General features: G+C 69.5%; 55 protein-coding genes and 2 tRNA genes (1 of these 57 only partly in view). 20 read left to right on the top strand and 37 right to left on the bottom strand.

The genetic code is table 11. The features are described 5' to 3' along the window. Positions 1 to 179: 179 nt before the first annotated feature. Complete coding sequence (locus AB0N66_RS29720; RefSeq protein ID WP_365440734.1) at positions 180 to 1,226, top strand: M23 family metallopeptidase; 1,047 nt, start codon at positions 180 to 182, stop codon at positions 1,224 to 1,226. 201 nt (positions 1,227 to 1,427) lie between these two features. Here the strand turns inward: AB0N66_RS29720 and AB0N66_RS29715 are convergent, their stop codons facing one another. The 8 genes from AB0N66_RS29715 to AB0N66_RS29680 all read right to left on the bottom strand — a co-directional run bounded on the left by AB0N66_RS29715 (position 1,428) and on the right by AB0N66_RS29680 (position 9,149). Then, the gene (locus tag AB0N66_RS29715) at positions 1,428 to 2,318 is read right to left on the bottom strand and encodes a Cof-type HAD-IIB family hydrolase (protein ID WP_365440732.1); all 891 of its coding nucleotides are present in this window, start codon (positions 2,316 to 2,318) and stop codon (positions 1,428 to 1,430) included. Positions 2,319 to 2,407: 89 nt separating this feature from the next. Further along, positions 2,408 to 3,310, bottom strand: coding sequence for an LLM class flavin-dependent oxidoreductase (locus tag AB0N66_RS29710; protein WP_365440730.1), 903 nt, complete (start codon positions 3,308 to 3,310; stop codon positions 2,408 to 2,410). A 77-nt stretch (positions 3,311 to 3,387) separates the two neighbouring features. Then, positions 3,388 to 3,846, bottom strand: a complete 459-nt coding sequence (locus AB0N66_RS29705) for a hypothetical protein (RefSeq protein ID WP_365440728.1) — start codon at positions 3,844 to 3,846, stop codon at positions 3,388 to 3,390. Positions 3,847 to 3,858: 12 nt separating this feature from the next. Beyond that, positions 3,859 to 4,407: an RNA 2'-phosphotransferase gene (locus AB0N66_RS29700; protein WP_365440726.1), complete on the bottom strand. Its 549-nt coding sequence runs from the start codon at positions 4,405 to 4,407 to the stop codon at positions 3,859 to 3,861. A gap of 122 nt (positions 4,408 to 4,529) precedes the next feature. Continuing rightward, positions 4,530 to 5,531 carry a MerR family transcriptional regulator gene (locus AB0N66_RS29695; protein WP_365440852.1) on the bottom strand — a complete coding sequence of 334 codons (1,002 nt, stop codon included), beginning with the start codon at positions 5,529 to 5,531 and terminating at the stop codon, positions 4,530 to 4,532. 80 nt (positions 5,532 to 5,611) lie between these two features. After that, the gene (locus tag AB0N66_RS29690; RefSeq protein ID WP_365440850.1) at positions 5,612 to 6,541 is read right to left on the bottom strand and encodes a metal-dependent hydrolase; all 930 of its coding nucleotides are present in this window, start codon (positions 6,539 to 6,541) and stop codon (positions 5,612 to 5,614) included. A gap of 8 nt (positions 6,542 to 6,549) precedes the next feature. After that, positions 6,550 to 8,310 (bottom strand): SDR family oxidoreductase, encoded by a 1,761-nt coding sequence (locus AB0N66_RS29685; RefSeq protein ID WP_365440723.1) that lies wholly within the window; start codon positions 8,308 to 8,310, stop codon positions 6,550 to 6,552. Next, positions 8,307 to 9,149 carry a M24 family metallopeptidase gene (locus AB0N66_RS29680; RefSeq protein WP_365440721.1) on the bottom strand — a complete coding sequence of 281 codons (843 nt, stop codon included), beginning with the start codon at positions 9,147 to 9,149 and terminating at the stop codon, positions 8,307 to 8,309. The genes AB0N66_RS29685 and AB0N66_RS29680 overlap by 4 nt, the downstream gene beginning before the upstream one ends. Before the next feature lie 253 nt (positions 9,150 to 9,402). On the opposite strand from AB0N66_RS29680, the gene AB0N66_RS29675 reads away from it, so the two are divergent. The 6 genes from AB0N66_RS29675 to AB0N66_RS29650 all read left to right on the top strand — a co-directional run bounded on the left by AB0N66_RS29675 (position 9,403) and on the right by AB0N66_RS29650 (position 13,700). Next, positions 9,403 to 10,392 carry an ABC transporter ATP-binding protein gene (locus tag AB0N66_RS29675; RefSeq protein WP_365440848.1) on the top strand — a complete coding sequence of 330 codons (990 nt, stop codon included), beginning with the start codon at positions 9,403 to 9,405 and terminating at the stop codon, positions 10,390 to 10,392. Then, the gene (locus AB0N66_RS29670; protein ID WP_365440719.1) at positions 10,382 to 11,302 is read left to right on the top strand and encodes an ABC transporter permease; all 921 of its coding nucleotides are present in this window, start codon (positions 10,382 to 10,384) and stop codon (positions 11,300 to 11,302) included. The genes AB0N66_RS29675 and AB0N66_RS29670 overlap by 11 nt, the downstream gene beginning before the upstream one ends. Continuing rightward, complete coding sequence (locus tag AB0N66_RS29665; protein ID WP_365440717.1) at positions 11,299 to 12,210, top strand: ABC transporter ATP-binding protein; 912 nt, start codon at positions 11,299 to 11,301, stop codon at positions 12,208 to 12,210. The genes AB0N66_RS29670 and AB0N66_RS29665 overlap by 4 nt, the downstream gene beginning before the upstream one ends. A 10-nt stretch (positions 12,211 to 12,220) precedes the next feature. Next, on the top strand, positions 12,221 to 12,940 hold the full coding sequence (locus AB0N66_RS29660) for an ABC transporter permease subunit (protein WP_365440715.1): 720 nt from the start codon (positions 12,221 to 12,223) through the stop codon (positions 12,938 to 12,940). A 131-nt stretch (positions 12,941 to 13,071) separates the two neighbouring features. After that, positions 13,072 to 13,335: a hypothetical protein gene (locus AB0N66_RS29655; protein WP_365440713.1), complete on the top strand. Its 264-nt coding sequence runs from the start codon at positions 13,072 to 13,074 to the stop codon at positions 13,333 to 13,335. 278 nt (positions 13,336 to 13,613) lie between these two features. Further along, positions 13,614 to 13,700 (top strand) — tRNA-Ser (locus tag AB0N66_RS29650). A gap of 51 nt (positions 13,701 to 13,751) precedes the next feature. Here the strand turns inward: AB0N66_RS29650 and AB0N66_RS29645 are convergent. From AB0N66_RS29645 to AB0N66_RS29605, 9 genes are all read right to left on the bottom strand, one after another. Beyond that, positions 13,752 to 14,603 (bottom strand): HAD family hydrolase, encoded by an 852-nt coding sequence (locus AB0N66_RS29645; protein WP_365440711.1) that lies wholly within the window; start codon positions 14,601 to 14,603, stop codon positions 13,752 to 13,754. Further along, entirely contained in the window at positions 14,600 to 15,877 is a 1,278-nt protein-coding gene (serS, locus tag AB0N66_RS29640; protein ID WP_365440709.1) for a serine--tRNA ligase, read from the bottom strand. Before serS ends, AB0N66_RS29645 begins: the two co-directional genes overlap by 4 nt. Positions 15,878 to 16,441: 564 nt before the next feature. Further along, a complete protein-coding gene (pheA, locus tag AB0N66_RS29635) occupies positions 16,442 to 17,374 on the bottom strand; it encodes a prephenate dehydratase (protein ID WP_365440707.1) in 933 nt (310 codons plus the stop codon). Positions 17,375 to 17,525: 151 nt separating this feature from the next. After that, positions 17,526 to 18,878 carry an iron uptake transporter deferrochelatase/peroxidase subunit gene (gene efeB / locus AB0N66_RS29630; RefSeq protein ID WP_365440705.1) on the bottom strand — a complete coding sequence of 451 codons (1,353 nt, stop codon included), beginning with the start codon at positions 18,876 to 18,878 and terminating at the stop codon, positions 17,526 to 17,528. A 6-nt stretch (positions 18,879 to 18,884) separates the two neighbouring features. After that, positions 18,885 to 20,873: a copper resistance protein CopC gene (locus tag AB0N66_RS29625; protein ID WP_365440703.1), complete on the bottom strand. Its 1,989-nt coding sequence runs from the start codon at positions 20,871 to 20,873 to the stop codon at positions 18,885 to 18,887. Positions 20,874 to 20,887: 14 nt separating this feature from the next. After that, positions 20,888 to 21,352 (bottom strand): copper chaperone PCu(A)C, encoded by a 465-nt coding sequence (locus tag AB0N66_RS29620; protein ID WP_365440701.1) that lies wholly within the window; start codon positions 21,350 to 21,352, stop codon positions 20,888 to 20,890. Continuing rightward, the gene (locus AB0N66_RS29615; protein WP_365440699.1) at positions 21,349 to 22,002 is read right to left on the bottom strand and encodes an SCO family protein; all 654 of its coding nucleotides are present in this window, start codon (positions 22,000 to 22,002) and stop codon (positions 21,349 to 21,351) included. The genes AB0N66_RS29620 and AB0N66_RS29615 overlap by 4 nt, the downstream gene beginning before the upstream one ends. Before the next feature lie 106 nt (positions 22,003 to 22,108). Next, a complete protein-coding gene (locus AB0N66_RS29610) occupies positions 22,109 to 22,861 on the bottom strand; it encodes a YcnI family protein (RefSeq protein WP_365440697.1) in 753 nt (250 codons plus the stop codon). Positions 22,862 to 23,039: 178 nt separating this feature from the next. Then, a complete protein-coding gene (locus AB0N66_RS29605; RefSeq protein WP_365440695.1) occupies positions 23,040 to 23,921 on the bottom strand; it encodes a hypothetical protein in 882 nt (293 codons plus the stop codon). Positions 23,922 to 24,228: 307 nt separating this feature from the next. Between AB0N66_RS29605 and AB0N66_RS29600 the strand changes: the two genes are divergently transcribed. The 3 genes from AB0N66_RS29600 to AB0N66_RS29590 all read left to right on the top strand — a co-directional run bounded on the left by AB0N66_RS29600 (position 24,229) and on the right by AB0N66_RS29590 (position 26,598). Next, on the top strand, positions 24,229 to 24,693 hold the full coding sequence (locus AB0N66_RS29600; protein WP_365440693.1) for an ATP-binding protein: 465 nt from the start codon (positions 24,229 to 24,231) through the stop codon (positions 24,691 to 24,693). A 93-nt stretch (positions 24,694 to 24,786) separates the two neighbouring features. Further along, a complete protein-coding gene (locus AB0N66_RS29595; protein ID WP_365440691.1) occupies positions 24,787 to 25,749 on the top strand; it encodes an intradiol ring-cleavage dioxygenase in 963 nt (320 codons plus the stop codon). A 9-nt stretch (positions 25,750 to 25,758) separates the two neighbouring features. Beyond that, positions 25,759 to 26,598 carry a triphosphoribosyl-dephospho-CoA synthase gene (locus AB0N66_RS29590; protein ID WP_365440689.1) on the top strand — a complete coding sequence of 280 codons (840 nt, stop codon included), beginning with the start codon at positions 25,759 to 25,761 and terminating at the stop codon, positions 26,596 to 26,598. On the opposite strand, the gene AB0N66_RS29585 is transcribed toward AB0N66_RS29590, so the two are convergent. The 4 genes from AB0N66_RS29585 to AB0N66_RS29570 all read right to left on the bottom strand — a co-directional run bounded on the left by AB0N66_RS29585 (position 26,573) and on the right by AB0N66_RS29570 (position 32,525). Then, positions 26,573 to 27,820, bottom strand: coding sequence for an MFS transporter (locus AB0N66_RS29585; protein ID WP_365440687.1), 1,248 nt, complete (start codon positions 27,818 to 27,820; stop codon positions 26,573 to 26,575). The genes AB0N66_RS29590 and AB0N66_RS29585 overlap by 26 nt on opposite strands. A gap of 114 nt (positions 27,821 to 27,934) precedes the next feature. Beyond that, the gene (locus tag AB0N66_RS29580) at positions 27,935 to 29,305 is read right to left on the bottom strand and encodes a PLP-dependent aminotransferase family protein (RefSeq protein ID WP_365440685.1); all 1,371 of its coding nucleotides are present in this window, start codon (positions 29,303 to 29,305) and stop codon (positions 27,935 to 27,937) included. Between the two features lie 124 nt (positions 29,306 to 29,429). After that, positions 29,430 to 30,890, bottom strand: a complete 1,461-nt coding sequence (locus AB0N66_RS29575; RefSeq protein ID WP_365440683.1) for an aminopeptidase P family protein — start codon at positions 30,888 to 30,890, stop codon at positions 29,430 to 29,432. Positions 30,891 to 31,004: 114 nt separating this feature from the next. Next, positions 31,005 to 32,525 carry a PP2C family protein-serine/threonine phosphatase gene (locus AB0N66_RS29570; protein WP_365440681.1) on the bottom strand — a complete coding sequence of 507 codons (1,521 nt, stop codon included), beginning with the start codon at positions 32,523 to 32,525 and terminating at the stop codon, positions 31,005 to 31,007. Between the two features lie 481 nt (positions 32,526 to 33,006). Here AB0N66_RS29570 and AB0N66_RS29565 point away from each other — a divergent pair, with 481 nt between their 5' ends. Then, complete coding sequence (locus AB0N66_RS29565; RefSeq protein WP_365440679.1) at positions 33,007 to 33,672, top strand: bifunctional DNA primase/polymerase; 666 nt, start codon at positions 33,007 to 33,009, stop codon at positions 33,670 to 33,672. A 56-nt stretch (positions 33,673 to 33,728) separates the two neighbouring features. Further along, on the top strand, positions 33,729 to 34,325 hold the full coding sequence (locus AB0N66_RS29560) for a hypothetical protein (protein WP_365440677.1): 597 nt from the start codon (positions 33,729 to 33,731) through the stop codon (positions 34,323 to 34,325). Between the two features lie 258 nt (positions 34,326 to 34,583). Here AB0N66_RS29560 and AB0N66_RS29555 read toward each other — a convergent pair whose 3' ends face one another. The 3 genes from AB0N66_RS29555 to AB0N66_RS29545 form a co-directional block, all read right to left on the bottom strand. Further along, positions 34,584 to 35,573: a DUF5926 family protein gene (locus AB0N66_RS29555; protein WP_365440675.1), complete on the bottom strand. Its 990-nt coding sequence runs from the start codon at positions 35,571 to 35,573 to the stop codon at positions 34,584 to 34,586. Between the two features lie 155 nt (positions 35,574 to 35,728). Next, the gene (locus AB0N66_RS29550; RefSeq protein ID WP_365440673.1) at positions 35,729 to 36,400 is read right to left on the bottom strand and encodes an ATP-binding protein; all 672 of its coding nucleotides are present in this window, start codon (positions 36,398 to 36,400) and stop codon (positions 35,729 to 35,731) included. 117 nt (positions 36,401 to 36,517) lie between these two features. Then, positions 36,518 to 37,327 carry a glycerophosphodiester phosphodiesterase gene (locus AB0N66_RS29545; protein ID WP_365440670.1) on the bottom strand — a complete coding sequence of 270 codons (810 nt, stop codon included), beginning with the start codon at positions 37,325 to 37,327 and terminating at the stop codon, positions 36,518 to 36,520. A 257-nt stretch (positions 37,328 to 37,584) separates the two neighbouring features. Between AB0N66_RS29545 and AB0N66_RS29540 the strand changes: the two genes are divergently transcribed. The 4 genes from AB0N66_RS29540 (at position 37,585) to AB0N66_RS29525 (ending at position 40,533) form a co-directional block, all read left to right on the top strand. Further along, entirely contained in the window at positions 37,585 to 39,183 is a 1,599-nt protein-coding gene (locus AB0N66_RS29540; RefSeq protein WP_365440668.1) for a trypsin-like peptidase domain-containing protein, read from the top strand. Between the two features lie 177 nt (positions 39,184 to 39,360). Then, positions 39,361 to 40,200 (top strand): hyaluronoglucosaminidase, encoded by an 840-nt coding sequence (locus tag AB0N66_RS29535; RefSeq protein ID WP_365440666.1) that lies wholly within the window; start codon positions 39,361 to 39,363, stop codon positions 40,198 to 40,200. 22 nt (positions 40,201 to 40,222) lie between these two features. Then, entirely contained in the window at positions 40,223 to 40,417 is a 195-nt protein-coding gene (locus AB0N66_RS29530; RefSeq protein ID WP_365440664.1) for a hypothetical protein, read from the top strand. A 29-nt stretch (positions 40,418 to 40,446) separates the two neighbouring features. After that, positions 40,447 to 40,533: transfer RNA gene (locus AB0N66_RS29525), tRNA-Ser, on the top strand. Between the two features lie 135 nt (positions 40,534 to 40,668). Here AB0N66_RS29525 and AB0N66_RS29520 read toward each other — a convergent pair. From AB0N66_RS29520 to AB0N66_RS29460, 13 genes are all read right to left on the bottom strand, one after another. Further along, positions 40,669 to 42,084 carry a tyrosine-type recombinase/integrase gene (locus AB0N66_RS29520; RefSeq protein ID WP_365440662.1) on the bottom strand — a complete coding sequence of 472 codons (1,416 nt, stop codon included), beginning with the start codon at positions 42,082 to 42,084 and terminating at the stop codon, positions 40,669 to 40,671. A 60-nt stretch (positions 42,085 to 42,144) separates the two neighbouring features. Continuing rightward, positions 42,145 to 42,333: a helix-turn-helix domain-containing protein gene (locus AB0N66_RS29515; RefSeq protein WP_365440660.1), complete on the bottom strand. Its 189-nt coding sequence runs from the start codon at positions 42,331 to 42,333 to the stop codon at positions 42,145 to 42,147. A 156-nt stretch (positions 42,334 to 42,489) separates the two neighbouring features. Beyond that, a complete protein-coding gene (locus tag AB0N66_RS29510; protein ID WP_365440658.1) occupies positions 42,490 to 43,755 on the bottom strand; it encodes a DUF3631 domain-containing protein in 1,266 nt (421 codons plus the stop codon). Further along, the gene (locus tag AB0N66_RS29505) at positions 43,752 to 44,105 is read right to left on the bottom strand and encodes a hypothetical protein (RefSeq protein ID WP_365440656.1); all 354 of its coding nucleotides are present in this window, start codon (positions 44,103 to 44,105) and stop codon (positions 43,752 to 43,754) included. The genes AB0N66_RS29510 and AB0N66_RS29505 overlap by 4 nt, the downstream gene beginning before the upstream one ends. Beyond that, a complete protein-coding gene (locus tag AB0N66_RS29500) occupies positions 44,102 to 45,037 on the bottom strand; it encodes a bifunctional DNA primase/polymerase (RefSeq protein WP_365440654.1) in 936 nt (311 codons plus the stop codon). The genes AB0N66_RS29505 and AB0N66_RS29500 overlap by 4 nt, the downstream gene beginning before the upstream one ends. 89 nt (positions 45,038 to 45,126) lie before the next feature. Then, positions 45,127 to 45,435, bottom strand: coding sequence for a hypothetical protein (locus AB0N66_RS29495; RefSeq protein WP_365440652.1), 309 nt, complete (start codon positions 45,433 to 45,435; stop codon positions 45,127 to 45,129). Between the two features lie 233 nt (positions 45,436 to 45,668). Continuing rightward, complete coding sequence (locus tag AB0N66_RS29490) at positions 45,669 to 47,771, bottom strand: hypothetical protein (RefSeq protein WP_365440650.1); 2,103 nt, start codon at positions 47,769 to 47,771, stop codon at positions 45,669 to 45,671. Position 47,772: 1 nt separating this feature from the next. Beyond that, positions 47,773 to 49,353: a hypothetical protein gene (locus AB0N66_RS29485; RefSeq protein ID WP_365440648.1), complete on the bottom strand. Its 1,581-nt coding sequence runs from the start codon at positions 49,351 to 49,353 to the stop codon at positions 47,773 to 47,775. 91 nt (positions 49,354 to 49,444) lie between these two features. Then, complete coding sequence (locus AB0N66_RS29480; protein WP_365440646.1) at positions 49,445 to 49,750, bottom strand: hypothetical protein; 306 nt, start codon at positions 49,748 to 49,750, stop codon at positions 49,445 to 49,447. A 27-nt stretch (positions 49,751 to 49,777) separates the two neighbouring features. Further along, positions 49,778 to 50,158: an RRQRL motif-containing zinc-binding protein gene (locus tag AB0N66_RS29475; RefSeq protein WP_365440644.1), complete on the bottom strand. Its 381-nt coding sequence runs from the start codon at positions 50,156 to 50,158 to the stop codon at positions 49,778 to 49,780. 16 nt (positions 50,159 to 50,174) lie between these two features. Next, complete coding sequence (locus AB0N66_RS29470; protein WP_365440642.1) at positions 50,175 to 51,065, bottom strand: DUF2637 domain-containing protein; 891 nt, start codon at positions 51,063 to 51,065, stop codon at positions 50,175 to 50,177. After that, positions 51,062 to 51,394 carry a hypothetical protein gene (locus AB0N66_RS29465; RefSeq protein WP_365440640.1) on the bottom strand — a complete coding sequence of 111 codons (333 nt, stop codon included), beginning with the start codon at positions 51,392 to 51,394 and terminating at the stop codon, positions 51,062 to 51,064. Before AB0N66_RS29465 ends, AB0N66_RS29470 begins: the two co-directional genes overlap by 4 nt. Then, on the bottom strand, positions 51,391 to 51,702 hold the full coding sequence (locus AB0N66_RS29460) for a hypothetical protein (protein ID WP_365440638.1): 312 nt from the start codon (positions 51,700 to 51,702) through the stop codon (positions 51,391 to 51,393). The genes AB0N66_RS29465 and AB0N66_RS29460 overlap by 4 nt, the downstream gene beginning before the upstream one ends. A gap of 671 nt (positions 51,703 to 52,373) precedes the next feature. Here AB0N66_RS29460 and AB0N66_RS29455 point away from each other — a divergent pair. The 4 genes from AB0N66_RS29455 to AB0N66_RS29440 all read left to right on the top strand — a co-directional run. Then, on the top strand, positions 52,374 to 52,757 hold the full coding sequence (locus AB0N66_RS29455) for a winged helix-turn-helix domain-containing protein (RefSeq protein WP_365440636.1): 384 nt from the start codon (positions 52,374 to 52,376) through the stop codon (positions 52,755 to 52,757). A 153-nt stretch (positions 52,758 to 52,910) separates the two neighbouring features. After that, positions 52,911 to 53,696, top strand: a complete 786-nt coding sequence (locus AB0N66_RS29450) for an aminotransferase class IV family protein (protein ID WP_365440634.1) — start codon at positions 52,911 to 52,913, stop codon at positions 53,694 to 53,696. A gap of 50 nt (positions 53,697 to 53,746) precedes the next feature. After that, a complete protein-coding gene (locus AB0N66_RS29445; protein WP_365440632.1) occupies positions 53,747 to 54,685 on the top strand; it encodes an SUMF1/EgtB/PvdO family nonheme iron enzyme in 939 nt (312 codons plus the stop codon). A 379-nt stretch (positions 54,686 to 55,064) separates the two neighbouring features. Beyond that, positions 55,065 to 55,580, top strand: partial view of a hypothetical protein gene (locus AB0N66_RS29440; RefSeq protein ID WP_365440630.1) — the 5' portion only. Its footprint extends 468 nt past the window's final position; only the first 516 of its 984 coding nucleotides appear in the window; it begins with the start codon at positions 55,065 to 55,067; its stop codon lies beyond the right edge, outside the window.

The raw sequence follows: 55,580 nt of genomic DNA, 5'->3' as shown, positions 1-55,580 counted from the left end.
ACGGCGCAACCGAGCGCACCGCGACGTTCCCCCAAGCACACTCCACCGCCCCGTCGGGGCAACACGCCCAAGCCAGACGCCTGTTCGGCCCAGCCGACGGAGCCATCCGTGAAGCCCGTTCCCCCAGGCGTACCCCTTGAACAGGACCGCGAGTGCGGGTACGGGACACGATCGCTGTCATGCACTCACCTCGCCGCCATCCCTTGCTCGTGCCGGCCCTGCTGTGCGCGGTCGCGGTTCTCGCGGCCCGGCCCACCTCCGCCGAGGGCGAGTCCGGGGCCGAGCCCGGCATCAGCGCTCAGGTGGCGCGGCTGTACGAGGACGCCTCCGTGGCGGCGCGGCAGTACGAGGCGGGACAGCAGGAAGCCGAGGCTCAGCGGGGCAGGGCGCAGCGGGCCGAGGAACTCCTCGCGCGGGAACGGCAGGACATCGCGGTGCTGCACGAAGACCTCGGCCGGATCGCGCGCACCCAGTACCGCCAGGGCGGCAGTCTGCCGTACACCGTGCAGTTGCTGCTCGCCGACAGCCCCGAGGAGCTGATGCGCGGTCAGCGTGCCGTGTGGCAGGCGGATCTCGCCGTCAACAACGCGGTCAGCAAGAGCCGTCGGGCCGAGGAAAGACTCGCCGCCGACGAGGCGAAGGCCCAGGCGGAGTGGCAGGTGCTGGAGAAGCGCAACGGTGAACTCGCCGAGATGAAGCGAACCATCCAGGCGAAGCTGGACGAGGCCCGGTCGGTGCTCCAGGGCCAGGCGGACGCCGCGGTGGTGGCCGGCTCCTGTCGTGGTGCCGTCCAGCTCGACCAGCCGGACAGGGACCTCACGCGCGCGTGGGTCGCGCCGGTGGAGACGTACGAACTCTCCGCGAGCTTCGGCAGCGGCGGCGAGCGCTGGGCGAGCCGGCACACCGGGCAGGACTTCGCGGTGCCGATCGGCACGCCGGTGCGGGCGGTCGGAGCGGGCCGGGTGGTGAAGGTGTCGTGCGGTGGGGCCTTCGGCATCGAGATCGTGGTCCAGCACCCCGGCGGCTACTACACGCAGTACGCGCACCTCGCCGCCGTCACCGTCGACCAGGGGGACCAGGTCGCGGCCGGGCAGTGGATCGGGCAGTCGGGCACCACCGGCAACTCGACCGGCCCGCATCTGCACTTCGAGGTGCGGGTCACGCCGGAGCTGGGGTCGGGGATCGATCCGGTGCCATGGCTGGCCGAGCACGGGGTCCAGCTGTAGCTCCACGGAACAGCTGCAGCCGACGTCGGCGAAGGCCCATTGCTGGGGCCGGCGGGAACGGCTGCAGCCGACGTCGGTAAAGGCCATCGCTGGAGCCGGCCGGAACGGCTGCAGCCCGCCTCGGCAAAAGGCCACCGCCGAAGCGGGCCGAACGGCTACAACCGACCTCGGCAACAGGCCACCGCTGGGTCGGTCGAACGGCTACACCTGCCGCTCGGCGATGATCCGCTCGATCACCACCGCCACCCCGTCCTCGTTGTTGGCGACCGTGCGCCCGGAGGCCGCGGCGATCACGGCGGGGTGGGCGTTGCCCATGGCGTACGAGCGGCCCGCCCAGGTGAGCATCTCGACGTCGTTCGGCATGTCACCGAAGGCGACGACCTCCTCGTGGGAGATGCCGCGCTCGGCGCAGCACAGCGCGAGCGTGCTCGCCTTGGAGACACCGGGGCCGCTGATCTCCAGGAGGGCGCTGGGGCTGGAGCGGGTGACACCGGCCCGGTCGCCGATGGCCAGGCGGGCGACGGTGAGGAAGTCGTCCGGGTCCATCTCCGGGTGGTACGCGAGCACCTTGAGGACCGGCTGATCGGCGTCTAGCGCGTCCTCGGCGAGGAGCTTCTCGGCGGGCGCCATGATCTCCGGGGGCTCCATGTGCAGCGACGGGTAAGCCGGTTCGAGGTGGAGCCCGTACGTGCGCTCGACGGCGACCGTGGTGCCGGGGGCGGCGGCGCGCAGCAACTGGATGACGTCGAGAGCGACGTCGGGCGCCAGCTCGCGGATCTTGACGAAGCGGTGGGCGCCGGGGCCGCCGTGCAGGTCGACCACGGCGGCGCCGTTGCCGCAGATCGCCAGGCCGTGTCCGTGGACGTGGTCGCTGACGACGTCCATCCAGCGGGCCGGGCGGCCGGTGACGAAGAACACCTCGATGCCCGCCCGCTCGGCGGCGGAGAGGGCGGCGACCGTGCGCTCGGACACCGACTTGTCGTCGCGCAGCAAAGTGCCGTCGAGGTCCGTGGCGATCAGCCGGGGCGGAACTATGGAGGCCGGGGTCTCGGGCCGTCGAGTCGCGGAGGTCACGGGGCCATTCTCCCGCATATGCGTGCACGTGCGGGCGGCGGTCCGCACAGGTGAGTGATTACCGTCCTCACCAGCACCGTTACAACCCGTCAAGCCCGGTCGACGGATCAGGCCAGCTGCGCGGCCGCCTCCATGGCGATCCGCTCGAAGATCTTCTCGTCCGCCGCGAAGTCGGAGTCGGGGATGGGCCAGTGGATCACCAGGTCGGTGAAGCCCAGCTCGGCGTGGCGGCCCGCGAAGTCGACGAACGCGTCCAGCGACTCCAGCGGACGGCTGCGGTCCGGAGTGAAGCCGGTGAGCAGGATCTTGTCCAGTTCGTCCACATCTCGGCCGGCCTCGGTGCAGGCGACGCCCAGCTTTTCGACCTGCCCACGAATGGCTTGAACCGACTGCTCAGGGGTCCCCGTCTCGTACAGCTTCGGGTCGCCCGTCGTCACCCACGCCTGCCCGTAACGCGCCGCGAGCCTCAGTCCGCGCGGCCCGGTCGCGGCCACCGCGAAGGGCAGCCGGGGGCGCTGGACGCAGCCCGGGATGTTGCGGGCCTCGTGCGCCGAGTAGAAGTCGCCCTCGTACGACACGGAGTCCTCCGTCAGGAGGCGGTCGAGCAGCGGAACGAACTCCGCGAGGCGGCTTGCGCGCTCACGCGGGGTCCAGGGCTCCTGACCGAGCGCCGTCGCGTCGAAGCCGGTGCCGCCCGCGCCGACACCCAGGGTGATCCGGCCGTCCGAGATGTCGTCGAGCGAGATCAGTTCCTTGGCCAGGGTCACCGGATGCCGGAAGTTCGGTGAGGTCACGAGCGTGCCGAGGCGGAGGCGGTCGGTGACGGCGGCCGCGGCGGTCAGCGTCGGCACAGCCCCGAACCACGGGCCGTCCCGGAAAGTCCGCCACGACAGATGGTCGTACGTGAACGCGGTGTGGAACCCGAGCTGCTCCGCCCGCTGCCACGCGGCACGACCGCCCTCGTGCCAGCGGAGGTACGGCAGGATCACGGTGCTCAGACGCAGACTCATGCCATCGAGCCTAAGCGCAGGAGCGAACGGTCAGCACACGCGCCCGCCCAGCGCACGCGGTCGGCGCGCACCCCTGTTCAGCACACGCGCCCGCTGAGCCACGGGCTGAGGTTGATCATCAGCAGGTGCTCCTTGTACGTACGGTCTCCGGGCAGCGGCACGATGAGCCGGTAGCCGGGCGGGAACCGGCGCGCACTCACGTACGCGAGGCCGCCGAAGACGGAGCGCAGGAAGGCGGGCACATCGTCGCGCGGGATGTCGGCGAACTCGACGCCCTCGACGGTGATCAGCGCGTCGTCCTCCGGATAGAGCCGCACGCTCAGCCTGGGCAGCCCGCCGAACTCCACGAAGGCCTCGTGCGGAAGCGAACCGTCGGGGTCGGCGGTCACACCCACGCCCGCGGCGCTGCGACGGGACGTCTGGTCGGCGCCGATGTCATGGCTGACCTCGATCTCACGCGCGTACTCGACCGCGATCGCGCGCAGCGCGGTGACGGCGGCTTCGGTGCTGGGCAGCTGTTCCATGTTCCCGATCATCCCTGAGTGGCGTCAGTGCGCGGCCGGGAACCGGATGTACCGCGGCGGTACGGCCTCGGTGAGCCACACCCCGTTCGCGCTGACGTGGAAGACATGGCCGTCGCGGTCCATGGCGGCGGCGTCCACGGAGAGCACGACAGGCCGGCCGCGGCGGGCGCCGACGCGGGTGGCGGTCTCGCGGTCGGGCGAGAGGTGCACGTCGTGCCGGTTCATGGGCCTGAGACCCTCGGCGCGGATCGCGTCCAGGCTGCGGGCCACCGTCCCGTGGTAGAGGTACGCGGGCGGAGTCGCCGTGGGCAGTCCGAGGTCGACTTCGACGGAGTGGCCCTGGCTGGCGCGGATCCGGGTCCCCTCGACCGCGAAGCGCCGCTTGTCGTTCGCGGCCACCACGTGGTCCAGCTCCTCGCGCGTGAACCCGAAACCGTGCGCCGACGCCGCGGCGATCAGCCTCTCGATCTCGACCCAGCCTCCCTCACCGAGCGTGAGCCCGATCCGCTCGGGCTGGTGCCGCAGGTGCTTGGAGAGGTACTTCGACACCTTCACGGTGCGTCTTTCGTCCATCCCGCAAGGGTGCCTGGCGGGACGGAGATCACGCATTTGATTTTGGTCCTGAGGTTTGATCCACAGCCAAGTCCAGTTATCCACAGGGGAATTGGCGATTCTGTGGACAACCCACAAGCCGTTTAGGGAAGTTCGTCAACTATAGGATTTTTGTAATGGTTTGACGTGAGCTGGTCCAAGGTGCGTGCCTGCACCTCCCGTTCGGCGGCCGCGGTGACGAAGGCGGCGACCTGCCCTGCGCCAACCAGCCTCTCCACCGCCCCTATTGTCCCGGCCGGGAGCGCCACGAAATGTGTCTCGTCCAGGGGTTGCGGCACCTTGTCCGCACCAAGGTGCTGACGCAGATGCCGGTTGGCGAACAACCGCATGGCACGGGCCAGTTCGGCGTCCACCGTCTGCTGAGCGAGCGGCCGCAGCCGTCGTACGAGCGAGGCCGCTTCAGCCGCATCCGCGTCCGTCGGCGGGTGCTCCCCCAAATAACGGGCGAACACATGCTCGGTCGTGAACTCCAGGAAACGGGAAGCGATGTGCTCGACCTGCCCCCTCAACTCCCGCAGGTGGACGGAGATCGCGGACAACGGAACCCCCGCCGCGTACAACTCGACGGCCACAGCGAGCTCTTGAGGGCTCGGAACCAGGAAAAGATCCTCGTCCCCCGGCACTGGCTCCAGTACACCGAGTTCGATCGCGTCGGCGACCGCCGCGTCGTCCGGGCTGCCGCCGAACCGCTCGTCCAAGTCGGCCCGGGAGATCCGTACGGCCTCCTCGTCGGTCCACGGCCCGTCGACCTCCGCGACCAGACCGAGGACCCCACCGAGACCCCGGCCCGCGTCCCAGGCCTCCAGGAGTTCCTTGATGGACGCGAGCGTGTACCCCCGGTCGAGAAGGTCGGCGATCTGGCGCAGCCGGGCCAGGTGCGCGTCCGCGTACACGTTGGAGCGGCCCCGCCGCTCGGGGCGGGGGAGCAGGCCGCGGTCCTGGTAGGCACGGATGGTGCGGACCGTGGCCCCGCTGAGATGCGCCAGATCCTCTATCCGGTACGCGACACCGGCCGCCGGACTGCCACTGACACCAGACGTTGGACTGACACCGGCCGCCGGGCTGATACCGGCCGTCGGACCCATACTGGGCACCCCGCCCGCCACGTCCACCGACTCCTCGTTCACGATCCTCGCCCTCCCCACCTCTCCACCTCCCCACCTCGCTACGCGATCGCCGTCCGCCCGATCGCTCCCGCCGCCGACCGGGCCGCCGAAGACTGCGCCAGATACTCCACCGCCCGGCGCAGCGAGCCCTCCTGCGACGGATGGTACGACCGGCGCAGATAGCGGGGTACGGCCGCGCCGAGCTCCCTCCAGGTGGGCAACAGCCCCTTGCGTACGGCCCTGTTGTGGGCGGCGAGCGAATAGCGCAGGCGTCCGGCGAGCTGAGGGTCGTGGCGTATGAGGTACGCGGCGCCCCATCCCCACAGGTAGAGCATCATCGGCGCGGTGACCGCCATGCCCGCGACCCGGCGCGCGTACCGGGGCAGGCCCTCGCCGCCGCAGTGCTGGAACATGTCGAAGGCGACCGCGCGGTGCTCGACCTCCTCGGCGCCGTGCCAGCGCAGCAGGTCGAGCATGACCTCGTCGGCGTCGGCGAGATCCAGGCCTTCCGTCGCCAGGACCCAGTCGCCCAGCACCGCCGTGAACTGCTCGATCGCCGCGATCACCGAAAGCCGGAAGCGCAGCCATCCCTCGGGCGGAACCGGCGCGCCCAGCGGTGGCTGCTCGCCGAGCAGCTTCTCGAAGAGGAAGTCGACGTACTTCGTGAAGTCCGCGGTGTCGAGCCGCTGCGCCGCCAGGTGCTCCAGGACGTACGCGTGCTGCACGCTGTGCGTCGCCTCCTGCCCCATGAACCCCTTGACGTCCTTGAGGAGTTCGGGGTCGTCGACGAGCGCGAGCGCCTCCTTGAAGACCTTCACGAACCACCGCTCCCCCGCCGGCAACAGGAGATGCAGGACGTTGATGACATGGGTGGCGGTGGGCTCGTCCGGAATCCAGTGGAGCGGGGTCTTCTCCCAGTCGAACGAGACCCGACGCGGGGTGATCGCGTAGCTGCCCTCGCGCAGGGAGTCATCCGTCGAGTCACCCATCGTGTCGCTCACAGCGGCGGCTCCAATCGTGCGATCGCGCGCAACGCCCTCGGCGTGAAGCGGGACATGAGGCGGGCGCCGCGCGCCTCCGGAGTGACGGGCACGACCGCCTGGTTGCGGACGACGGCGCGCAGGATCGCGTCGGCCACCTTCTCCGGCGGGTAGTTCCGCAGCCCGTACAGCCGCGCCGACTTCTTCTGGCGCCGCCGCTCCTCGCCCGCGTCGACGCCGGCGAAGCGCGCGGTCGAGGTGATGTTGGTGTTGACGAAGCCGGGGCAGATCGCCGAGACGCCGATGCCCTGGCCCGCCAGCTCCGCCCGCAGACACTCGCTGAGCATCAGCACGGCCGCCTTGGACGTGCTGTAGGCGGGCAGTGCCTTTGACGGCTGGTACGCCGCCGCCGACGCGGTGTTGACGATGTGGCCGCCCTGCCCGCGCTCGGCCATCTGCTTCCCGAAGAGCCGGCAGCCGTGGATCACGCCCCACAGGTTCACGTCGAGGACCTTCTTCCAGTCCTCCGGCGTCGTGTCGAAGAAGGACCCCGAGAGCCCGATCCCGGCGTTGTTCACCAGCACGTCCACCACGCCGTACTCGGTGGCGACCTTCTCGGCGAGCTTCTCCATGGCCTGCGCGTCGGAGACGTCGACGGTCTCGGCCCAGGCCTCGGGGGAGCCGATCAGCCGGGACATCTCCGCCGTGCGGGCCGCGCCCTCCGCGTCGCGGTCGACGGCCACCACGCGCGCGCCGGCCTCGGCGAACGCGAAGGCGGTGGCCCGCCCGATGCCGCTGCCCGCGCCGGTGACCAGCACGAGCTGCCCGCCGAACCGGTCCGCGTACTTGCTGGTGGCGAGGGTGTCCCCCACGGGTACCCCGGCCTCGTTGGCGTGCACGAACTCGGCGATCCAGGAAGCCAGTTGATCGGGCCGGGTCCGCGGAACCCAGTGCTTGGCCTGGAGCGTGCGGCGCACCAGCCCCGGTGCCCACTGCTCCAGCTCGTCGTACAGCCGCTCGGAGAGGAACGCGTCCCCCAAGGGCGTGATGAGCTGCACGGGCGCGTGTGCGTACGCGTCCGCGCGGGGCCTGCTCAGCCGCGCCCGTACGTTGTCCCGGTACAGCCATGCTCCGTGCGCCGCGTCCAGGGGCAGTGACGGTGTGGGATAGCCGTCCGAGGGGACCTTCTCGACGCGCCGCAGGATCTTCGGCCACTGCCTGCCCAGAGGGCCGCGCCAGGCCAGCTCGGGAAGCACGGGAGTGTGCAGCAGATACACGTACCAGGATTTGGCGCCCTGGCCGAGGAGCTGGCCGATCGCGCGCGGGGTGGGCCGCTTCGCGCGCTGCTTGATCCAGTGCCCGAAGTGGTCGAGGGAGGGCCCGGACATCGATGTGAAGGACGCGATCCGGCCCTCGGCGCGCGCGACCGTGACGAACTCCCACGACTGCACCGAACCCCAGTCGTGCCCCACCAGATGCACGGGTTTGTCAGGGCTGACCGCGTCCACGACGGCGAGGAAGTCGTCCGTCAGTTTCTCCAGCGTGAACCCGCCCCGCAGCGGCTGCGGGGCCGACGACCTGCCGTGCCCGCGGACGTCGTACAGCACGACGTGAAAGCGCTCGGAGAGCCGCCCGGCGACCTCGGACCACACCTCCTTGGAGTCCGGATAGCCGTGCACGAGCACCACCGTGGGCTGCTGCGGGTCGCCCAACTCGGCGACGCACAGCTCGACTCCGCCCGTCCGCACCCAGCGCTCGCGCGCTCCCGTGAGACTCACTTGTCCTCCGCCCAGCGCCGCACGTGCGGCAGATCGTCGTCCAGCCAGAACGCGCTCTGCTCGGGGTCCTTCGAGTCGGTGACGACCAGGATCTCCTCGAACTTCGCGCCCGTACCCCGGAATCCGAGATGCGGCTCGACCGCCCACAGCCCCGGCCGGGGCGGATGGTCGGAGAACCGGTACGGCGACCACAGCGGCGACCAGCCCTCACGGTGCCCGCGGAGCGCATCGCTCGCCAGCCCCTTCAGGGCCTGGGTGCCGAACCCGAACAGATGCGGTGACCAGGCGCGTTCCCTCACCCGGTCGACCTTGTGGGCGATCACGCCGAACGGATACGCGCGGTGCCGGTTCGCATAGCCCTGGCGGACCATGAGCCGGTCCACGTCCTCATAGATATCGCGCAACGGGCGGCGCTCGCGCACCTCGCGAAGGATCAGCTCGCGGTGCGCCTCCAGGTCGGCCATCAGCTTGTCCTGCACGGGATTCAGCCCCAGGGAGCCCGAATAGCCGATGTCCGCCGTAAAGCCCTTGTAGACCGGGGCCAGGTCGAGAATGAACGGCATCCCCGCCTTCAGACGGCGGTTGGTGGGGAAGAACTGCAGCGGGATGCGGAAGTCGACGAACGCCGTGCGGTCACCGAACCAGGCGAAAGGCAGATGGAACCAGTCCCGCACCCCGCGCTCGCGCAGCCACGCACGCTGCATCGCCGCCGCCTCACGCTCGGTCACCCCCGGCTTCAGCTGCGCCGCGACCGCCTCCGCGCACTCGTAGGCGAGACGCTGCACTTCCCTGAATCCCCGCAGCTCCGCGGAGAGTTCACTTGTCGCTGCACTGCTCATGCCACCGTCCGTCCACCACGATCGCCGTACGTGCCCGTAACTTGACACTGATGAATGTGACAATGGTTGGCGGCTGCGTCAATAGGCCTGCGCGAGCCCTGTGGACAGCCGGACTGATGTGGATAACCCTTCGCCGGTTGTTCGACCTCAGGGGGGACCCTTACGGAACCCCTACACCTGAAGAGGGACGCCGATACAGCTCCCTGGTCTGACGACCCGCTGTGGCGTGCGCCACTACCTTCGAACCGTGACTGTGATCGCGACCGAAAGCCTGAGCAAGCGGTTCCCCAGGGTGACCGCTCTTGACCGGCTCTCCGTGGACGTCGGGCCCGGTGTGACCGGACTCGTCGGAGCCAACGGAGCCGGCAAGTCCACATTGATCAAGATCCTGCTGGGTCTGTCCCCCGCCACCGAAGGCCGAGCACAAGTGCTCGGCCTGGACGTCGCCACCGAAGGCGGCGCCATCCGCGAGCGGGTCGGGTACATGCCTGAGCACGACTGCCTGCCGCCCGACGTCTCGGCCACCGAGTTCGTCGTCCATATGGCGCGCATGTCCGGACTCCCACCTGCCGCGGCCCGCGAGCGCACCGCGGACACTCTGCGCCACGTCGGCCTGTACGAGGAGCGGTACCGCCCCATCGGCGGCTACTCGACGGGCATGAAGCAGCGCGTCAAGCTCGCCCAGGCCCTTGTCCACGACCCGCAACTGGTCTTCCTCGACGAGCCGACCAACGGCCTCGACCCGGTCGGCCGCGACGAGATGCTCGGCCTGATCCGCCGGATCCACGCCGACTTCGGCATCTCGGTGCTCGTCACCTCGCACCTTCTGGGCGAGCTGGAGCGCACCTGCGACCACGTCGTCGTGGTGGACGGCGGCAAACTGCTGCGGTCCAGCTCCACCACGGACTTCACGCAGAAGACGACGACCCTCGCCATCGAGGTCACCGACACCGACGAGCACCCGGACGGCACCGGCGCGGTGCGCGACGTGCTCCACGCGCGCGGGGTGGAGACCCACGACGGCAGCGGCCTGCCGGGCGCCGGGCACATCCTGCTGCTCACCGCCGAGGGCGAGGAGACCTACGACCTCGTCCGCGACATCGTCGCCGACCTCGGCCTCGGCCTGGTCCGCATGGAACAGCGCAGGCACCACATCGCCGAGGTGTTCCACACCGAGAGCGACCAGAACGGCGAACGTGACGAGCGCGAGCAGCGGAAGGAGGCGGTCGGCCATGGCGGTTGAGCAGCCCCAGGTCAAGCCCACAGCCCACGCGGGCGAGCAGACCCGTATCCACAACATCGGCTACCGCAACTACGACGGGCCGCGCCTGGGCCGCGCGTACGCCCGCCGCTCGCTGTACTCGCAGTCGCTGCGCGGCTCCTACGGACTCGGCCGCTCGGTCAAGTCCAAGGTCCTGCCCATGCTGCTCTTCGTGGTGATCTGCGTACCCGCGCTGATCATGGTGGCGGTCGCGGTCGCCACCAAGGCGAAGGACCTGCCCGTCGACTACACGCGCTACGCGATCCTCATGCAGGCCGTCATCGGCCTCTACGTCGCCTCCCAGGGACCCCAGTCCGTCTCCCGGGACCTGCGCTTCAAGACCGTACCGCTGTACTTCTCGCGGCCCATCGAAACCGCCGACTACGTACGCGCCAAGTACGCGGCCCTCGCCTCCGCACTCTTCGCCCTCACCGCCGCGCCGCTGATCGTCCTCTACGTAGGGGCCCTTCTGGCCAAGCTCGACTTCGCCGACCAGACGAAGGGCTTCGCACAGGGACTGGTCTCAGTGGCACTGCTGTCGCTCCTCTTCGCCGGCATCGGTCTGGTCATCTCGGCGGTCACCCCGCGCCGCGGCTTCGGCATCGCGGCCGTCATCGCCGTGCTGACCATCTCCTACGGGGCCGTGTCCACCGTCCAGGCCATCGCCTTCAACCAGTCCAGCGACCTCACGGCCGTCTCGTGGCTCGGCCTCTTCTCGCCCATCACCCTCATCGACGGAGTACAGACGGCCTTCCTGGGAGCCACCTCCGCCTTCCCCGGAGGGGAAGGCCCCTCGTCCGCGCAGGGCGTCGTCTACCTCGTCGTCGTCCTGGGTCTCATCGCCGGCTGCTACGGCCTCCTGATGCGCCGCTACCGAAAGGTCGGGCTGTGACCACGCTCAACATCGACCACGTCTCCCGCTGGTTCGGCAACGTGGTGGCGGTCAACGACATCACGATGACGATCGGCCCCGGAGTCACCGGCCTCCTCGGACCGAACGGCGCCGGAAAATCCACCCTCATCCACATGATGGGCGGCTTCCTGGCCCCCTCCACGGGCACCGTCACCCTCGACGGCGAACCGACCTGGCGCAACGAACAGATCTACAAGAAGATCGGCATCGTCCCCGAGCGCGAAGGGATGTACGACTTCCTCACCGGCCTCGAATTCGTCGTCGCCAACGCCGAGTTGCACGGCCTGGGCAAGAAGGCCGCCCAGCGGGCGCTCGCCACGGTCGAGATGGAGTACGCGCAGGACCGCAAGATCTCGACGTACTCCAAGGGCATGCGACAGCGCGTGAAGATGGCGTCCGCGCTCGTCCACGAGCCGACCCTGCTGCTGCTCGACGAACCCTTCAACGGCATGGACCCGCGCCAGCGCATGCAGCTCATGAACCTGCTGCGCCGCATGGGCGACGAAGGCCGCACGGTGCTGTTCTCGTCCCACATCCTCGAAGAGGTCGAGCAACTCGCCGCCCACATCGAGGTGATCGTCGCCGGACGGCACGCGGCGAGCGGCGACTTCCGGCGCATCCGCCGTCTGATGACCGACCGCCCGCACCGCTACCTCATCCGCTCCAGCGACGACCGGGCACTGGCCGCCGCACTGATCGCCGACCCGTCCACGTCCGGCATCGAAGTGGACCTCGCCGAGGGCGCGTTGCGCATCCAGGCCGTCGACTTCGGCCGGTTCACCGCGCTGCTGCCCCGGGTCGCGCGCGACAGCGGCATCCGGCTGCTCACGGTCTCGCCGTCCGACGAGTCCCTCGAGTCCGTCTTCTCGTATCTCGTAGCGGCGTAGGAGGCCGAAGATGTACGACCCCACAGTCGCCCGGCTCACCTATCGAGCCCTGCTCGGCCGACGCCGAGCCCTCATTCTCTGCGCCCTTCCCGCACTGCTCATCGTGATCTCCGCAGCCGTACGCGGCTTCACCGGAGCCGACGACCAGACGGCCGCGGACGTCCTTGGCGGGTTCGCGCTCGCCACGATGGTCCCGATCATCGGCGTCATCGCCGGCACGGGCGCCATCGGGCCCGAGATCGACGACGGCTCGGTGGTGTACCTGCTCGCCAAGCCGCTGAAGCGGCCGACGATCATCTTCACCAAGCTGATCGTCGCCGTCGCCGTCACCATGGCGTTCTCGGCGGTGCCGACCTTCATCGCCGGCATGATCCTCAACGGCAACGGCCAGCAGATCGCCGTCGCCTACACCGTGGCCGCCCTGGTCGCCTCGATCGCGTACGCCGCCCTGTTCCTGCTCCTGGGGACGATCACCCGGCACGCGGTGGTCTTCGGGCTCGTCTACGCGCTCGTCTGGGAGGCACTCTTCGGGTCACTGGTGTCCGGCGCACGCACGCTCAGCGTCCAGCAGTGGGCGCTCGCGGTGGGCCACAAGGTCACCGGCGGTGACCTCGTCACCTCGGAAGTGGGACTCACGACGGCGACGGTGTTGCTGGTCCTGGTCACCGTCCTTGCCACCTGGTACGCCGGGCAGAAGCTGCGGACGCTGACACTGGCCGGCGAGGAGTGAGCGGGGGCTCCACGCGCGTGTGCCCGCATCTCACAGTGCACGCGCGCGTGGAGCCCTCTTTTCTTGACAGAGGCTTCACGTCTGTCTGTGCACACTGGTCGGACGGGGACGCACGGCCAGGAGGAACGGGGATGGCAGCCGAGGAACCACGGAGCGACGGTCGCGAACAGTCCGGGGACGGTGGCGGAGGCGCGGACGGGGAAGCCTGGGACGACCTCGTCCTGGACGAGGACTTCATACGATCCGCCGAGACGGCCGAGCCGTCCGCCCGCGCGCGGATGCTCGCCGCCCGCTGGCGCAACGGGGGACCCGATCCGCAGCCCTGGCGCTCCGACGAGCCGCCCGCGGGGTGGTTCTTCAGCAAGGGACGCCGGCGCAGGTGGCGCCGCGGCTAGGGCAGGCGGCAGGTCCTGGGCATGGCTTCCCGCCCGGGTTTATTCGGTGGCGCCCAACTCGGCGTACCGGCACAGTAGTTGTGTCAACGCCGCCGGTTCGAATCGGCGCCACGATCGGGGAGAGGAGCACGACGATGTTCATCAGGAGCAGTTCGTCGAGCTCCCGACAGGGCAGCCCGCGGCGGGTTCCGGAGTAGTCAACTCCGTCGAACCCGCGCCGCACGGGGGGCTGTCCGGGGCGGCCGCTTCGAGCGCGTTCTCGCGCGGGCCGCCCACCCGGAGGATTGGCCGAGAGGTAAGGCACCGGCTTGCTAAGCCGCAGTCGGGGGTCACACCCCGCGCGCGTTCGATCCGCGCATCCTCCGCAAGACACACGACCGAGTCGCCGCACCCAGGCACACAGCAGGCCTGAACAATCAGCCGAGCAACCGCTCCAGCACCACCGCGATGCCGTCCTCCTCGTTCGAGGCCGTCACCTCGTCCGCCACCGTCTTGAGTTCCTCGTGGGCGTTGGCCATCGCCACCCCGTGCGCCGCCCAGGCGAACATCGGGATGTCGTTGGGCATGTCGCCGAAGGCGATCGTGTCCGCGGCCTTCACACCGAGACGGCGGGCTGCCAGGGACAGTCCCGTGGCCTTGGAGAGGCCGAGGGGGAGGAGTTCGACTATCCCGGCGCCGGCCATGGTCACCCCGACCAGACCGCCCGCGACCTCCAGGGCCACCGCGGCGAGTTCGTCGTCGGAGAGCGTCGGGTGCTGCACGTACACCTTGTTCAGGGGCGCCGCCCAGAGGTCCGCGGCGTCCTTGATCGGCACGACCGGGAGCGGGCCTTCGTGCACCCGGTAACCAGGTGCGACCAGCACCTCGCCGTCGAGCCCGTCGCGGCTCGCGGCCAGCAGGAGCGGGCCGACCTCCGCCTCGATCTTGGCGAGCGCCAGAACGGCCAGCTGCCGGTCGAGGGTCACCGAGGTGAGCAGCCGGTGCTCACCCGCGTCGTACACCTGCGCGCCCTGGCCGCACACCGCGAGGCCCTGGTAGCCGAGGTCGTCGAGGATGTGCCGGGTCCAGGGCACCGCGCGTCCGGTGACGACGATGTGCGCGGCGCCCGCGGCGGTGACTGCCGCGAGCGCCTCACGCGTACGCGCCGAGACCGACTCGTCGGAACGCAGCAGCGTCCCGTCGAGATCGGTCGCGACGAGCTTGTAGGGGAACACCCCAGTCGATCCGGTCGATCCAGTGGTGTCGGTCTCCCCAGCGCTGCCGGTCACTTGGCGATCGGCTCCAGGACCTCGCGGCCGCCCAGGTACGGACGCAGCACTTCCGGCACCCGTACGGAGCCGTCGGCCAGCTGGTGGTTCTCCAGGATCGCCACGATCGTGCGCGGTACGGCGCACAGCGTGCCGTTCAGCGTCGAGAGCGGCTGCACCTTCTTGCCGTCGCGCATCCGCACCGACAGGCGGCGCGCCTGGAAGCCGTCGCAGTTCGAGGCCGAGGTCAGCTCGCGGTACTTGCCCTGGGTCGGGATCCACGCCTCGCAGTCGAACTTGCGGGTGGCGGAAGCGCCGAGGTCGCCCGAGGCCACGTCGATCACCTGGAAGGGCAGCTCGAGGCCGGTCAGCCACTGCTTCTCCCAGTCCAGGAGCCGCTGGTGCTCGTTCTCCGCGTCGTCGGGATGGACGTACGAGAACATCTCGACCTTGTCGAACTGGTGTACGCGGAAGATGCCGCGGGTGTCCTTGCCGTATGTGCCGGCCTCGCGGCGGAAGCACGGCGAGAAGCCGGCGTACCGCAGGGGCAGCTTGTCGGCGTCGAGGATCTCGTCCATGTGGTACGCGGCGAGGGGGACCTCGGAGGTGCCGACCAGGTAGTAGTCGTCCTTCTCCAGGTGGTACACGTTCTCCGCGGCCTGGCCGAGGAAGCCGGTGCCCTCCATGGCGCGCGGCCGGACCAGCGCCGGGGTCAGCATCGGGATGAAGCCGGCCTCGGTGGCCTGCGCGATCGCCGCGTTGACGAGGGCGAGCTCCAGGAGCGCGCCGACACCGGTGAGGTAGTAGAAGCGCGAGCCGGACACCTTGGCGCCGCGCTCGACGTCGATCGCGCCCAGGGCCTCGCCGAGCTCCAGGTGGTCCTTGGGCTCAAAGCCCTCGGCGCCGAAGTCACGGATGCTGCCGTGCGTCTCCAGGACGACGAAGTCCTCCTCGCCGCCGACCGGGACATCGGGGTGGACCAGGTTGCCGAGCTGGAGGAGGAGGCGCTTGGTCGCCTCGTCCGCCTCGTGCTGCTCGGCGTCCGCCGCCTTGACGTCGGCGGCCAGCTGGCCGGTCTTCTTCAGCAGCTCGGCCTTCTCGTCACCCGAGGCCTTGGGAATCAGCTTGCCGAGTGCCTTCTGCTCGGAGCGCAGCCCGTCGAAGCGGAGGCCGGACGACCTGCGACGCTCGTCGGCGGAGAGGAGGGCGTCGACGAGCGCGACGTCCTCTCCACGGGCGCGCTGGGAGGCGCGAACACGGTCGGGGTCCTCACGGAGCAGGCGAAGGTCAATCACCCCTCAAGGTTACCGGTGCGTGCTTCCGGCCAACGACTCGATATTCCGCCCCGTGACTTCTGTCACGTTATGGGCGAAATGCCGGACTGGATTTCTTGATCGGCAATACCCGTCAATAAAAGGGACGATGCTCCCTGAATCGGGGCACGTGGCAGTCAGGCTGTTGACTCGATCCCCTTATAAAGAAGGGGACTTGAGGAGAGGGTTGTCCACAGGGGCCCCCGCCTCCATGAAGTTATCCACAGGGTGTGTGGAAGATCTGTGGATTATGGAAGTGATCATTCCGAAAAGGGTGACGGGGGCGAGGGATTCTCGGGCCAAACCATCCCTACACCCACGTTCGAGTGGATTCGAGCAGAAATGCTTCGCTCCATAGGATTGACCAAGGGAAAAGAGTGGACGAGGGGTGACATGCCGCCCTGTGGACGAACCAGGGGCCCACAGGCCGATTTGTCGACGATGTAGCCCTTCGTTGTCGACTTGTCCCCAGGTCGAGAAGCGTGCCTGTGGATAACTCTTGTGGATGAGGAAAATCGGCAGGTACGACTGGCGGGGCCGACCTGCTCAGAACCGCCCGTCGTGGCATCGCGCCACCCAGTCGGCCGCCGCCACGAACTCCTCGTCCGATGTCCCCCGCAGCGGGGTTCGTACGTCCTCGACGCCCACGTCGGCGCGCGGGTAGGACCCGAGGAACCGCACCTGGAGGCAGATCCGCTTGAGTCCCATCAGGGCGTCGGCCACCCGGCGGTCGGAGATGTGGCCCTCGGCGTCGATGCAGAAGCAGTAGTTGCCGATGCCTTCGCCGGTGGGCCGGGACTGCAGCAGCATCAGGTTGATGCCCCGGGTGGCGAACTCGCCCAGCAGGTCGCGCAGCCCACCGGGGTGGTCGTCGCGCTGCCACAGGACCACGGACGTCTTGTCGGCGCCGGTCGGCGCGGCGGGCCTGGCGGGGCGTCCCACCAGCACGAACCGTGTCTGCGCGTTCTCGGCGTCGTGGATCCCGGTCTCCAGGGCCTCCAGACCGTAGGGGCCCGCCGCGAACTCGCCCGCGAAGGCGGCGTCGTACCGGCCCTCCTGTACGAGTCGCGCGCCGTCCGCGTTCGAGGCCGCGGACTCCCAGAGCACGTCCGGGAGGTTGGCCTTCATCCAGTTGCGTACCTGTGGCTGCGCGGCGGGGTGCGCGGTCACGGTCTTGATCTCCGACAGCTTCGTGCCGGGCCTGACCAGCAGCGCGAAGGTGATCGACAGCAGCACTTCGCGGTAGATCATCAGCGGCTTGCCGGCGACCAGCTCGTCGAGGGTCGTGGTGATGCCGCCCTCCACGGAGTTCTCGATCGGCACGAAGGCGGCTTCGGCCTCGCCGTTGCGGACGGCGTCGAGCGCGGCGGGAACCGACACCATCGGGACGAGCTCCCGGGTGGCAGCCTCCGGAAGCGTCCGCAGGGCAACTTCGGTGAAGGTGCCCTGCGGGCCGAGATACGCGTAGCTGGCTGGCATGACCTCACCCTAATGGGCCTTGCGCGACCCGGCTCACGCCTGTGGAAATGCCCGCCCGGGAGAGCGACGCCCACCGCTGTGGAAATGCCCGTCCCAGAGAGCGACGCCCACTTCTGCGGAAACGACCACCCCCGAGAGCCTGAAGTGGGTCTCACCCTTCCAGCAACCGTTGCCCCACGTACTCCCCCTCCGCCGCCCCGCCCGGCACCGCGAACAGCCCGCTCGCCTCGTGGCGGATGAACTCGGAGAGCGCGTCGCCGCGGTCGAGCTTGCGTTGGACGGGGACGAAGCCGCGTACCGGGTCGGCCTGCCAGCAGACGAAGAGCAGGCCCGCGTCGGGCACCCCGTCCGGGTCGAAGCCGTCGTGGAAGGAGAACGGCCGGCGCAGGATCGCGGCGCCGCCGTTCTGGTCGGGCCGGGTGATCCGGGCGTGTGCGTTGATGGGGACGACCAGGTTGCCGTCGGCGTCGGTCTTGTCGAGGTTCATGTCGGTCGTCTCGGTGCCGCCGCTCAGCGCCGCCCCGGTGGACTTCTTCCGCCCGATGACGTCCTCCTGGGCCTTCACCGAGAGCTGCTCCCAGCTGTCTAGGAGCATGCGGATACGGCGTACGACGGCGTACGAGCCGTTCGCCATCCACGCCGGGTCGCCGGAGGCGGGGACGAAGATGCGCTCGTCGAAGTCGGTTTCGGACGGCTTCGGGTTGCGGGTGCCGTCGAGCTGGCCCATCAGGTTGCGGGCTGTCATCGGCTGGGCGGTGGCTCCCGGTGAGCGGTTGAAGCCGTTCATCTGCCAGCGCACGCGGGCCGCGCTGCCCGCGTCCTTCTGGATCGCGCGCAGGGCGTGGAAGGCGACCAGGGCGTCGTTCGCGCCGATCTGCACCCACAGGTCGCCGTTGCTGCGTGCCTTGTCGAGGTGGTCGGAGGAGAAGTCGGGCAGCGGGTCGAGGGAGATCGGGCGCTGCTTCTCCAGGCCGGTACGCGCGAAGAAGCTGTGCCCGAAGCCGAAGGTGACCGTCAGGGACGACGGTCCGGCGTCCCGCGCGACGTCCGTGTCGTCCTGTGCGGCGGCCTCGCCCGCCATCAGCCGCTGGGCAGTCGTCGACCAGCGGCGCAGCAGTGCTGCCGCCTCTTTGCGGCCCGCGCCCGCCGCCAGGTCGAAGGCGATGAGGTGACCGCTGGCATGGAGGGCGGTGGTGATGCCGGCCTGATGTTTCCCGTGAAACATCGCCGTGTCCGCGCCAAGCGAGGTGAGCGGCAGTGCCTTGTCGGAGGGGGCGGCGGTGTACCCCGCGGCGCCGCCCGCCGCGCCGAGTGCGAGCCCGGTGGCCCCGGCGGTTCCCAGTAGCCGCCGTCGCGAAATGCCCTCCTTGGGGGAGGCGTTTTCGGAAACGGCCTCCCTGGGAGGGCCGACCTTGAGAGTGCCCTCTTCGGGGGAGGCATCAGGGGACGTCTCTTGGGCGGTGCCTCCCTCGGAGGGGGCCCCCGGTGTGGACTGGTCAGCCATGGTGGTTCAGCCGATCTTCGCGTTCTTGTCTACGGTCGCTTGGTCGATGTCGGAGGTCCGCACGGTCACGGCGATCTTCCAGTCGCCCGCCATGGGGATCTGTACCCCGCTTGCCGTCCAGTGGCCGGTGGCGACGCGGTCGGGGGTCACGGGGAGCGGTCCGATGTCCTTCGACTCGAGCGTGAAGGCGATTTTCACCTCGGGGACGTCGAAGGCCTTGCCGTTGGGCCGCACTACGAAGACGTGCATTTCGTTGCCGCCCACGCGGGCCGGGTCGAGGGTGACCTCCACGGTGCCCTTGCCGTCCTCGGCGCCGGTGTCGAACGGGATCTTCAGTGACAGCGGTCCGGCCTGCTGGGAGGTGGCCGAGGTGGCCGCCTTGGCTTCCTCCTCGGTGCGCCCCGGCTCGGTGGATGTCAGCACGGTGGTGACCGCGAGGAGGACGACGGCGACGCCGGCTTCGGCGAGCACTGAGCGGCGCAGTCCGGAGCGGAGCGGGTCGGCGTCGCGGAGGCGCTTGTCGCGCGTGGTGGTCATGGCGGTCTGCTGCCGGGCGAGCTGGGCCGCCCGCCGTGCGTCACCGGAGCCCGCGGCAACCTTGGTCCGTGTCTTCGCGCGCTGTTCGACCACGGCCGCCGCGACGGGTTCCGCAGCCGGAAGCTCGGACAGCTGCCCCGTCCAGCGCCGCGAGATCCACGCGATGCCGACGAGTACCGTCACCAGGCCGATCTTGACGAGCAGCAGTTGTCCGTACGTCGTGTCGGTGAACGCCGACCACGAGCCGACCTGTCGCCAGGACTGGTAGATGCCGGTCGCGACCAGTGTGATCACGCTGCCGAAGGCGATGCGTGAGAAGCGGTGGACGGCCGCCGCCTCGATCTGGGCGTCTGCGGGCGCCCGGAACAGGGCCACTAGCAGCGTCGAGAGGCCGCCGAGCCAGAGGGCGACCGCCAGCAGGTGCAGGACGTCGACGGGCATCGCGATGCCCGTCTGGATGCCGGCCGAGGCGTGCTCGGCCATCGCCCAGGTCGCGGCCAGTCCCGCCGCGACGACGGCACCGCCGATCGCGAGCCCGAAGGTGAGGTCCTTCTTCTCGGCGGCGGCGTCCTCGGCGGCATCCCCGGAATCGGCTTCCGCGTCCGCTCCGGAGTCCTCGCCCTCGCCCTCGCCCGCGGCTTCGGCCTCGTCCCGCTTCACGTACGCCCCGAAGAGGACCGCGATGAACAGCGCGCCTGCGGCGAGCAGCAGCAGGCGTGACACCAGCGCCGCACCCGCCTTGGTCTGCAGCACCTGCCCGAGCAGCGTCAGGTCGAAGATGTCGCCGACCTTGCCGGAGCCGACGTAGGAACCGCGCAGGAGCAGCAGTGCGAGGGTGGCGCCGGTCAGCGCGAGCCACCCGGAGACCACGAGTCGCTGTACGGGGCGGACCCCGGCGCCCCGCTGCCAGCAGGCCAGTACGAAGGCCGCGCCGCCGACGAGGAGGATGAACCCGGCGTACGAGATGTAGCGCCCGGCTTCGTAGAGCGCGCCGACGACTCCGCCGCCCACCTCCTGGTCGGACACGGCGACGGTGGTCTGCGAGGGCGCGCCGATGGAGAAGGTGAAGGCGCCCGCGACGGGGTGGCTGTCCGCCGACACCACCTGGTAGGTGACGGTGAAGGTGCCGTCGGGCAGCCCCGAGTGCAGTTTCACGGCGTACGTGGTGCCGCTCGGGTTGGTCGGTTTGCCGGTGTCGACGCGCTCGCCCTTGGGGTCGAGCACCTGGAGTGCGCCGTCGGAGAGGGCGACCTGCTCGGAGAACGTCAGCGAGACCTCAGTGGGCGCCTTGTCGACCACCGTCCCCTGCGTCGGGTTGCTCCCGGTCAGAGCGGCGTGCGCGGAGGCGGGCGCGGCGCCGGCCAGGAGCGCGCCGGCGACGGCGAGGAACAGCAACAGCAGCGTCCGTACCCGCGCAACGCCATGTGTGGCGCCACGGGGAGCGATGGTCCGCGTCACAGGTGATCTCTCCCTCAGTGTCCGGTCTTCGGGTTGTACGTCGCGGACTGCACCGGCATGGAGATCTTCACCGTGCCGGACTTGGCGAAGTGCAGCGCCACCGACACCTTCTCGCCCTGCTTCGGCCGGTGGGTGAGCTTTTCGAACATGAGGTGGTTGCCGCCGCTGGCGAAGTCGAGGGTGCCGTCGGCGGGCACGGTGAAGGACTTCTCCTCCTCCATCGTGCCGTCCTTGGTGGAGTGCAGTGTGATGTCGTCCGAGAGGTCGCTGGTGACCGAGGTCAGGGTGTCGGCGCTGCCGGAGTTGGTGACGATGAAGAAGCCGGCGGCCATGGAGTCCATGCTCGGGGCGGGCATGTAGGCGCCGGTGACCTTGAGTTCGGGCTTGGCCGAGGTGTTGGCGGAGCTGTCCGCGCCGCACCCGGCGAGTGCCAGGGTCGCGATGGTCAGCGCGGCGGCTCCCGTCCGACGATGCCTCACGGGTTCTGTCCCTTGATGAGCTTGGGGAGATCCTTGATGTAGTCGTCGACGGTGGCGTCCTCGCCGTACAGCACATAGCCCCCGTCGGTCTTCGGCGAGAACGCGATGACCTGGGTGCCGTGTACGGAGACGAGCTTGCCGTTCTTGTCCTTGGTGGTCGGCTCGATGGAGATGCCGAGGGTGCGGGCGCCGGCCTGGATGGTGGCGAAGTCGCCGGTCAGGCCGATGAAGTCGGAGTCGATGCCCTTGAGCCACTCGCGGAGTGCGGCGGGGGTGTCGCGGTCGGGGTCGGTGGTGACGAACACGACGCGGAGCTTGTCCTGCTCGGCCTTGGGCAGCGCCTTCTTGGCGACGGCGAGGTTGTTCATCGTCAGCGGGCAGACGTCGGGGCAGTGGGTGTAACCGAAGTAGATCAGCGTCGGGTCGCCCTTGGTCTCCGCGCGGAGGTCGTACTTCTTGCCCTCGCTGTCGGTGAGTACGAGGTCAGGCTTCTCGAACGGCTGGTCGAGTACGGTCGCGGCCTTGCCCGAGTCGGCCTCGACGGACACGTCGGCGACCGGCTTGTTGCTGTCGTCGCCGCTACCGCAGGCGGAGAGGGTGAGAGCGGCGGCGGCGAACAGGGCGGCCGCGGCATACGTCTTCTTGCGCATACAAAAATGTCCCAGATGTGAGGAGCCCGGTGCGCACCGGGGTCGTACGACGGCCTGTACGGCGATGTCGCAGACCTCCGGCGCGCACCCGAGAGTGCGATGAGCCTCAGGCGCTGGTGCGCCGACGGCCGGCCAGCACGCCGTACGCCACGCCCGCCGCGCCGACGACGATGCCCACGACGCCGAGCACGCGCGCGGTGGTGTCACTGCTGTCGGTGGAAGTCGCGGCGACCTCGGTGGTCTCCGCGTGCTCCGCGGAGGCGCCGGAGGCTTCGACCGAGGGGCTGGCGGTGTCGGTGGAGGCCCCGTGGTGGCCCTCCTCGCTCGCCGCGCTGAGCGCGAGCACCGGAGCCGGGTTCGCGGGCTCCTCGGCGCCTTCCTTCTGCTCCTCGATCCAGCGGACGACCTCCTTGTCGGAGTACGTCTGGATCGCCTTGAAGACGAGTTCGTCGGCGTCCTCGGGGAGCGCGCCGATGGAGAGCGGGAACTTCTGGAAGAAGCCCGACTCGATGCCCTTGCCGGTGGCGGTCCAGGTGACCTTGGTGACGGCCTCGGAGATCGACTCGCCGTGCAGTTCGACCGGCTTGTCCAGCTTGGACTTGGTGACCTTGGCGGTCCAGCCGGCGATCGGCTCCGGCATGACGGAGGCGAGCGGGTGGTCGGTCGGGAAGTTCACCTCGAGCTTGGTGGTCGAGGCGTCGTCGCGTTCGTTGGGGACCTTGAAGTTGACCGTGGCGTATCCGCCCTTGGCGGCTTCGCCCTCGGGCTGCACGCTGACGTGCGCGAAGGCGGGGCCGGACAGGACGAGGACGGCCGAGGCGGCGACGGCACCGGCGGCGGCGATACGGGAAACCTTCATGACAGGAAGCACTCCACTGTGAGTCCGACGAGGTCGGATGGGATCCGGTGAGCTGGGGCGCGCGTGGTGCGCGATGCGCGTGCGGAAAGAGCCCATGGGGCGCCCCTGGGGGCGTCGAGAACGCGGGCACGCGCGTGTGCCGCACGACGGCAGCCCCTCGGTGGAGTGGTGCGTCGCGTCAGGCGGTGAGGACGAGCGCGGTGGAGGACGGCGGTCCGCGCCGGACGACGGTGTGCTGAAGTGCGGTGGTACGGGGTTTCGGCGGCGAGGGCCGTGCGGGGCGCGGAGTGCGCGGTGCCGCGCCGGGCGTACCCGGAAGTCCCGTGCGCAGGGCGCGTACGAATGCGAGCGCGGCGCGCAGGGAACGTACGAGAGCCCCCTCTGTGACCCCGTGCGCCGACAGTCGGATGAGACGCAGCAGGGCCATGTCGCCGCGGCGCAGCACCCATCCGGTGGCGACGGCCGCGAGGACGTGGCCGAGCAGCATCGGCAGGGAGGGCAGCACGGACATCGAGGAACCGGCGGCCGACATGGCGTCCGTGGGGTGGTACATGGACTGCGTCATGCCCGTGTCGAGCCGGGCGTCGGCGAGGACCTGTTGGGCCTGTGCGGGGCTGATCGCCGCCGCGGTCGCGCCGCACAACAGGCGCGCGGCGCGCTCGACGGCCGAGGCGTCGGCCATGACCATGCCCGACGCCATGCCCGACGTCATTCCTGACCCGGTACCTGACCCAGCGCCCGCCCCGGTGGTCGACGCCATGGCCGACCCCATCGTCGTACCGCCGTGCTGGCCGAGCCCGAACAGCGTGTGCAGCACGGTCTGGCCGGTCGCGAGGACCGCCGCGATGCCCGGAAGTGAACGCTCGTGTCCCGCCAGCGGCGCGGCGACGGCGAAGACCGCGAGGAAACCGGCGGCCAGCGTCCACGGGGGGACCGTGGCGGAGGAGGCGAGCACATGACCGGCCGCGGCCAGCACGACGCAGACCGCGGCGAACACCGCGGCCCGGAGCATCCGGAGATCGCATCCGGAGCGCGCCGTGCGCTTGTGGGGGGCAGTCATGGCGGGCTCATCATCGCACTGGGCTTACCCGTTCCCTACGGCAGGTCCACAAGATGACGATTGGTCCGGAGAACGGTGATCAGGGCGACCGTCTCTACTTGGATCCCTATTTGGATCCCTACGTGGAAAGGTCGGTGTCATTCGTGCCGGCCGTGTGTTCCGAGGGGTCCCCGCCGCCTGCACATACACCGATTCCTGTCACCCGCGCATCCGCCGTATGGGCGGCATCACGTCAAGTGGGCGGTTGCGCACGTGTGGTTGCGGCAATACGTAACGGTATGTCGAGCCGCGGCCGGGAGGCTGGAGCATGAGCATCTGGTGGTCACTCCATTTGCGGCGTGAAGCTGCGAGCGTCCCGCTCGCCAGACGCCTGCTGCTCGGCACGATGGAGACCGCGGGCGTCGACCCGGATGTCTCCTTCGACCTCTCCATCGCGCTGAGCGAGGCCTGCGCCAACGCCGTCGAGCACGGCGGCGACACCGCACGGGGCGGCTCCTCCGAGGCCTATCGGGTGACCGCCTACCTCGACGGTGAGACGTGTCGCATCGAAGTCGCCGACTCCGGCCCGGGTTTCCCGTCCGGCAGTGTCACCCGCACCCCGCTCCGTCCGGTTCCGGCCCGCAGCGACGCCGAGCACGGCCGGGGGCTGTGTCTCATCCAGGAACTCGCGGACCACGTCCAGATCGGCAACAAGCCGGGCCGGGGCGGCGCGGTGGTCAGCTTCGACAAGATCCTCAAGTGGAAGAAGGACGCGCCTTTGATGGCGGTTTAGTGAGCCAATGGGCAATGGCGGTGCAGTGAGCCCATAGTCAACTGACAGCGCTACCCCATGTCCTTGACGGGTAACGCCCCTAATTTTCCCAGCATGACGGGAAGCCACAAAGAGAAGACGATCACCCGGCGGCGCGCGATCGCGGTGACCGGAGGGACGGCAGCGGCCGGCGGAATCGCGGTCGCGGGATACCGGGCGGCGTTCGCCGACGAGACGACGGCCACCGCGGACGCCGAGACGTCGGCCTCGGCCTCGGCGAGCTCCACCGGCAGCGGCCAGTGCGTGCTGATGTCGAGCGTCACGGAGGGGCCGTACTACCTGGACGGCGCCCTGGTGCGGAAGGACATCACCGAGGGCAAGAGCGGCGTCCCGCTGACGCTGCGCATCACCGTTCAGGACACCACCGACTCCTGCGCCCCGGTCGCGGGCGCCGCCGTGGAGATCTGGCACTGCGACGCCTGGGGCTACTACTCCGGCTACACCACCGCCAACCCCGGCGGGTCCGCCCCCGCCGAGAGCGAGGACGGCTCGACCGCCAACGACAAGACGTACCTGCGCGGTTACCAGGTCGCCAATGCCAACGGGGTCGTCAAGTTCGAGACGATCTTCCCCGGCTGGTACACGCCGCGTACCTGCCACATCCACGTCAAGGTGCACACCGGCGGCGAGAAGGAGGACGGCACCTATGAGGGCGGCACGGTGAACTTCACCGGCCAGCTGTTCTTCGACGACGACGTCGCCGCGGAGATCTTCGCCCTGGAGCCGTACTCCCAGCACTCCGGCAGCTACACCGAGCTCGCCGACGACATGGTGTACGAGGACAACGGCGCGGCCGGTGGTCTGCTGACCCTGAAGGCGGTGCACAAGAAGGACCCGTCCAAGGGCTACAAGGGGTCCATCGTCCTGGGCATCGACCCCGACGCCGAGAGCACCGGCGCGGGCAGCGGCGGCGGTGGTACGCCCCCGAGCGGTACCCCGGGCGACGCGCCGACCGGTACGCCGCCGAGCGATGCCCCGAGTGACAGTGCCTCCCCGTCCGCCTCGGCGTCCTCGTAAGGTACGCCCATGAGGAGCGGCGAGGACGAGACGCTGGCGCGGGCCGCGGTGGACGCGCTGACCTGGCAGCTGGAGCTGACTCCCAAGCCCGGACTGCCCGACCCGCGTGATCTAGACGCCCGAGTCACCCGCCAGGACCACCGCGCCCTGCGCTGGTCGGCCAAGGCGCTGGCGCCCGGCCTCGCGGCCATGGCTGCCGCCGCTCGCCGCAGCGGTGGGCCCACGCCCGAACTCCGCGCGGAACTGGGTGCGATCGGCCGGTCCACCGAGCACTCGGTGGCCCTCGCGGGCGGCGGACACCGCGGCGCCACGTGGGCCCTCGGGTTCCTGGTCGCCGCGGCGGCCCTGGAACCCCGGGCCACCGGGAGCGACGTCACCGCGGCCGCCAAGCGGATCGCGGCGCACCAGGACCGGCGGGCGCCGCGGCGGCCCTCCCGGGGATCGTCCGTCTCGGCGAAGTACGGCGCCCCCGGGGCGCGCGGCGAGGCGCGGGCGGGATTCCCGCACGTACGCCGTGCGTTGGACGCGCTCGCCGCCGCCCGTGCGGCCGGCGCGTCCGAGTCGAACGCCCGGCTCGACGCCCTCCTCACGGTCATCTCCACCCTCCAGGACACCGAGTTGCTCCACACGGCGGGCCCGCAGGGCCTGCGCCATGTCCAGGCGGGCGCGCGCGGAGTCCTCGAAGCGGGTGGTACGTCCACGGAGGCGGGCCGCGAGGCCCTGTCCGCCCTCGACGACGACCTCCACGCGCGCGCGTGGAGCCCCCGTGGCAGCGGAGGGCTGCTCGCGGGGGCCCTGTTCGTGGACTCGCTGCCGGTGGTGGTCAGTTCACCGGCACGGGCTGCCTGACGGGCTCCTTCGAAGGACCGGCGATGGTGGTGGCGGTGGCGCTCGCCCACCGCGTCGCCGGTCCCATCGCGTACGAGGCCGCCAGCATCACGGCTCCCAGGAGCAGCCATCCCGGCGTCCCCCAGCCCACCAGCAGCGCGGTCAGGACGAGGGGGCCCATGGTGCGGGCCACCGTGACACCGGTGCCGAAGAAGCCCTGGTACTCGCCCATGCGGTCGGACGGAGCGAGGCCGAAGGCCAGCTGCCAGGAACCCGCGGACTGCTGCATCTCGGCGAGGACCTGCAATGCCGCGCCGGCCACCAGCGCACTCACCGCGACCCACGCCGAGACACCGGACGACAGGGCGAAGACCGCGCAGGACGCCAGCATGACGAGCCCGGAGCGGCGTATCGCGCGCGTGGCGGACGCGAGGCCCGTGACACCGCGGGCCATCCGTACCTGGAAGACCATCACCGCACCCGTGTTGAGCACGAACAGCGCGGAGACCAGCCAGGCGGGCGCCTCGGTCCGTTCCGTGATCCACAGCGGGATGCCGAGGCTGAGCAGCGGCATCCGCAGCAGCAGCACGGTGTTGAGGAACGTGACCAGTACGTAGGGGCGGTCGCGCAGAACGCCGAGGCCGTGACCGCGGTGCACGGCGGCGGGTGACACGGCCGGCAGTCGCAGCAGCAGGGTCGCGCAGAGCAGGAACGTCACCGCGTCCAGCGCGAACACCCCGAGGTACGCGGTCCGCGTCCCGGCGTTCAGCGCGAGTCCGCCGATGCCCGCGCCCACCGCCAGACCGGCGTTGAGCGTCGACTGAAGATGCGCGAGCAGCCCGGTCCGCTCCGCGGCCGGGATCAGCCCCGCCAGCAGCGCCTGCCGGGCCGCCGCGAGCCCCGACTGCGCGGACGCGTACGCGCACGCCGCCAGGACGAACGGGAGGAAGCCGCGTACGACGAGGAAGGACGCCACCGCCGCCGCGGTCGCCAGCGCCAGCAGCACCGCCGTGCCGCGCGGCCCGCGCCGGTCGGCCAGCCGTCCCAGCGGCACGCCCACCAGCGAGCCGACCGCCCATGCGACGGTCAGCCCGAGGCCCACCCGCCCGGGGGCGAGACCGACGACGTGGGTGAAGTACAGCGCCGATGTCACGTAGTAGGCGCCGTCTCCGACGGAGTTGGCCAACTGGGCCAGGGCCAGGACACGCTGCGGACCCGCGGGCGGGACGAGGGAGTTCGTCATGAGGACGACACTAGAAGCACAGTGGACCCCATTACAGGCCCAATCCGAGCACCGATTCATGGCCCAATTCGAGCGCACCCGGAGAGGCCCGTCAGCTGGTCTCCAGCACCCGCCTCAGCTGGTCTCCAGCACCCGCCCCAGCGCCTCCAGCGCTTCCGGATAGGCCCGCTCCCGCGGTGTCCCGTACCCGACGACCAGACCCTGCGCGCGGTGGTCGCCGTCCGGCGCGTGCCAGTGCTCACCGAGGTGTCCGACCGCCAGCCCCTCCTCCGCCGCCCGCGCCAACGCCTCGGTCTCGTCGGCCACTTCCACCAGCGCGTGCAGCCCCGCCGCGATCCCCCGTACGCTCCGCCGCACCCCCAGGCGGTCGACCAGCTGGTCCCTGCGCCGCCGGTACCGCAGACGGCACGCGCGTACGTGCCGGTCGTACGCGTGACTGTTGATCATCTCGGCGAGGGCCAGCTGCCCGATGGACTCGGTGTGATGGTCGCTGTGCAGCTTGACGTCGGCCACCTCGTCGACGAGGTGGGGCGGCAGCACCATCCAGCCGAGCCGCAGCGCGGGCCCTAGCGTCTTGGAGGCGGTACCCAGGTAGGCGACCTGCCCCGGTGCCATCCCCTGGAGGGCGCCGACCGGCTGCCGGTCGTAGCGGAACTCCCCGTCGTAGTCGTCCTCGATGATCAGTCCGCCACGCGCGCGTGCCCAGTCGGTGAGCGCCCGCCGCCGCTCGGGGTGCAGTGTCACGCCGGTCGGGTACTGATGGGCGGGTGTGACGACCACGGCGTCCGCGTCGGTCAACTCACCGGCACAGGCTCCATGTTCGTCGACCGGCAGCGGCACCACCCGCCCGCCGCCCCGCCGCACCACGTCCCGGTGGAACGGCAGCCCGGGGTCCTCCATGGCGAACGTCCCGCCGTCCAGCACGCGCGCGAGGAGCGCGAGCCCCTGCACGTACCCGGAAGTGATCACGATCCGCTCGGGCGGCGCGAGCACGCCCCGGGCCCGGCCCAGGTACTCCGACAGCGCCGTCCGCAGTTCGATGCGACCGCGCGGATCCCCGTAGTCGTACGCCAAGGAGGGCGCCGTCGCGATCGCCCGCCGCAGCGCCCTCAGCCAGGCCGCCGCCGGGAACGTACCGACGTCCGGGCTGCCGGGGCGCAGGTCGAAAAGGGGGGCACGCGTGCGCGTGGGCGTGTTCGGCGCCGCCGCGTCGGCCGAGGGCAGCGACGCGACCGCCGTGCCCGATCCCTGGCGTGAGGTCAGGTAGCCCTCGGCGACCAGCTGGTCGTACGCCGCCTTCGCCGTGCCTCTGGACACGCCCAGCTCGACCGCGAGCCGTCGGGTCGCGGGCAGCCGGGTACCCGGCGTGAGCCGCCCGTCGCGCACGGCGTCGCGCAGGGCCCGTTCGAGCCCCGTTCTGCGTCCCGCGGTCGCGTCGGGCTCCAGATGCAGGTCCACACCGACGCCGGACCAGAAGTCGTCCACTAAAGCCGCCCCCTAGGTACACGAAAAGGCACACGAACAGGCCCACGTACAGGCACGCGAATGGCCGGGCACCGCAACAGGTACCCGGCCATCAATCTCGTATCAGCTCTTGAAGAGCAGTGTTTCAGCTCTTCAGGGCGGCCATCCACGCCTCGACCTCGTCGGAGCGCCGCGGCAGGGCGGCCGACAGGTTCCGGTTGCCGTTCTCGGTCACCAGGATGTCGTCCTCGATCCGCACGCCGATACCGCGGTACTCCTCCGGCACCGTCAGATCGTCCGCCTGGAAGTACAGGCCGGGCTCGACGGTCAGGCACATGCCGGGCTCCAGCGTGCCCTGCACATACGTCTCGGTCCGCGCGGCCGCGCAGTCGTGGACGTCCATGCCGAGCATGTGGCCGGTGCCGTGCAGGGTCCAGCGGCGCTGCAGGCCCAGCTCCAGGACGCGCTCGACCGGGCCCTCGACGAGCCCCCACTCGACGATCTTCTCGGCCAGCACGCGCTGCGCGGCGTCGTGGAAGTCGCGGTACTTGGCGCCCGGCTGCACAGCCGCGATACCGGCCTCCTGGGCCTCGTACACGGCGTCGTAGATCTTCTTCTGGATCTCCGTGTACGTGCCGTTGACGGGCAGTGTGCGCGTGACGTCGGCGGTGTAGAGCGTGTGTGTCTCGACGCCCGCGTCGAGCAGCAGCAGGTCCCCGGATCGCACGGGACCGTCGTTGCGCACCCAGTGCAGGGTGCACGCGTGTGGTCCTGCGGCGCAGATCGAGCCGTACCCGATGTCGTTGCCCTCGACCCGCGCGCGCAGGAAGAAGGTGCCCTCGATGTAGCGCTCGCTGGTCGCCTCGGCCTTGTCGAGGACCTTCACGACGTCCTCGAAGCCGCGCACGGTCGAGTCGACGGCCTTCTGCAGCTCGCCGGCCTCGAACTCGTCCTTGACCAGCCGGGCCTCCGACAGGAAGACCCGCAGCTCATTGTCGCGCTCGGCGGTCACCTTGTCGGTGAGCGCCGCTTCGATGCCGGCGTCGTAGCCGCGTACGACCCGGACCGGACCGGTGGCCTCGCGCAGCGTGTCGGCGAGTTCGCGGACGTCCGAGGCGGGGATGCCGTACAGCTGCCCGGCCTCCGTCAGGGAGTGGCGGCGGCCGACCCACAGCTCGCCCTGGCCGCTGAGCCAGAACTCGCCGTTCTCGCGGTCGGAGCGCGGCAGCAGGTAGATCGTGGCCTTGTGGCCGTCGCTGGTCGGCTCCAGGACCAGGACGCCGTCCTCGGTCAGGTTGCCGGTCAGGTACGCGTACTCGACCGAGGCGCGGAAGGGGTAGTCGGTGTCGTTCGAGCGGGTCTTCAGGTTGCCCGCGGGGATGACCAGACGCTCGCCCGGGAAGCGCGCGGAGAGCGCGGCACGGCGGGCGGCGGTGTGCTCGGCCTGCGCGATCGGCTCCAGGCCGTGCAGTTCCGTGTCGGCCCAGCCGGCCTTCATGCTCTCGGCCAGCTCGTCGGACACGCCCGGGTACAGGCCGTTCTTGCGCTGCTTGATCGGCTCTTCGGGAGTCTCGTCCGGGGTCTCCGGGTTGAGCTCGTCCGCCACGGTCTGCCTCCTTGATACGACTCTGGACCCCCACCATCGTACGGTCGTACTGAAGGGGGTCCAGAGCCGGAAGACCTGTTACGTAGGGCTCACTCGAAGCGCGTTACTTACGGCTCACTCGAAGCGCGCCGCCAGAAGTACGACGTCCTCCTCGGAGTCCGCCTCGTCCAGCCCGTCCGGCAGCACACTCCGTAGGACGTGATCGGCGAGTGCGCCCGGGTCGTCGCGCAGTGTCCTGGGGACGCTCGCCGCGGCCGCGTGCAGCCGGGCGAAGGCGCGGTCCATGGGGTCGCCGGTGCGGTGCAGCAGGCCGTCCGTGTACAGGAGGACCGTCTCGCCGGGCTCGGCGCTCAGTTCGACGCTCGGTGCCTCCCAGCAGGCGAGCATGCCCAGGGGCGCCGACAGGGAGGTCTCCACGAACTCCGTGCGCCGCGGGCCGATCACCAGGGGCGGGCTGTGTCCGGCGCCGGCGAGCGTGATCTTGCGCTGGGCGGGCTCGCAGAAGGCGAAGAGGGCGGTGGCGGAGCGGGCGGGCTCGGTCAGCCGCATCAGCAGTTCGAGGTCGGACAGGACGGCGACGGGGTCCTCGCCCTCCATGACCGCGTACGCCCGCAGGGACGCCCTCAGGCGGCCCATCGCGGCGACCGCGCTGGGCCCGGACCCGGTGACGGAGCCGACCGCGAGGCCGAGCGCGGCGTCGGGCAGCGGCAGCGCGTCGTACCAGTCGCCGCCGCCGCGCGGACCGGTGCGGTGCCGGGCGGCGAGCTGGACGCCGGAGACCCGGGGCAGCCGGGAGGGGAGCAGCTCCTCGGACATCGTCGTGAGGCACGCGCGCGTGCGCTCCAGTTCCAGCAGTCGTGCCAGGTGTTCGGTCGCGTGCCGGGCGTAGCGGCCGATGAGGTGACGCTGGCGCTCGACCGGTTCGGCGGGCTCGTCGTAGAGCCATACGGCGGCGCCCAGGCGGCCCGCGGCGTCCGTGGACAGGGGCAGTGCGTAGCTCGCCGCGTAGCCGAGCTGTGCGGCCACCTCGCGGTGGCGGGGGTCGAGGCCGTCCTCGGAGAACAGGTCGGGCTGTGTGATCTCCGCCTCGCCACCCGGCAGTCCGGCCGCCGTGTCGAGGAGTTTCCCGTACGCCGTACAGCTGCGCGGGATCGTCTCGATGTGGCCGAGATCGGCTCGCGCGAGGCCCAGTCCGATCGTGGTGTCCGGGCCGAGTCCGTCGCCCGGTTCCATGACGACGAGACCGCGCCGGGCGCCCACGAGGGCGGCTCCGGCGCGCAGCAGTTCCTCGAGTGCGTCGCTCAGTGTCGCGGTGCGTGCCAGGCGCTCGGTGAGTTCGTGGAGAGTGGTGAGATCGGAGACCAATCCGGCGAGACGATCTTGGAGATCGGCTCCGGGGCCGGTGGAAGAGGTGGCCGAAGGGGTGACCGTGGTGGCGGACCTCGGTGCGACAGTGTGTGCGGGCGACGGAACCGTGGAATCGATTCCGGCCACTTTCGGAAGGTGAGGGGCAGTCATGTCATCCGGCTTTCCGACCGGTGCGTATTGCTCAATAGCATCGCAAACCCCCATGTCGTTCTGCGCCGCAAGCAGTGTCTCCACATGTACACGCACTCGTGAGGGGATGTCCAGCATTGTCCTGCCGGGATTCCTGGTGTCCGTGAGACCGGCGGTAACCCTTGCGGAAATGTAAAGTTGGCTTAAAACTGACTCGGGTAACGGCTTATTGAGGTCGACTGGCCTAGTTCGACGGAGCGTCACAGCGGTCGTGATGGGTACGTACTCGGTGAAGGCCAGGGGCGATTGCGTATCGCCCGGAACCTGGCAACGGACCCGGGCGTCTTAACCACCGACGACCGTGCCCCATCCTCCCGTGGCGGAGGCGGCTAGAAATACACGGGACGGCAAAACGCCAGGCGCCGCCACCCCACGCCATGCCCATGATTCAGGCACAGCAGTACGGACGCGGACGCAGCCCGACGCTCGGCCCAGATGGGTTCCCCTTGCCTCCAGCAAGGGTGTGATGCGCCAGCAGGTACGCACAGTGAAGTGATCGACACATGATGTGAATGGTCCACAGTGTTGCCAGGCGTGCAACGGAAAGGAACGAGCGCTCATGCGCGAGATCCTCGGAAGGCGACGCAGGCTCCTGTCCAGGCGAAACAACGGGAGGACTGAGATGCTCAAGTCGGCCCTGACCTTCGCGACCGAATGGCAGTGGCCCGTACTCCCGGGTGTGGCGGCCGACCCGCAGGGGCGTGCCCGCTGCGGATGCCCTGACCCGGAATGCACGGTGCCCGGCGCCCATCCCTTCGACCCCGGCCTCCTCGCGGCCACCACCGACGAGCGCATGGTGCGCTGGTGGTGGACCAACCGGCCGACGGCACCGATCGTGCTGGCCACCGGTGAGAGGGCCCCCTGCGCGGTGAGCCTGCCCGCTCCTGCGGCGGCCCGTGCGCTCGCCGCGCTCGACCGCCAGGGCATGCGCCTGGGCCCGGTCGTCGCGGCCCCCACGCGATGGGCGATCCTCGTCGCGCCGTACTCCCTGGAGCAGCTCGGCGAGCTGCTGTACGCCAAGGACTTCGTCCCCGGCTCCCTCCGCTTCCATGGAGAGGGCGGCTACATCGCACTGCCTCCGTCGGAGACCGGTCAGGGCCAGATCCGCTGGGAGCGTGCGCCACTGCCCGGCTCGGCCGCGCCCTGGGTACCTGATGTGGAGGCCGTGGTGGACGCGGTGGTGGAGGCCCTCACTCGTACGGGTGTGAGCGCGCCCGAGTTGTAGGGGTGTCGGGCGCGCGGCGAACCGGGCGCCCGCCCACGGTCGTTATCTTCCCCTGTATGAACCTTCGCCTGCTCGCACTCGCGGGCGTAGTGGCGGTCACGGTCGCTCTTCCGTTGGCCGTGGCATCCGCAGGACCTGTCGGCGACGAGGGTCCTGCGGATGCACGTGCGTCCGAGCCCTCCGCACCCTCCGAGCCCTCCGGGCACTCCGAAAGTTCCGCACACGACGGTGACGGCGGCAGTGGAAGCAGCAGTGGCAGCGACAAGGGGTCGGCTCCCGACCCCGCGCGGTCGCCCCGGCTGCTCGGCCTCGGTCTCGCCACCGCCGCCCGCTGCGGCCCCGAACTCACCTCGGCCGACGGCATCGAGGCGCAGACCTGTGTTCTGACGCAGGGTGAGGAGACCTGGGCGCGCACCTACTACCGCAACGCGACCGGCGGCGAGCTGAGTTCCGTACTGAGCCTCATGGAGCCTGGCGGCCGCACGGTGCTGATGCGCTGCACGGTGGGCGCCGAGGACGACCCGGGGGCGTGTGAGACCCCGCGGGGGCGTACGACGGGGGATGTGGCGGCGTACGCGGCGGTCGCGGAGTTCGCGAGGGGCGGCGAGGACGGGCCGCTGCTGCTGCGTTCGGGGAGCGACTCGGCCCCGTAGGTTCGGGAGCAACTCGGCGCCGTAGCAGGGCGGTTGGCGCCGTACGGGATTCCGCACATGAAAAGACCCGGTTGCTGGCGACGGGGGATGCACCAGCAACCGGGCTACTCGAACGGTAACAAGAGATCGGCGGTTCGCAAATTCGGTCTTGGCTATTCGGACACGAATTTACCTGCCAGTACGGGGAGTTGTGACAGGAGTCACCTGTCCAGTGAGTCCTGACCGCCTGACCGGTCGGTCAGTTCCCCTGTCTGTGTGTCAGCTGAGTGTCACCTGTCGGTTGGTGAGGCCGCCGCGCGCCCGGCGCTCGTCCGCGGTGAGCGGTGCCTCCGTGGCCAGGGCGATGGTGAGGCGCTCGGCGAACTCGGCCGCCGGCTTCTCGACGTCGTCCGCCGTGACACCCGTCGGCAGGTCCCAGACAGGCACGGTGAGGCCGTGTGCGCGGAAGGAGCCGACCAGTCGGGTGCCCTCGCCGAGGCTCGACTTCCCGGCCGCGTGCAGCCGCGCGAGCGCGTCCAGAAGACGCTCCTCCGGGTACGGCATGACCCAGCGCAGGTGGTTCTTGTCGGGCGTCTCGCACCAGTAGGCGGCGTCGACGCCGGACAGCTTCACGGTCGGGATGGCGGCGGCGTTGGCCCGCTCCAGGGAGGCGGTCACCTCGGGCGACGCGTTCTCCGCGTCCGGCACCCAGAATTCGAAGCCCGGGTGCACAACTGGCTCGAACGCGCCCTCAGGGTCCAGGAGATCCTGGAGCCGCGGGCCGTCGGCCGGGGCGCGGCGGCCCTCGACCGGAGTGCCGGGCTGTGCGGTGAGCGCGCGCTGGAGGGTGTCGGCCAGGTCGCGGCTGATGTCGCCCGACGCTGTGTCGTTCTGCAGGCCGATCAGGACCGAGCCGTCGTCGCGGCGCAGCGCGGGCCACGCCATCGGCAGGACGGTGGCGAGCGTGACCGAGGGAACGCCCTCCGGCAGGCTCTCCCTGAGCTTCAGCTCGACGGTCGCGGCGGGCACCAGCTCGCGCAGCGCGATCCAGTCGCCCTCGCCCGCCAGTCCTTCGAAGGGGCGCTGCACCAGCTCGGTCGCTGCGTGTGCGGCGGCCCGGCCGTGGCAGGCCTTGTAGCGGCGGCCGCTGCCACAGGGGCAGGGTTCGCGTGCGCCGACCACCTGAACCTGTCCATCAGCGCCTCCGGCTCGGGCACCATCTTTCAGCTGCGGCTGCTTGGCCTTCGTCTGGGGTCGCTTCTTGGCCATCGTGGGTGTCTCCCGGTTACGGCTCGTCTCGTACGGCGCGAGCCTAGCCGTTCGTACGGGGGCCGACGGGACCCTGTGGACAACGCACCAAGTCGTCCCGGAACAGACGCTTCGGTCCAGGTCGGTGTCGTATCGGGCCTGCCGGATCGGCCTGCTCAGGCCAGATCGTCGAAGGCGTCCGCGAAGTCCGGGCCCGGTATCGAGGGCTGCTGCGGTATCAGCGGTTGCCGTCGCTGGGCCGGTGACGCGACGCGCGTAGCCAAGTCGTCGTGGCCCAGGTCATCGTGTCGGCGCGACGCCTTCACGTTGTCCTGGACGACGGCCCAGACCGTGATCTCACCGCGGGCGTCGTCCCGGACGCCCCAGTCCTTGGCCAGTGCCGTGATGATGTTCAGCCCGCGGCCGCCGTGCGCGGTGACCGATGGTGTGGCCGGAATCGGACGGGTCGGACCACCGCCGTCCGTCACCTCGACGGTGAGTCTTCCGGACGGATCGACACGCCACGCGGCACGGACGTCGCCGTCCCCCGCCAGGGCGTCGCCCAGCGGCCTGCCGTGCCGGCACGCGTTGCTGAGCAGTTCGGAAAGGATCAGTACGGCGTCGTCGATGACCGTCTCCGCTACGCCACCGGTACGCAGCTGATCCCGCATCCGGTGTCTTGCTTGCCCCACGCCCGCAGGGCCATGAGGTACGGCCATGCTTGACGACGCGGGCACCTCCTGTGCCACCACCAACGCCACCCCCGAGACCTCCTTTGCCCCACGCCACGGTGTGGATGCCCCTTTGAACTGGACCGGAAACCGGCCAATCCACGTCTGCTGACGCACTCGTAACGATCGAATACGGAGCGAACGCGCCGGTGCACTACGGGTAGTCGTGTGGCTGGTTTTCGATGGTTTCTTGTGGGGTTTTGGGGGATGGCTGGCTGAAAGTGTGCGGCCGCGTCAGCGGCCCAGCTGCCCCAGGACCGCGCGCGGGCGGTTGGTGATGATGGCGTCGATGCCCAGCTCAACGCAGAGGTCGACGTCCTCGGGCTCGTTCACCGTCCAGACGTGGACCTGGTGTCCGGCGCGTTTCAGGCGGTCGATGTACCCGGGGTGGCTGCGTACGATCCGCATCGACGGGCCCGCGATCCGGACACCCGCGGGCAGTCGTCCGTCGCGTAGCCGGGGCGAGACGAACTGCAGCAGATAGACCGTGGGCAGCGTCGGCGAAGCGGCCCGGACGCGGTGCAGTGAGCGCGCCGAGAAACTCATGACGCGTACGGGCGACGCGGCGGCGGACTCCGGGGCGTCCAGGCCGAAACGCTTCAGCAGGTGCAGCAGCCGCTCCTCGACCTGGCCCGCCCAGCGCGTGGGGTGCTTGGTCTCGATGGCCAGTTCCACCCGTCGGCCGGCGTCGGCGACTAGTTCGAGCAGCCGCTCCAGGGTGAGGACCGAGGTGTCCTCGCGGTCCCCGGGGCTGTACTCCCAGTCGGGGGACTCGTCGCGGTTCTTCCAGGCGCCGAAGTCCAGCGCCGCGAGATCGGCGAGCTCCAGGGCCGACACCGCTCCGCGACCGTTCGACGTACGGTTGACGCGGCGGTCATGGACACAGACGAGATGGCCGTCCGCGGTCAGCCGTACATCGCACTCGAGGGCATCCGCACCGTCCTCGATCGCCTTCTTGTACGCGGCCAGGGTGTGCTCGGGTGCCTCTTCGGAGGCTCCGCGGTGGGCGACGACCTGAATCGGGTGCTGTCGTGCATGGGTCACCGCGTAATGGTGCCACCGTCGAAGGGCAGGCGTGAGGGTGCATATGTCGAGAATGGGTTAATTTCGCCTGACAAGCCCTTTATAAAGGATGGCCTCGGACGCACAGGCACCGCTTATGGTGCTCTGACGCCCGGTGGGAAAAGCTGACGGCAGACAAGAGCACATGCACAGCTGAATCGTGCCGGACCGCCGACAAGTGTGAGCGAGCGTGACCGAGTGCGACCGATAACAACAGCCGTGGATCGAGGAGAAGAGCTGTGAGCACCGAGAACGAGGGCACTGCAGTACCCCCGGCCCCGTCCGCACCTCCTGTGCCGGTGGACACTCCCGCTGCTTCCGCGCAGACGGCCGCGCCGGGGGAGAGCGCGCCGACCGCGCAACTCCCGGCGGTGCCTCCGAGCGCCCCCGGCACACCGGAGCATGCACCGGCGTACGGCACACCGGGCCAGGCGCCGACGTACGGCTCTCAGGACCAGGCGCCGACATACGGCGCACCTGACCAGGCGTCGGCATACGGCTCTCCGGACCAGGCACCGGCGTACGCCTCCGTGGGCGCCGGGGGTCCTGACGCGCAGGGTCACGACTCCGGGGCCCATGGGGCCACCGGGCCTTCCGGGGCGCCGGTCTCCGCGGCCGAGGCGGGCTGGCCGCCTCCGCCGCCCGCCACCCCCGCGTACGCGGACGACGGCGGTTCGGGATCCGGCTGGGGCTCCTCCTACCAGCAGCCCGCCCCCAAGTCCGGTGGCGGACGCGGTGGTCTGGTCGCCGCGATCCTCGTCGCCGCGCTGGTCGCGGGCGGCGTGGGCGGCGGCATCGGCTACACGCTGGCCAAGGACAACGACGACTCCACGGGTTCGACGACGGTTTCCGCCCCGCAGAGCAGCGGTGATGTGAAGCGCGCCGCGGACAGCGTCGCGGGCGTGGCCGCCAACGCGCTGCCGAGCACGGTCACCATCGAGGCCGAGAGCAGCAGCGGCGAGGGCGGCACCGGCACCGGATTCGTCTTCGACAAGGAAGGCCACATCCTCACCAACAACCACGTGGTGGCGGACGCGGTCGACAACGGCAAGCTCACCGCGACGTTCTCCAACGGCAAGAAGTACGACGCCGAAGTGGTCGGCCACGCGCAGGGTTACGACGTCGCGGTCATCAAGCTGAAGGACGCGCCGTCGGACCTGAAGCCGCTCGCCCTCGGCGACTCCGACAAGGTGGCCGTCGGCGACTCGACGATCGCGATCGGCGCGCCCTTCGGTCTCTCCAACACGGTGACCACGGGCATCATCAGCGCCAAGAACCGCCCGGTGGCCTCCAGCGACGGCACGTCCAGCGCTGCCTCGTACATGAGCGCCCTGCAGACGGACGCCTCCATCAACCCCGGAAACTCCGGCGGTCCGCTGCTGGACGCACAGGGCTCGGTCATCGGCATCAACTCGGCGATCCAGTCCAGCGGCAGCCTCGGCGGCACCAGCCAGTCCGGCTCCATCGGCCTGGGCTTCGCGATCCCGATCAACCAGGCGAAGAGCGTGGCCCAGCAGCTGATCAAGACGGGCAAGCCGGTGTACCCGGTGATCGGCGCGTCGGTCTCCCTCGAAGAGGGCACCGGCGGCGCGAAGATCACCGACCAGGGTGCGAGCGGCTCCGCCTCGATCACGTCCGGCGGCCCCGCGGACAAGGCGGGCCTCAAGTCCGGCGACGTCATCACCAAGCTCGACGACCAGGTGATCGACAGCGGTCCCACCCTCATCGGCGAGATCTGGACCCACCAGCCCGGCGACACCGTCAAGCTCACCTACACGCGCGACGGCAAGACCCAGACGACCGACGTCACCCTGGGCGAACGCGAGGGTGACAGCTGACAGTAGGCGGCCGGCACGGCATGAACTGATCGGCATCGGAAGGGGTGCCCGCTGGTTGCGGGCACCCCTTCCGCGTGGGTTCTCCCCGGGCGCGGTGCCGCTCGTGCAGTCAGGTGTGCAACTCCCTCGTGCAACCAGTCGTACAACCAAAGGTCGGTCGCTGAAGTCGTACCCGGGATGCGCCGGACAGTCCGGCTGCGCTGGACGTGGAAGGCGGGTGGCTGCATGCCCCTGGCACGCAGACTGTTTCTGGGGAGCTTCACGGCGGGCGCGGTGACCGTCGCCGTAGGTGCTGCGGGGTCGGATGCCGCGGCGGCGGAGGGTGAGACGACGACGTTCGACGGGCCGGTGGTCGTCGAAGGGCCGTTGGCGGTCGCGGGGGCGGTGACCGGGCAGAAGTTCAGTACGAACGCCACGGCCAACTCCGCGTTCTTCAAGACGACTTCGGAGACGGATCACACGGTGACCGTCTATCAGGCAGGCACTGCCGGAACCGGTGCGGCACTGAACGTGGTCTCGGACAACCCGGGCACCTCGGCCATGTACCTGTCCGGCAAGGAGACCGCGCGCGGAACGCTGAAGATCGCCCACGTGGGGTACGCCGACGGATCGGACAAGAACGCCGCCGCCCTGTCGATCGACCTGCAGACCGCCGGGGCGGACGGGACGGCCGGGACAGCCGCCCAGGGCATCTACCTGACGGCCACCAACGGCGCCACCACCGGCAACCTGATCGCCTTGCGCAACAACACGGGCCTGGATGACTTCGTGGTGAAGGGAACAGGGCGGATCGGGGTCGGCATCGACCGGGCGGCCACACCGCGCGCCCAGGTCCACATCGTCCAGTCGTCAACCGCCCCGGCCGGCCTCCTGGTCGAGGGCGTGGTCCGGATCGCAAACGCCGCGGCCGTGCCGACGACCGTCGATTCGGCAGGCGGTGGCGCCCTGTACGCCGTGAACGGCCAGCTGTTCTGGCGGGGCTCCGCCGGCACGGTCACCCGTATCGCGCCGGCCTGAGCACGCGGGATCGGAGACGACGATGCAACTGACCCCTGAAGAGCTGGTGTCGGAGTTCCACGACGCGGTGATGGAGCTCTACTTCGCCAGAAAACGGATCGCGGCCCTGGAAGCGGAGAACGCCGACCTGAAGGCCCTGCTGTCCGCCGCCGCCGGACCCGCCGGGCCCCGCGTGGACCACCAGCCCACGACACCTCCCGAGGCCGGTACTCTGTAACCGCTCCGCCCCAGGTGGGCCGGGGCGAAGGTGGGTTGCCCGAGCGGCCTAAGGGAACGGTCTTGAAAACCGTCGTGGCAGCGATGTCACCGTGGGTTCAAATCCCACACCCACCGCGCAGGTCAGAAGCTATGCAGGTCAGAAGGGGTGCCACTCTCCGGAGCGGCACCCCTTCCGCGTGACCTTGTCTCACCCTTTCTCGCCCGTATCCCAGCTTTGACCAGTGTGTGTGGGCCATGTGTGGGCCAGGATCAGGGCCGCTCCCCCTCGTCCAGAGCGCGAGCGATCAGGCTGTTGGAGTGTTGCTGGCCTCCCTTAAGGATCTTCGCGTAGAAGCGGTACAGCACAGCGATGCTGTGGCCGGCGCGTGCGGCGACCTCCGCGGGGTCCACCCCCGACTTGATCCAGAGCGAGACTCCCGCGTGCCGCAGGGAGTACGGCACCGCGGCAAGCTCGGACTTCACCTCGCTGGGGGTGAGTACGGTTTTCCGGGCTCGTTCCCACATATCGCAGTATTCGGTAGACGCCACTCGTCCCCCACGTGCGGCCCGGAACAGGCGACCGTCGTCGGCCGTGCCGTATCGGGCGATGTGCTCTCGGAGTAGATGCACGAGAACGGGAGGGATAGGAACGGTGCGTGTTGCACCGCTCCTGCGTCGCTTCAGGCCGCGCTTCTCGTATGACGTGCCCTCATCCGTCCAGCCGCCGCCAACCTCCGGGCGGCTCTCTCCGAGAAGTAGTTCGCCCCACTCCTTCACGGAATCGGGGGAGTTCGGCGGGAGGGTGCAGTCGGAATCCTTGAGAGCGGCGATTTCACTGGGCCGCATGGCTGCGTAGTAGAGGCACCCGAAGAACGCATGCAGGTGCTTACCACGGGGTCCGGAGTCGCGAACGGCCCCGAGCAAGGCACGCGCAACGTCTGGGCCCGGCACGTACCGGAAATCGATCTCGTCGTCGCTCTCGTGTGGCGTCCAGTCCACCCGGGGCAGCGGGTTCGCTGCGAGGAGTCCCTTCTCCTCAACTGTGTAGCGCAGCACGTTGCTCAGCACCATGCGCTTGCGCCGGGCGGTGTTCTCGGCGGCCTTGCCACCATCCAGCCGGAGCGACAGTGCCTCCAGGGCAGGACGTAGAAGCGCAGGATCCTCCAAGTCCTTGACCTTGATGGAGTTGGCAGCAATCCACTCCAGGGCTGCTCGGATGTCGGCGGGCGGCTCCTCGACCACGTGACGCGACACCCAAGTGCCGTCGAGACCACGAACAGCCCGGAATGCCCACTGATACAAGGCGGTGCGCAGTACCGCGGCACGGGGCGCTCCGCGCTTGCTGGTGACGAGTACAGGGGTCACGACGGCGAGCGACTCCGCAATGCTGGCCCGGTGCTTAGCCGCGGCTCGCGGCCACTTCATCAGTACGTAGCCGGTGACGTGTTCGTACCAGGACGGAGAAGTGCGATCCCTCAATTCACCCGCAGGCAGGCCCGTTTCCTCGTCAAATTGCAGGTGGTCGCGCAGCGCGGCCATCAACTCCGATCGGCGCCCCTCAGCTTGCGGCTTGAGCTTGAAACTCCGGGAGTGGGGACGCTCACCGACTCGCCAACGCAGTTCCCAGGGCTTCGGGCGGCCAGCGCGCTTGCGGATGGACCAAATGTCGACGTCGTACGTGAGCATCTCTCTCCAGACAGAAGGAGGGGCCCGCGCTGAGCGCGGGCCCCGGTGAAGCGATCGGAATTACGCGGCGTGCTCCTCGCAGCGCTCCCACCACGCGTCGAGATCGGCGCGACTCACGCGCAGTTCGCCGTTGGGAAGCTTGTGGATTCGCGGGGCCTGGCCGCGGGCGCGCATGCGGTAGAAGGCCGCGCGGCTCATGTCGATCTCTTCGAGGACTTCGGCGAGTTTGAGCTTCTTGGGGCGGGCCATCGTTGCGACTCCTCGGCTTGGCCTTCTGGGGGATCCGCAACATCCGCCACGCCGCAACATTGCTGGTCAGCGGCTTGAATCTGTGGCGGATGCCGTTTGTGTTGCGGATAGATGCCGCCACGTTGGGTGCGTGGCGGCATCGGTGGGTGTGGCTGGTCAGCCGACGATGCGGAGTTGGCGTGTGTCGGTTTCCGCGGACATGTGGCGGGTCTCGGAAGGGGTATCCGCCACAGATTCACCCTCGTTGACCTGGGGTGTTGCGGCTGTTGCGGCTGTTGCGGATTCTCCGGGGGGAGGGGGGCAGTAGCGGGCCCAGGTGTCGCTGAGGTCTTCCGCGTAGTAGCCCTTGGGGGTGGTGCTGCCGACCCGGATGCCCTTGGGCTTGATGGGGCTGTTGTCGGGGCGCATGTACTGGCTCAGGAGCTTGGAGAGCCGACGGGCGGTGAGCGGTTTGATGGCCTGTCCGTCCTCGCTCATGTCGGCCCAGGGGGCGTCGTCGAGGGCGAGGAGGACTTCGAGGATGGCGGCGGTGGGCAGTTTGTCGACGCCGCAGAACACGCGGTCGCGCAGGTCGGTCAACAGCCGCACTCCGAGGGAGGCTTCGTCGCCGCTGCTCGCGGCCTGGATGAGTTCGACGCATGCGGCGCGGGCCCGTGCGGGCCAGTGGCCACCGGCCGCGTCCGCAACGGCGAGGAGCGGCTCCCACACGTCGGCCGGCCGGTCGGTGACGCCCTCGGGCATCTCCGGCCACGCCTCGGCGACCTGGTCGTGCAGGCCGGCGGTCCAGTCCGCGAGCCGGTCCCGCAGTACGTGACCCTGCTTCTCGTGAACGCGGCGCCGGTAGGGCTCGCACTTCTCGTTGCGTGCCTTTTTCCGCATGCGGATGATGACCGACCTGGTCAGGATCGTGTCCGGCAGCGAGCCGAGACCGGCCATGGCGACTGCGCAGAACGACGGGAGGAAGGCTGCCTTCTGGTCGGATCCGTCCCCGATACAGCGCAGGGACTTGGCGCCGCGCCGGTATCCGGAGTTGAGGAATCCGCGGACTTCCTCGTTGCCGCCTGCCTTGGGTCCGAATACGGTGTCGATCTCGTCGAAGAGGAGGGTGGGGGTGCCCTCATCTGCGGAGACGAGCCGGAACAGGGCGTTTGCGGAGGCGTTGACGGTGGTCGCCGCGCGCGGGGTGAGGGTCTCGATGATCTCCAGTGCCCTTGACTTTCCCGATCCCGGTTCGGGGCTGAGGAAGGCGATGCGGGCGGTGCCGTCGAGCGCGTCCATCAGGTGCGCGTGCGCGTCCCACAGGGCCACGGCAACGTAGGCGTGTTCGGTGGGGAAGACGTTGAAGCGGCGGTGGAAGGCTTCCACCTCGTCGAGCAGGGCAGCCCCGTCGATGGTGACCGGGGCGGGGGTCTCTGCGGTCATGCTGCGGCCCTTCCTTCCTGGGGGGTGCGGAGCGGACAGGTGTCGCGGTGGGCTTCGTGGCTGGCGATCAGGGAGAGCACTCGGGTGTGGCCGACGGCGCTGCGGTCCCAGCCGCACAGGCATTTCGAGGTGGCGGTGGGCACGGCGCCCCGTCGCGCGACGATGAACAGCCACGCCACGGGGTACCGGCCGTCGCCCCGGCGCGGGTCAGGGAGAGCAGCAGTGGGGACGCCTACGGCGACGCCCTTCGAGTCGCCTACGGCCGTGGTGTCCGCAGGCTGTGGAGCGACGTGCGGCCGGTCCGCGGGACGGGTAGGGCAATCCAGGTGGGGGGAGTTGGGGTCGGTCATGAGGCTGCCTGCCGTGGCGTGGCGTGGGTGATGACCCAGTCCATGGCGCTACGGATGGTGGTGCGGCACTCGGCCGGCGGGAGTCCGGTAGCCTCCCCCGCCGCCTGGATTGCCTGCTCTGCCGCGTCCCTCGGGAGGTGGCCCCACGCGACGAACCGCGCCACCTTGCAGGCGCTTTGGTGCAGCGTGTTGTTACGGCCGGTCGGCCCGCCCTCGGTCGCTGCCCGGATGACGGCGCATTCGCGGTCCAGCGCGGTGTTCGCGGCCCGTGTGCCGTCCCGAACGGGCGCCAGTTCCACGTGTGCGGACTTGGGCTGTTCGGTGAGCAGAGAGGCCAGCCACGCGGGCAGCGGGGCCACCGGAACATCGTCGAGGATCTCGTACGTACCGTCGGGCGTGACGCTGCCGGGGGCGACGACGTACCCGCCCCACGCGCGGGTGTCGATGTGCTTGCCGAGCCGGTCCGCGCTGCACTTCAGCCGCATCCCGGACGGAGCGGTGAAGTACAGATGCTCCCCACCGCGCGCGGTCCGCACCCGGTAGGTGCGGGGGACGGCCTGTCCGGTGCGCTCGCAGAGCGCCGCAAGGGAAATCGCGCCGTCAGGCGCTCCTTTCGGCTCTTCGGGCTTGCACACGTCCAGGTCGATGACGAGCAGTCCGGCAGGGCCGGTCGCGATACCCACGTTGTAGGGGCGGGCGCCCCATGTGGCGTGGATCAACTCGGGGTTGGTCGTGGCGCGCTGCTCAGGCTTGCGGTGCCCGGTCGCACAACGTCCGGTTCCCGGGCATGCACGCTCGGGGTGTCCGGCCGGCCGCTTGGCCCACGGGTGCAGGGGGATGACGGGCCAGTCGCGCTCAGCGGCCTCCAGCGCAGCGTTCAGCAGACGCGGCCGTAAGCCGCGTACTCGCCGGATGTCGGTCGGTTGGGTCATTCTGGATGTCTCCAGTTCCGTAGGTGGATGCTGGCTGGCAAGGGCGGCCCCGCTTCTTTGGCGAGACGGAGGGGCCGCCCTTGGCGTAGCTAGGTGCTCTTGGAGCGGGCGAGCTTGAGGGTGATGCCGCCGGCTCCGATGGGTCCGGCCGCGGCGGCGATGACGGTGAAGGTGTGGGCCGCGGCGTCGAGCAGGAAGCAGATGGCGGCGACCAGTCCCCAGCCGCCGGCGGCGACCGCGCCGGCGATGGCGAACGGGACGACGATGCGCTGCCACGGGATGCCGGGCGGGGTCGGGTTGACGACGTAGACGACCGGCTGTCCGGTCGCCTGTGCGCGCTGGTAGAGGTCGGCCGGTATGTGCGGGGCCATCTGGCCGGGCGGGGTGTGCTGGCTCATTTGTGGCTCCCTCGGGGTATGCCGCGGGCCCGCGGCAACTGGTGGCGCGGGCCCGTGCGGTGGGGTGTGTGCTTGTCGCGTTGCTTGTCGTCTCTCTTGTCGTGCGGCTTGTCGTCTGGCTTGTCGCTTGTCTTGTCTTGTCGCTTGTCGCCTCCCAGGCCACAAGCCGTTTCCGGGGCTCCAGGCACCGGAAAGCGGCATGTGGTGAAGCGGGGACGACAAGCGACAGGCGATCAGTCGTCGGACGCGTGGGAGCGGTGGATGTAGCGCGCTTTGGTGCCCTCACCGACGCGTACGGCGGTGCCGTCCCGCATCCACGTTTTCAGCCAGCCGACGACCGTCTGACGTGTCGTGCCGTACTGGTCCGCGAGCGCGCGGGCGATCGCGGATGCTCCGGTGCCTTCCCGTCCGGCGGCGAGCAGCGCGGCGAGCGCGGCCTGTTGCGCGGGGCTGTCCTGCTCGCCCCGCAGCGCCGACAGATTCAGTCCAGCCGGCCGGTCCGCCCCGTCGCCCCCATCGGCGGTGTGCGGGTCGGATGCGGTGCCGAACTCCGCGTCGATCTCCTCACGGAACCGGCGCGCCAATTCCTCCTCAGCCGACTCCGGTTGCGAGCTGTTCAGCGCAGACAGGCGCAGCGCTCCCGGAACGCCCGACGCCACGTCGCCGGCGTCGTCTGCCACGACCTGATCGCGCATCCATGCGGTGCGTTCGGCATCCCAGCGCCGGGCGTAGGCGGGGCCGGCGGCCTTGGCGGACACGTCGTCGAGCATCGGGTGCCGGTCGGAGGTCGCGGCGGTGATCTCCCGGATCTGGTTCGGGAGGATTCGCCACGCCTTGAACAGCGCGGCCGGGGATTCGGGGGTGCCCATGAACCCGGCTCCCTTGTGCGGGGCCTGGTCCACCCGGAGTCCGCGGGTGCCGGGGAACATCTTGCTCAGGTCCATGCCCTCCGTCTCACCCCCGGTGAGGGCGACGCGAACCTTGGCCTCCCGGCGGATCATCAGGTTGCTCAGCACGCTGCCGGTCGCCCCGAGCGCGGTGAGGACGGTGCGTACGCCCATGGCGCGGGCGATTCGGATCACTTCGAGGATCTTTTCCCCGAGCTTGCGGATCTGCCGGTCCGGGCTGGCCAGGATCTCCGCGCCCTCGTCGATCACGAGCATGATCTGAGGAATCCTGGCGCTGATCGGCAGGAGGTCCGTGTTGGCCTTGGACAGCAGGTCCTGGTAGCCCATCTTGCGCTGCTTCGCGACGCGCACAGCCACATCCAGCATGGTCATGGCTTCGTCGAAGGTGCCGGCGAGCCAGTCGACGCCGGGGCGGACGGGCTTGCCGTCCTCCCGTGCGAGTTCACCGTTGAGCGCGGGCAGCACCCAGGGCAGGCCGGCCGACCCGGCGTTCAGGTCGATCACCCACGTGAGGACGTCTTCGGCACGGGCGAAGCCGGCGAGGATCGCGTGGACCATGTTCGTCTTGCCCGAACCGGTCGGACCGACGATCAGGGCGCACTGCTCACGCAGGTAGGCCAGGATCTGCGAGGCATTGGTGCGGTAGCCCCACGGGATCCCGGTGTGCACGGACAGGGTGCCGTAGTCGCTCGGGTAGGTGCGCTCTTCTTCCAGGACGTTGACCGTGGTCACGTCGATGATGACCCGACCCTGGTCGACGCCGGGGGATGCGGTGGCGGTGCAGCCGTGCGGCAACCGCGCATCCGCGGACAGCCGCGGCGACTCGGACGCAATCCTGTTCCAGGTGGCGCCGCCGGACGGGAGTTGGGCGTCGATGGAGAAACCGGCACCGGTCTCCCACATCTCCACACCCAGCACCCGCACGGTGATGGAGCACACACGCTGGATGCGGTCGACCCATTCCGCGGCGATCGCGCGGCGCTCCGCGGACAACTCCGCGGCGACCTGGCGCTGTTCGACCGCGAGGGACTCCTCTTCCCGCGCCTCCTCATACAGCGCAGCCGATCGCGCGGCAGCGCCGATACCGACACCGATGGTGGCGAGCGAGCCGAGCGCGGCCCACGTGAGGGGGCCGCTGGTCATGGCCCACGTAGTCCATCCGGCTCCCACGAGCCAGGACGCGGCACGGGTGGCGAGGGTGCGGCCGGCGTTGCGTACCCGCAGGCCAACGACGGTGTGTCCCAGGGTGCCGGCGGCACCGACCGCGAGTGCCCAGCCGGGGGGCATGGCGGTGGCGGCGCCGGCGGTGGCGACGGCGAAGGCTCCGGTGGTCGCGGACAGGGCGCCGGTCACAGGTCCGTGACCGGCAGCCCAATCCAGCACCGGGCCACTGCTGTTGTTCTTCTTGGCGGTGGCGGTGGCGCTCATTTCAGACGTTCCAGCCCTTCTCTGCCTCGGGGCCGTTGCGGGGGTCTTCATGGCGGGCGATGTCCTGCTCGTGCGCCTGCCGGAACAGCGGGCCCATGTCCTCAGCGACCGCGACCGCGCTCATCACGGCGCCGAAGATGTCGTTGAAGCCGTCCGCAACTTCCTTCTCCAGCGGAAACTCGGAGTCGGAGCGCTCCGCGAGGATCTTCATCACGTTCGCCACGCAGGTCAGCGCGGCGGGCAGCCCTTCGACCATGGCGAGGATCTCCATGGCGTTCTCGGGCTCGTACTGGTTGGCGGCCTGCTCCATCTCGGATGCAGCCTCTTCGAACCGGAATCCGGACACGTGCTCTCCCTCACTCACCTCGGGGACCGTGCTGGTAGGAACCTTCACCGCAGGGCGCTCGACGCTGTCCGCGACGCCCTGCGTACCGTCCTGCTTCGCCTCCGCATCCGCGGCTGCCTCCTGCTCACGCAGGGACTTGCGCGTTGTCTCATCCCGGCCCGCACGCAGCTCACCCGCGCTCTGCACCATCCGCCGGAACAGGCGCCGGCCAGGATGGATGAGCCAGGGCAGGCGAAACTTGCGGCCGATCGGGCTGGTCAGAAAGCCGAGCAGGCCAACCGGCAGCGCCAGCAGTGCGGCCAGCAGACGACGACCGTGGAAGCGGGCCGCCGAACGGCGCAAGGCCTGACGTGCTGCCTTGCGGGCAGGGGCCTTACGGACCTGCCCGCGCTGCGCGGCGATGGTGCCGCCGGTTTTGGCGTCGCGCCGGGCGCGCTGCTTGGCGACCGCAGCGTCCCGCGCGGCACGCGCCTTACGGGCCGTGCCGCCCATGAGGCGGCCCGCCAGACCAGGACGCTTGCCCAACCGGGCGTTGCCAGCGGCGGCTTTGGCATTGCGCCGGGCGTCCGCGACCGCACGACGCGCGTTGGTCGTCTGCGCCCGCTGCCCGCCGCGCGAGCCTGCCGCGGCCTGCTGTGCGGCACGCAGGGCTTTGACCTGCCCGACCCTGCCCGCAGCCTTACCGGCGCTCGCCGCGTGCTTGGACGGGCCGGGGCCGCCCTTGCCCTGCGCCTTTTTGCTGGTCGCGGCGCTGCCGTGACCAGTGGCCGGGCCGGTGCTACGGCGGTGTTGGCCGGGCGCCTTGCCCGACCGGCCACCGGCACGACCGGTGCGAGAGCCGGCGGAACGGCTTCCGGAGCTGCCGCGTGTGCCGGAACCGCCGCTCCGCAGCCCTGCGGTACGGGCAGCGGAACGGCCGGCAGCACGGGCCGCCGCCCGGCGTGCCTCGCGGCGCGGGCTCGCCTTGCGGGAGCGGGTGGCGGCGGCCATGCCGAGCACGACCATGCCGGTAGCGGCCACGGCCGCGGCGATCGGCCCGCCGACCAGGGACGCGGCGGCGACTGCGCCCACGGTGCTGTTCGCCCCGGACAGGGCGAGCGGCACGACGGGCCACCCACCGGGCGTGTGCTCTACCTCCTTCACGTCCTTGGCCGTGACGGGCGGGGTGTCAGGGGGCAGGGGTGGTGTGGTCGGGGCAGCCGGTATGGCTACCGGTTCAGTGCTGAGTTCCGTCATGCTGTGAGCACTCCTTAAGGGGAGTAGGGCCCGGCCGGTTGCTGTAGGAGGCGGTGGCCGGGCCTGCCGAATCGGGGTATGTAGCCGCAGCTCAGTGAGTGCGGTGCGGGTGGTGGGCGGCGATCTCCTGCCAACGCCTGTTTTCCGCGCTGTCCGTGTGGGTGAGGCTGACGCTGAAGTCGCAGCCGGGCCGCGCGCAGCGGTGCGTGGTCGTCGACCAGGCACCGATCACGCGGAACAGCAGGCTGGAGAAGGTGGCCACGCAGGACAGGCAGCAAGCCAGCAGCAGCGAGACGGGCACGCCGTAGCCGGACAGCCGCACACCGATCACGATGGCCAGCGCCGCACTGACGGCGACGGCGCCCGTGGTGAGGGCGCGCTGACGTGTGTCTTTCACTCGAACTCCCTTGCAGAATTGGGGTGTTCAGGCGGCGCACTGTTCCTCGGGGTAGGCGCAGGGCACGCACATGCCCAGCGAGGACGGGATGACGTATCCGGCATCCGTCCGGCACTTGGGGCAGGTGCGGCGTGCGGTGTTCGCCTTGGCCAGCGCGGCCCGTTTCGCCGGGGTCATCGGGCGGACGGGCTTGGCGCAGTCGAGGCGGTAGAGGTAGGCGACCAGCGGGCCGCGCCGGTAGCGCGGACGCAGCACTTGGGCCGCCACCGGCTGACCACCCGGGCGTAAGCCGCGGGCCCGTAACTGGCGGAAGGTGGCGTAGCCGTCCGGGGCGCACCGCCACGGGAAGGTGGGAATGCCGTGACGGGCGCCGTTCGGGTCGAAGCACTTGGCGTACGAGTACGACATCGCTCGGCTCTCCCACTCAGCCGGCGATCGCGGCGGGCAGGTCGGCCAGGTGCGGCTCACGGGCCTTGACCCGTCCGCGCGCGGTGCGGGCGGTCGACTCCGACGCCCCGAGCCCGATCTCTGCCATCGCCTGCGTCATCCGGGCGGTGCTCGGCTGCGTGAAGTCCGTTCCGTACAGGGCCCGGACCAACTGATCCACCCGGTTCGGGTAGACCACCGGCGCGCACAGATCGACGGCCGTCGACCGCGCGTCGACGGGCACCGGCTCCGGGATGACGGGCGTCGACGGTGTGTCGACGCCCTGCCGTCCCGCCGGAAGTTCCGGCACCGCGTGCGCCCCGGTGACGGGCTCCATCGGCCGGGTGGTCGGCGGGCGGTCGACGCTCACCATGACGGGCGTCGAGGGTGCTTCGACGCCCGGCGGCGGTGGATTGACGCCCGTCAAAGAGCGTTGGGCGAGGTAGGCGTGCACCTGCCGCATCAGTGCCCCGAAGGCCAGCAGCGCGGCGATCGGCGGTACCGCGGCGACCACGTAATTGAGGGCGTTGGCATCCTTGCCGACACCGGCCACGTTCAGCGCGATGGAGGCGCCATCTCCTGCGGTGACCAGGCCGATTGCCCACCAGTCGACCCGGTGGGCGAGCGAGGCACGCAGGATCAACAGTTCACCGATCACGATGAACAGATCCACCGTCGCCGGCCACGCCCACGAGCGCGCCACCGCATCCGCCATCCCGTGCTGGGCGGCGACCTCCTGCAAGTGCTCGTAGGAGAGCCAGAACGCCACCGCAGTCAGCAGCACCGTGAGCACCGCCGCGAGCGCGGTAATGGCACGGTCCACACTGACGGGCGTCGACGGCACTTCGACGGGCGTCGACCCGGCGTCGACGCGGGCCGCGGCACTCATGCCGCACCCGCTTCCGCCGGCACCGGGGCGTCGACGTCGCCGTAGCCGATCAGCTCCAACTCGGCACCCGCGTAGGCGGCGGTGGTGCGCAGGACGCACGTACGGCCGCCGTTCTGCACCCGGTAGTTCACATCCTCGGCAGCGGCGCCCAACGCCTCGCGCCACGCCTCGAACCCGGGCAGACCGGAGTGGAGCGACAGCTCCAACCGGTCCGGGTAGATGGTCGAGATGCTCACGGTCGGCGCCGGCAGGTGCCCCAAGTCCACGGCCAGCAGACGCAGCGCCCGCAGCGGCACAGCCAGGTCGTCCAGCGTCAGGTTCTCGCTCACGCTGCCACCGCCGTACGCACCGCGTGACGCAGCACCGACGGGCGCACCGACGTCCGGCGCGCCTGGCGAGCAGCGGCCCGCGCGTCCTTCAGCGGGCTCGTGCGCAACAGCGACTCCGCGAATGCCGCGGCCTCCGGGTCCGACTCCCGCAGCTCCGCGAGCACTTCGCGCGCCACGTCCAGCCGCGCCGCCCGATCACTCTCGGACTCGATGGCCAGGCCGGTGAACAGCTCCAGGTCGATACCGAACGCCAGCTCAGCGAACTCTGTCGGGGTAACGGCTTCATGACCAGCAACGATGAACTTCATGGGTCGTGTCTCCTTAGTGGGTGGAACGGCCCGAACAGCGGCCTCGGTGCTCGAACACCGGGGCCGCGCGCCGTTGTGGAGTCAACAAGTTCCGGCTCCCTGCAACCCCGTCCGTACGACCGCGAAGGCCGGACGGACGGAGGAGGCAACCGACCGCAGCCAGCCCGAGAGCCGGGCGCGGCGGCAAGTTGTTGAGCGCGCGGCCGTGGCCGCGCGGTTCGTCTTTTCGAATTGGGCAGACGGGGCCCGCGATCTTTGCCCTTGTCTCACCTGTGCGGGATGGATCACGTGTCCGCCCCGTGGGGGGCGGCGGGGGAAAAGGTGCGTGCGAGTCGCACAGGCAGGGCCTACGGCTTGTCACTGTTGCCTGATCCGGTTGACCAGAGGACGCAACCTGTGTGGCACCCCTCCGCAGATCTCTTGCTCGAAGGCGCCGGCGCGTCGTAGCTCCGGGAACATTTGTTTAGTTTTCAATCAAACGAACGCTGCCTTTGTACCGACCCCTCCGAGGGGGGCTTTCCTCCGGGCGCTATGCATGCAGGTCAAAGGGCCAGTCGGCAAACCGACCTAGGTCGCTTGCCGTTGATGTGAAAGCTACCTAGGTCACTTGCGAGCCGTCAAGAGCTCGGGCGACCTGATTTGAAGCGACCTAGGTCAAGTACTCTTTCGGGGTGGACTCACAGCCGAAGAGGAAGCCCAACGCCCGCGAAATCGCCGCCAGGCTCAGAGACGAGATCGCCGCCGGAACGTTCGGGCCCGGCGATCGCCTCCCTGGCGGTCGGACCTACGCCAAGAAGCTCGGCGTCTCCCTGATGACCGTGCAGAACGCTTACACGCAGCTCCGAGAGGAAGGGCTGGTGGAAGGTGTGGCGGGGAGCGGTACCTACGTACGTGATCCGTCCCCGGACGAGCCGGCGCCCCGTGAGTCGGCGCAGCGCCTGAACGACCTGCAAACCGAGCTGACGCGAGTCTCGACCGAACTCGCTGGTCTGACCAAGCGCGTGATGCAGCTTGAAGACGCGGTGGGCCCCCTTGGGAAGGAACCCGGCGCTTAGCGTCTGCCGTGGCGTGTTCGTCGTCATGTCTTTAGCGTGTCCTGCCCGGCGCTCCGTGAGTACGTACTCCCGCTGCCCCCGCACCGAACTAATTCGAACTTTGGCTGTCTAACGGGGTGTTGGCGGGTCTCCAGCGGCTGCAAGACTGGCTGTATGGCCGAACTCAACGGAAAACCCGCCACGCTCGAAGACCTCCAGAGCCTCGCGCTCACGAACTACGGGCACTTCACGTCCATGCGGATGGAGGACGGCACCATCCGGGGCCTCTCGCTCCATCTAGACCGCCTGGCGAGGGACTGCCACATCGTCTTCGGTGTCGAGTTGGACCGAGAGCGGACGCTCGACTACATCCGAAAGGCAGCCGACGGTGTGACCGGGGTTGCCGGACTCCGCGTCACTGTCTTCGATCCCGAACTCGACATGGGACGCCCCAGCGACGCCGAAGATCCGCACATCCTTGTGAACCTGCGGCCGGGGGGCGCCTTGTCGCCGTCACCCCTCACTGCCAAGACCTTCACCTTCACCCGCGACAACGCAGAGGTGAAGCACATCGGTCTTCATCCGCAACTCCGGCTTCGCCGTGACGCTCAACTCGCGGGATTCGACGACGCCGTGTTCGTCGAGCCGGACGGTCGGATCTCTGAGGGCGGCACTTGGAACCTGGGATTCGTCGACCAGGACGGGACGGTCATTTGGCCGGACGCCCCCGTGCTCCCTGGCACGACGATGCTCCTGCTTCGAAGCCTCGAAGCTCCGAAGCAGATCACCGCCCCGGTACGGCTCGCAGACGTCCCGAACATGGCCGCCGCATTCGCCACGAACACGACGATCGGCGTGCGCACCGTGAGTGCACTCGACGACGTGCAGTTCCCGCAGGGCCCCCCTGCGCTCGACGCGCTGCGTGAAGGGTATGTCGGCATTCCCGGTGACCGCCTGTAGGCGCGTGTCGCCACCTTCTCCCGGAACGGCGATTCACAACAGAGGTAGCCATGCCACTCGTTACGAAATGGACCGGACGTGAAGTTAAGGCACTGCGTGAAGCGGTACGCATGAGCCTCATGGAGTTCGCGGAGAAGCTCGGCGTATCCGATCGCATCGTTTCCCGATGGGAGGCAGACGGCGAGCAGGCCACCCTGCGGATGGTGAATCAAGCAGCCTTAGACACTGTGCTCGCCAAAGCCGACCAGGATTCTCAGGGTCGCTTTGTCGGCATCCTGGCGGCGGATGACATCCCTGCGCAAGCGGTCATCGAACCCGATGAAGATCAGACGAGTAGCGGCGAGTACGTGAAGCATCCCGGAGACGGGAAACTCATGGCGCAAATCCCAGAAGGGATCTTCCTGTCAGGGGAGGATGACGACCCGGTGTGGGTGGATGAGTTCCACATCGACACCTTCCCGACCACCAACGCCGACTATGCGCGGTTCTGCGCGGCCACCCGGCATCCAGCGCCTGAGCATTGGCAGAACGGCCGATGTCCGCGTGAGCTATACGACCACCCGGTTGTGCACGTGACGTGGCGAGACGCGAACGCGTACGCAAAGTGGGCGGGTAAGTCGCTCCCGACGGCCGAACAGTGGGAGAAGGCCGCGCGTGGAACATCCGGCCGGACCTTCCCGTGGGGCGACCAAAAGACGGCCGCTAAGTGCAACGTCCGGGAGGCCGGGGTGGAGGGTACAACTTCCGTCTCCCGCTACCACAGCGGCGTTTCCCCATATGGGGTCTACGACATGGTAGGCAACGTGTGGGAGTGGCTCGCGACGCCGACCAAGCCGGGGCGGTACGAACTCCGCGGCAGCGCATTCACGAGCCCGCTGTTCCGGGGGGCGCCCGCTGTCCCCAACGACGCCAACGACACGATGCGCGATGATGACACCGGGTTCCGTTGTGCCGCGATTCCCGAGCAAATGGCGCTCCGCCGGAATTAAAGATGTCCCGCTTAGAACCTGCTCAAGGCTGAGGGGGACTTATCGGATCCTGCACGTCTAGCGGTAGGTAGAAGTTTCACCTTGGGGGGTAGGAATCAACGCGCGGAATTTTGTCCGAGATAGTGAGGATCTCGATCAACTACGTCGAGAACTGAGGCTTTATGTTTGGCAGCGATTTTCGTGGCTTGCCGGCGAAGTCGATGACGCCAAGTTTCGCGATTTACGTGAATCCGTCATATTGGTAGTCGAGCGTTCGGCCATCAACCCTCGCCGTGAAGTAAGGTGGGAAAGGATTCAAATACTTTTGTGCCTCCTGGCCGTCGTGGCAGGGTCTGCGCTGACTTCCTATCTAGCGTGCACATTGGCCCCAATCGGGGCTGTGGTAACGGTTAAGGATAAAAGCGCCAACCCAAGGGAATCTTTTGCCGCGTTTCTTTTGGTTGTGCTAGGGCTTGCGTGGATCGGTTTAATGGTGCAACGTCGGCGGGTGATATACCGTATGATTGTCGGGCGAATTAAGCCTGACCGCTACGAAGAGTTGAATTACAACTATGCGGTCGCCTATTTGTTCCACCTATTTTTGCCGGGTGTGGCACTTCCGTTTATACTATCAGCCTGCCTGCTACTTCAGAGTAATTACGACAACTGGCCGTACGGGTGGGCCACATTAGCAGTGACCGGATTAGTGATCGGATACATTGCCGGGCAGTCAACCTGGGCACTCTGGGCCTGGGTGATGAGGCGAACGGCAGAGGATTCTGAGCAATCCCTCGATACGGTTGTTAAGGTACTGTTCGTAGCGACCACCATGCTATACCTAAGCTTGCAGAACAATGAATATTCGCTTCGGTCCGTGCGGCGGCATGTGAGAATGGAGCTATTCTCATTAGCTGCC

Origin of the sequence: Streptomyces sp. NPDC093544 (assembly GCF_040683495.1) — a bacterium.
Lineage (GTDB): Bacteria > Actinomycetota > Actinomycetes > Streptomycetales > Streptomycetaceae > Streptomyces.
Note: the sequence above shows the minus strand (reverse complement) of the source record. Positions and strands in the feature narration are given on the sequence as shown.

Excerpts from the sequence above, each read along its gene's own strand:
- AB0N66_RS29565 (WP_365440679.1), top strand. The coding sequence starts at position 33,007 with ATGCGCGAGATCCTCGGAAGGCGACGCAGGCTCCTGTCCAGGCGAAAC.
- AB0N66_RS29510 (WP_365440658.1), bottom strand. The coding sequence starts at position 43,755 with ATGACCGCAGAGACCCCCGCCCCGGTCACCATCGACGGGGCTGCCCTG.
- AB0N66_RS29710 (WP_365440730.1), bottom strand. The coding sequence starts at position 3,310 with ATGAGTCTGCGTCTGAGCACCGTGATCCTGCCGTACCTCCGCTGGCAC.
- AB0N66_RS29560 (WP_365440677.1), top strand. The coding sequence starts at position 33,729 with ATGAACCTTCGCCTGCTCGCACTCGCGGGCGTAGTGGCGGTCACGGTC.
- AB0N66_RS29655 (WP_365440713.1), top strand. The coding sequence starts at position 13,072 with ATGGCAGCCGAGGAACCACGGAGCGACGGTCGCGAACAGTCCGGGGAC.
- AB0N66_RS29570 (WP_365440681.1), bottom strand. The coding sequence starts at position 32,525 with ATGCTGGACATCCCCTCACGAGTGCGTGTACATGTGGAGACACTGCTT.
- AB0N66_RS29535 (WP_365440666.1), top strand. The coding sequence starts at position 39,361 with ATGCGCCGGACAGTCCGGCTGCGCTGGACGTGGAAGGCGGGTGGCTGC.
- AB0N66_RS29600 (WP_365440693.1), top strand. The coding sequence starts at position 24,229 with ATGAGCATCTGGTGGTCACTCCATTTGCGGCGTGAAGCTGCGAGCGTC.
- AB0N66_RS29495 (WP_365440652.1), bottom strand. The coding sequence starts at position 45,435 with ATGAGCCAGCACACCCCGCCCGGCCAGATGGCCCCGCACATACCGGCC.
- AB0N66_RS29470 (WP_365440642.1), bottom strand. The coding sequence starts at position 51,065 with ATGAGTGCCGCGGCCCGCGTCGACGCCGGGTCGACGCCCGTCGAAGTG.
- AB0N66_RS29490 (WP_365440650.1), bottom strand. The coding sequence starts at position 47,771 with ATGAGCGCCACCGCCACCGCCAAGAAGAACAACAGCAGTGGCCCGGTG.
- AB0N66_RS29700 (WP_365440726.1), bottom strand. The coding sequence starts at position 4,407 with ATGGACGAAAGACGCACCGTGAAGGTGTCGAAGTACCTCTCCAAGCAC.
- AB0N66_RS29605 (WP_365440695.1), bottom strand. The coding sequence starts at position 23,921 with ATGACTGCCCCCCACAAGCGCACGGCGCGCTCCGGATGCGATCTCCGG.
- AB0N66_RS29450 (WP_365440634.1), top strand. The coding sequence starts at position 52,911 with ATGGCCGAACTCAACGGAAAACCCGCCACGCTCGAAGACCTCCAGAGC.
- efeB (WP_365440705.1), bottom strand. The coding sequence starts at position 18,878 with ATGGCTGACCAGTCCACACCGGGGGCCCCCTCCGAGGGAGGCACCGCC.
- AB0N66_RS29660 (WP_365440715.1), top strand. The coding sequence starts at position 12,221 with ATGTACGACCCCACAGTCGCCCGGCTCACCTATCGAGCCCTGCTCGGC.
- AB0N66_RS29680 (WP_365440721.1), bottom strand. The coding sequence starts at position 9,149 with ATGAGCAGTGCAGCGACAAGTGAACTCTCCGCGGAGCTGCGGGGATTC.
- AB0N66_RS29475 (WP_365440644.1), bottom strand. The coding sequence starts at position 50,158 with ATGTCGTACTCGTACGCCAAGTGCTTCGACCCGAACGGCGCCCGTCAC.
- AB0N66_RS29670 (WP_365440719.1), top strand. The coding sequence starts at position 10,382 with ATGGCGGTTGAGCAGCCCCAGGTCAAGCCCACAGCCCACGCGGGCGAG.
- AB0N66_RS29460 (WP_365440638.1), bottom strand. The coding sequence starts at position 51,702 with ATGAAGTTCATCGTTGCTGGTCATGAAGCCGTTACCCCGACAGAGTTC.
- pheA (WP_365440707.1), bottom strand. The coding sequence starts at position 17,374 with ATGCCAGCCAGCTACGCGTATCTCGGCCCGCAGGGCACCTTCACCGAA.
- AB0N66_RS29610 (WP_365440697.1), bottom strand. The coding sequence starts at position 22,861 with ATGAAGGTTTCCCGTATCGCCGCCGCCGGTGCCGTCGCCGCCTCGGCC.
- AB0N66_RS29500 (WP_365440654.1), bottom strand. The coding sequence starts at position 45,037 with ATGACCCAACCGACCGACATCCGGCGAGTACGCGGCTTACGGCCGCGT.
- AB0N66_RS29695 (WP_365440852.1), bottom strand. The coding sequence starts at position 5,531 with ATGGGTCCGACGGCCGGTATCAGCCCGGCGGCCGGTGTCAGTCCAACG.
- AB0N66_RS29720 (WP_365440734.1), top strand. The coding sequence starts at position 180 with ATGCACTCACCTCGCCGCCATCCCTTGCTCGTGCCGGCCCTGCTGTGC.
- AB0N66_RS29615 (WP_365440699.1), bottom strand. The coding sequence starts at position 22,002 with ATGCGCAAGAAGACGTATGCCGCGGCCGCCCTGTTCGCCGCCGCCGCT.
- AB0N66_RS29485 (WP_365440648.1), bottom strand. The coding sequence starts at position 49,353 with ATGACGGAACTCAGCACTGAACCGGTAGCCATACCGGCTGCCCCGACC.
- AB0N66_RS29690 (WP_365440850.1), bottom strand. The coding sequence starts at position 6,541 with ATGGGTGACTCGACGGATGACTCCCTGCGCGAGGGCAGCTACGCGATC.
- AB0N66_RS29445 (WP_365440632.1), top strand. The coding sequence starts at position 53,747 with ATGCCACTCGTTACGAAATGGACCGGACGTGAAGTTAAGGCACTGCGT.
- AB0N66_RS29520 (WP_365440662.1), bottom strand. The coding sequence starts at position 42,084 with ATGCTCACGTACGACGTCGACATTTGGTCCATCCGCAAGCGCGCTGGC.
- AB0N66_RS29595 (WP_365440691.1), top strand. The coding sequence starts at position 24,787 with ATGACGGGAAGCCACAAAGAGAAGACGATCACCCGGCGGCGCGCGATC.
- AB0N66_RS29590 (WP_365440689.1), top strand. The coding sequence starts at position 25,759 with ATGAGGAGCGGCGAGGACGAGACGCTGGCGCGGGCCGCGGTGGACGCG.
- AB0N66_RS29505 (WP_365440656.1), bottom strand. The coding sequence starts at position 44,105 with ATGACCGACCCCAACTCCCCCCACCTGGATTGCCCTACCCGTCCCGCG.
- AB0N66_RS29705 (WP_365440728.1), bottom strand. The coding sequence starts at position 3,846 with ATGATCGGGAACATGGAACAGCTGCCCAGCACCGAAGCCGCCGTCACC.
- AB0N66_RS29530 (WP_365440664.1), top strand. The coding sequence starts at position 40,223 with ATGCAACTGACCCCTGAAGAGCTGGTGTCGGAGTTCCACGACGCGGTG.
- AB0N66_RS29715 (WP_365440732.1), bottom strand. The coding sequence starts at position 2,318 with ATGCGGGAGAATGGCCCCGTGACCTCCGCGACTCGACGGCCCGAGACC.
- AB0N66_RS29555 (WP_365440675.1), bottom strand. The coding sequence starts at position 35,573 with ATGGCCAAGAAGCGACCCCAGACGAAGGCCAAGCAGCCGCAGCTGAAA.
- AB0N66_RS29585 (WP_365440687.1), bottom strand. The coding sequence starts at position 27,820 with ATGACGAACTCCCTCGTCCCGCCCGCGGGTCCGCAGCGTGTCCTGGCC.
- AB0N66_RS29515 (WP_365440660.1), bottom strand. The coding sequence starts at position 42,333 with ATGGCCCGCCCCAAGAAGCTCAAACTCGCCGAAGTCCTCGAAGAGATC.